The 57214-nt window shown below is 65.0% G+C and carries 51 protein-coding genes (1 of these 51 cut by a window edge); 19 read left to right on the forward strand and 32 right to left on the reverse strand.

Annotated features, from left to right (window positions below):
- Positions 1-713: 713 nt before the first annotated feature.
- The 6 genes from GRB80_RS07645 to GRB80_RS07670 all read right to left on the reverse strand — a co-directional run bounded on the left by GRB80_RS07645 (position 714) and on the right by GRB80_RS07670 (position 9123).
- Entirely contained in the window at positions 714-2195 is a 1482-nt protein-coding gene (locus GRB80_RS07645) for a bifunctional 2-methylcitrate dehydratase/aconitate hydratase (RefSeq protein WP_202597185.1), read from the reverse strand.
- 193 nt (positions 2196-2388) lie between these two features.
- On the reverse strand, positions 2389-3579 hold the full coding sequence (prpF, locus tag GRB80_RS07650) for a 2-methylaconitate cis-trans isomerase PrpF (protein WP_161423137.1): 1191 nt from the start codon (positions 3577-3579) through the stop codon (positions 2389-2391).
- Positions 3576-6200, reverse strand: coding sequence for a Fe/S-dependent 2-methylisocitrate dehydratase AcnD (acnD, locus tag GRB80_RS07655; RefSeq protein ID WP_161423138.1), 2625 nt, complete (start codon positions 6198-6200; stop codon positions 3576-3578). The genes prpF and acnD overlap by 4 nt, the downstream gene beginning before the upstream one ends.
- A 90-nt stretch (positions 6201-6290) precedes the next feature.
- Entirely contained in the window at positions 6291-7418 is a 1128-nt protein-coding gene (gene prpC, locus GRB80_RS07660) for a bifunctional 2-methylcitrate synthase/citrate synthase (RefSeq protein WP_161423139.1), read from the reverse strand.
- Between the two features lie 56 nt (positions 7419-7474).
- Positions 7475-8380 (reverse strand): methylisocitrate lyase, encoded by a 906-nt coding sequence (prpB, locus tag GRB80_RS07665; RefSeq protein WP_161423140.1) that lies wholly within the window; start codon positions 8378-8380, stop codon positions 7475-7477.
- Positions 8381-8412: 32 nt separating this feature from the next.
- Positions 8413-9123: a GntR family transcriptional regulator gene (locus GRB80_RS07670; protein WP_161423141.1), complete on the reverse strand. Its 711-nt coding sequence runs from the start codon at positions 9121-9123 to the stop codon at positions 8413-8415.
- Between the two features lie 226 nt (positions 9124-9349).
- Here GRB80_RS07670 and pabB point away from each other — a divergent pair, with 226 nt between their 5' ends.
- Complete coding sequence (pabB, locus tag GRB80_RS07675; protein WP_161423142.1) at positions 9350-10726, forward strand: aminodeoxychorismate synthase component I; 1377 nt, start codon at positions 9350-9352, stop codon at positions 10724-10726.
- A gap of 108 nt (positions 10727-10834) precedes the next feature.
- Positions 10835-11455: a phosphoadenosine phosphosulfate reductase domain-containing protein gene (locus GRB80_RS07680; protein ID WP_161423143.1), complete on the forward strand. Its 621-nt coding sequence runs from the start codon at positions 10835-10837 to the stop codon at positions 11453-11455.
- 55 nt (positions 11456-11510) lie between these two features.
- On the opposite strand, the gene cysB is transcribed toward GRB80_RS07680, so the two are convergent.
- Positions 11511-12482 carry an HTH-type transcriptional regulator CysB gene (gene cysB, locus GRB80_RS07685; RefSeq protein WP_132043158.1) on the reverse strand — a complete coding sequence of 324 codons (972 nt, stop codon included), beginning with the start codon at positions 12480-12482 and terminating at the stop codon, positions 11511-11513.
- A 240-nt stretch (positions 12483-12722) separates the two neighbouring features.
- Between cysB and trxA the strand changes: the two genes are divergently transcribed.
- Positions 12723-13046: a thioredoxin gene (gene trxA / locus GRB80_RS07690; protein WP_132043160.1), complete on the forward strand. Its 324-nt coding sequence runs from the start codon at positions 12723-12725 to the stop codon at positions 13044-13046.
- Positions 13047-13109: 63 nt separating this feature from the next.
- Here the strand turns inward: trxA and GRB80_RS07695 are convergent, their stop codons facing one another.
- Both GRB80_RS07695 and serS read right to left on the reverse strand, forming a co-directional pair.
- Positions 13110-14204, reverse strand: a complete 1095-nt coding sequence (locus tag GRB80_RS07695; protein WP_161423144.1) for an AI-2E family transporter — start codon at positions 14202-14204, stop codon at positions 13110-13112.
- 143 nt (positions 14205-14347) lie between these two features.
- Positions 14348-15625: a serine--tRNA ligase gene (serS, locus tag GRB80_RS07700; protein WP_161423145.1), complete on the reverse strand. Its 1278-nt coding sequence runs from the start codon at positions 15623-15625 to the stop codon at positions 14348-14350.
- A 179-nt stretch (positions 15626-15804) separates the two neighbouring features.
- On the opposite strand from serS, the gene GRB80_RS07705 reads away from it, so the two are divergent.
- The 3 genes from GRB80_RS07705 to GRB80_RS07715 all read left to right on the forward strand — a co-directional run bounded on the left by GRB80_RS07705 (position 15805) and on the right by GRB80_RS07715 (position 23226).
- Complete coding sequence (locus GRB80_RS07705) at positions 15805-19095, forward strand: FAD-binding and (Fe-S)-binding domain-containing protein (RefSeq protein ID WP_161423146.1); 3291 nt, start codon at positions 15805-15807, stop codon at positions 19093-19095.
- Between the two features lie 40 nt (positions 19096-19135).
- Positions 19136-20935, forward strand: coding sequence for a cation:proton antiporter (locus GRB80_RS07710; protein WP_161423147.1), 1800 nt, complete (start codon positions 19136-19138; stop codon positions 20933-20935).
- Between the two features lie 215 nt (positions 20936-21150).
- Entirely contained in the window at positions 21151-23226 is a 2076-nt protein-coding gene (locus tag GRB80_RS07715) for a TonB-dependent receptor family protein (RefSeq protein WP_237561939.1), read from the forward strand.
- A gap of 173 nt (positions 23227-23399) precedes the next feature.
- On the opposite strand, the gene trpC is transcribed toward GRB80_RS07715, so the two are convergent.
- The 5 genes from trpC to GRB80_RS07740 form a co-directional block, all read right to left on the reverse strand.
- The gene (gene trpC / locus GRB80_RS07720) at positions 23400-24209 is read right to left on the reverse strand and encodes an indole-3-glycerol phosphate synthase TrpC (RefSeq protein WP_161423148.1); all 810 of its coding nucleotides are present in this window, start codon (positions 24207-24209) and stop codon (positions 23400-23402) included.
- A 25-nt stretch (positions 24210-24234) separates the two neighbouring features.
- Complete coding sequence (gene trpD, locus GRB80_RS07725) at positions 24235-25254, reverse strand: anthranilate phosphoribosyltransferase (RefSeq protein WP_161424269.1); 1020 nt, start codon at positions 25252-25254, stop codon at positions 24235-24237.
- Between the two features lie 16 nt (positions 25255-25270).
- Positions 25271-25879, reverse strand: a complete 609-nt coding sequence (locus tag GRB80_RS07730) for an anthranilate synthase component II (protein ID WP_161423149.1) — start codon at positions 25877-25879, stop codon at positions 25271-25273.
- A gap of 19 nt (positions 25880-25898) precedes the next feature.
- Entirely contained in the window at positions 25899-27395 is a 1497-nt protein-coding gene (gene trpE, locus GRB80_RS07735; protein WP_161424270.1) for an anthranilate synthase component I, read from the reverse strand.
- Positions 27396-27649: 254 nt separating this feature from the next.
- Complete coding sequence (locus tag GRB80_RS07740; protein ID WP_161423150.1) at positions 27650-28348, reverse strand: phosphoglycolate phosphatase; 699 nt, start codon at positions 28346-28348, stop codon at positions 27650-27652.
- Between the two features lie 104 nt (positions 28349-28452).
- Here GRB80_RS07740 and GRB80_RS07745 point away from each other — a divergent pair, with 104 nt between their 5' ends.
- A complete protein-coding gene (locus tag GRB80_RS07745) occupies positions 28453-29751 on the forward strand; it encodes an NAD(P)/FAD-dependent oxidoreductase (RefSeq protein ID WP_161423151.1) in 1299 nt (432 codons plus the stop codon).
- Here GRB80_RS07745 and GRB80_RS07750 read toward each other — a convergent pair.
- The 10 genes from GRB80_RS07750 to GRB80_RS07795 all read right to left on the reverse strand — a co-directional run bounded on the left by GRB80_RS07750 (position 29743) and on the right by GRB80_RS07795 (position 36981).
- Positions 29743-30078: a GIY-YIG nuclease family protein gene (locus tag GRB80_RS07750; protein ID WP_374708643.1), complete on the reverse strand. Its 336-nt coding sequence runs from the start codon at positions 30076-30078 to the stop codon at positions 29743-29745. The two genes, GRB80_RS07745 and GRB80_RS07750, sit on opposite strands and share 9 nt — an antisense overlap.
- 1 nt (position 30079) lies before the next feature.
- The gene (rpe, locus tag GRB80_RS07755) at positions 30080-30781 is read right to left on the reverse strand and encodes a ribulose-phosphate 3-epimerase (RefSeq protein ID WP_161423152.1); all 702 of its coding nucleotides are present in this window, start codon (positions 30779-30781) and stop codon (positions 30080-30082) included.
- Positions 30782-31014: 233 nt separating this feature from the next.
- The gene (locus tag GRB80_RS07760; RefSeq protein ID WP_132043182.1) at positions 31015-31611 is read right to left on the reverse strand and encodes a HupE/UreJ family protein; all 597 of its coding nucleotides are present in this window, start codon (positions 31609-31611) and stop codon (positions 31015-31017) included.
- Between the two features lie 65 nt (positions 31612-31676).
- A complete protein-coding gene (ureG, locus tag GRB80_RS07765; protein ID WP_132043184.1) occupies positions 31677-32312 on the reverse strand; it encodes an urease accessory protein UreG in 636 nt (211 codons plus the stop codon).
- A gap of 147 nt (positions 32313-32459) precedes the next feature.
- Positions 32460-33179: an urease accessory protein UreF gene (locus GRB80_RS07770; protein WP_132043186.1), complete on the reverse strand. Its 720-nt coding sequence runs from the start codon at positions 33177-33179 to the stop codon at positions 32460-32462.
- A complete protein-coding gene (ureE, locus tag GRB80_RS07775) occupies positions 33169-33642 on the reverse strand; it encodes an urease accessory protein UreE (protein ID WP_161423153.1) in 474 nt (157 codons plus the stop codon). Before ureE ends, GRB80_RS07770 begins: the two co-directional genes overlap by 11 nt.
- Before the next feature lie 44 nt (positions 33643-33686).
- Positions 33687-35390, reverse strand: coding sequence for an urease subunit alpha (gene ureC, locus GRB80_RS07780; protein WP_161423154.1), 1704 nt, complete (start codon positions 35388-35390; stop codon positions 33687-33689).
- Entirely contained in the window at positions 35387-35737 is a 351-nt protein-coding gene (locus GRB80_RS07785; protein WP_161423155.1) for an urease subunit beta, read from the reverse strand. The genes ureC and GRB80_RS07785 overlap by 4 nt, the downstream gene beginning before the upstream one ends.
- Positions 35738-35748: 11 nt before the next feature.
- Positions 35749-36051 (reverse strand): urease subunit gamma, encoded by a 303-nt coding sequence (gene ureA, locus GRB80_RS07790; RefSeq protein WP_161423156.1) that lies wholly within the window; start codon positions 36049-36051, stop codon positions 35749-35751.
- 48 nt (positions 36052-36099) lie between these two features.
- Positions 36100-36981: an urease accessory protein UreD gene (locus GRB80_RS07795; protein WP_161423157.1), complete on the reverse strand. Its 882-nt coding sequence runs from the start codon at positions 36979-36981 to the stop codon at positions 36100-36102.
- A 1159-nt stretch (positions 36982-38140) separates the two neighbouring features.
- Between GRB80_RS07795 and cysP the strand changes: the two genes are divergently transcribed.
- The 6 genes from cysP to msrQ all read left to right on the forward strand — a co-directional run bounded on the left by cysP (position 38141) and on the right by msrQ (position 43850).
- Positions 38141-39151, forward strand: a complete 1011-nt coding sequence (gene cysP, locus GRB80_RS07800; protein WP_161423158.1) for a thiosulfate ABC transporter substrate-binding protein CysP — start codon at positions 38141-38143, stop codon at positions 39149-39151.
- Positions 39152-39168: 17 nt separating this feature from the next.
- Positions 39169-40020 (forward strand): sulfate ABC transporter permease subunit CysT, encoded by an 852-nt coding sequence (cysT, locus tag GRB80_RS07805; RefSeq protein ID WP_161423159.1) that lies wholly within the window; start codon positions 39169-39171, stop codon positions 40018-40020.
- Positions 40020-40847, forward strand: a complete 828-nt coding sequence (gene cysW, locus GRB80_RS07810; protein ID WP_161423160.1) for a sulfate ABC transporter permease subunit CysW — start codon at positions 40020-40022, stop codon at positions 40845-40847. Before cysT ends, cysW begins: the two co-directional genes overlap by 1 nt.
- A complete protein-coding gene (locus GRB80_RS07815) occupies positions 40844-41977 on the forward strand; it encodes a sulfate/molybdate ABC transporter ATP-binding protein (protein ID WP_161423161.1) in 1134 nt (377 codons plus the stop codon). The genes cysW and GRB80_RS07815 overlap by 4 nt, the downstream gene beginning before the upstream one ends.
- 212 nt (positions 41978-42189) lie before the next feature.
- Positions 42190-43206, forward strand: a complete 1017-nt coding sequence (gene msrP, locus GRB80_RS07820) for a protein-methionine-sulfoxide reductase catalytic subunit MsrP (RefSeq protein ID WP_161423162.1) — start codon at positions 42190-42192, stop codon at positions 43204-43206.
- A gap of 20 nt (positions 43207-43226) precedes the next feature.
- Positions 43227-43850: a protein-methionine-sulfoxide reductase heme-binding subunit MsrQ gene (gene msrQ, locus GRB80_RS07825; protein WP_161424271.1), complete on the forward strand. Its 624-nt coding sequence runs from the start codon at positions 43227-43229 to the stop codon at positions 43848-43850.
- Between the two features lie 152 nt (positions 43851-44002).
- Here msrQ and GRB80_RS07830 read toward each other — a convergent pair whose 3' ends face one another.
- Entirely contained in the window at positions 44003-44431 is a 429-nt protein-coding gene (locus GRB80_RS07830; RefSeq protein ID WP_161423163.1) for a GNAT family N-acetyltransferase, read from the reverse strand.
- A 115-nt stretch (positions 44432-44546) separates the two neighbouring features.
- Between GRB80_RS07830 and GRB80_RS07835 the strand changes: the two genes are divergently transcribed.
- Positions 44547-45137: a YajG family lipoprotein gene (locus tag GRB80_RS07835; RefSeq protein ID WP_161423164.1), complete on the forward strand. Its 591-nt coding sequence runs from the start codon at positions 44547-44549 to the stop codon at positions 45135-45137.
- A 4-nt stretch (positions 45138-45141) separates the two neighbouring features.
- Here the strand turns inward: GRB80_RS07835 and GRB80_RS07840 are convergent, their stop codons facing one another.
- Both GRB80_RS07840 and GRB80_RS07845 read right to left on the reverse strand, forming a co-directional pair.
- Positions 45142-45783 (reverse strand): class I SAM-dependent methyltransferase, encoded by a 642-nt coding sequence (locus GRB80_RS07840; RefSeq protein WP_161423165.1) that lies wholly within the window; start codon positions 45781-45783, stop codon positions 45142-45144.
- A 6-nt stretch (positions 45784-45789) separates the two neighbouring features.
- Complete coding sequence (locus tag GRB80_RS07845) at positions 45790-46428, reverse strand: TIGR04211 family SH3 domain-containing protein (protein ID WP_161423166.1); 639 nt, start codon at positions 46426-46428, stop codon at positions 45790-45792.
- Positions 46429-46973: 545 nt separating this feature from the next.
- On the opposite strand from GRB80_RS07845, the gene miaB reads away from it, so the two are divergent.
- From miaB to lnt, 5 genes are all read left to right on the forward strand, one after another.
- Positions 46974-48317 carry a tRNA (N6-isopentenyl adenosine(37)-C2)-methylthiotransferase MiaB gene (gene miaB / locus GRB80_RS07850; RefSeq protein WP_161423167.1) on the forward strand — a complete coding sequence of 448 codons (1344 nt, stop codon included), beginning with the start codon at positions 46974-46976 and terminating at the stop codon, positions 48315-48317.
- Positions 48318-48409: 92 nt separating this feature from the next.
- Positions 48410-49495 carry a PhoH family protein gene (locus tag GRB80_RS07855; protein WP_132043220.1) on the forward strand — a complete coding sequence of 362 codons (1086 nt, stop codon included), beginning with the start codon at positions 48410-48412 and terminating at the stop codon, positions 49493-49495.
- Positions 49492-49980: an rRNA maturation RNase YbeY gene (gene ybeY / locus GRB80_RS07860; RefSeq protein WP_161423168.1), complete on the forward strand. Its 489-nt coding sequence runs from the start codon at positions 49492-49494 to the stop codon at positions 49978-49980. The genes GRB80_RS07855 and ybeY overlap by 4 nt, the downstream gene beginning before the upstream one ends.
- Positions 49977-50858: an HlyC/CorC family transporter gene (locus GRB80_RS07865; protein ID WP_132043223.1), complete on the forward strand. Its 882-nt coding sequence runs from the start codon at positions 49977-49979 to the stop codon at positions 50856-50858. The genes ybeY and GRB80_RS07865 overlap by 4 nt, the downstream gene beginning before the upstream one ends.
- Before the next feature lie 23 nt (positions 50859-50881).
- Positions 50882-52351, forward strand: coding sequence for an apolipoprotein N-acyltransferase (gene lnt / locus GRB80_RS07870; protein WP_161423169.1), 1470 nt, complete (start codon positions 50882-50884; stop codon positions 52349-52351).
- 215 nt (positions 52352-52566) lie between these two features.
- Here lnt and phaC read toward each other — a convergent pair whose 3' ends face one another.
- From phaC to prmB, 5 genes are all read right to left on the reverse strand, one after another.
- On the reverse strand, positions 52567-54405 hold the full coding sequence (phaC, locus tag GRB80_RS07875) for a class I poly(R)-hydroxyalkanoic acid synthase (RefSeq protein ID WP_161423170.1): 1839 nt from the start codon (positions 54403-54405) through the stop codon (positions 52567-52569).
- Positions 54406-54547: 142 nt separating this feature from the next.
- Positions 54548-54976 carry a phasin family protein gene (locus GRB80_RS07880; RefSeq protein WP_161423171.1) on the reverse strand — a complete coding sequence of 143 codons (429 nt, stop codon included), beginning with the start codon at positions 54974-54976 and terminating at the stop codon, positions 54548-54550.
- Positions 54977-55191: 215 nt separating this feature from the next.
- Positions 55192-55677, reverse strand: coding sequence for a hypothetical protein (locus GRB80_RS07885; RefSeq protein ID WP_161423172.1), 486 nt, complete (start codon positions 55675-55677; stop codon positions 55192-55194).
- An 84-nt stretch (positions 55678-55761) separates the two neighbouring features.
- Complete coding sequence (gene aroC, locus GRB80_RS07890) at positions 55762-56847, reverse strand: chorismate synthase (RefSeq protein ID WP_132043233.1); 1086 nt, start codon at positions 56845-56847, stop codon at positions 55762-55764.
- A gap of 32 nt (positions 56848-56879) precedes the next feature.
- On the reverse strand, positions 56880-57214 hold the 3' end of the coding sequence (gene prmB / locus GRB80_RS07895) for a 50S ribosomal protein L3 N(5)-glutamine methyltransferase (RefSeq protein ID WP_161423173.1). The gene runs 619 nt beyond the window's last position; the window shows 335 of its 954 coding nt (coding positions 620-954); its start codon lies off the right edge, out of view — the gene reads right to left on this strand; the stop codon is at positions 56880-56882.

The following is a 57214-nucleotide window of genomic DNA, read 5'->3' on the forward strand; positions in this document are numbered from 1 at the left end:
TTGGCTCAAGGTTCAAACGTCTCAAATAGATCTTGCGATCTATGACGAGTCGCTTGCCTTGATGGTTCTGTGACATGGTCACCGAGCCATCGACAAGCGCCCACATGAATTACCTGATCGATTGTTAAAGAGCGGCTCACGTCTCGTTGAGAGCGGAGCGTCTCGCTTGCTGTCGCGCCGCCGCTTTCGTTAACTACCGAAGAAGCGGCGATCTCGCCAGCGCCCTGCGAGGAAGGCGTATTCTACGTGAGCGGCTGTCGTTGTCAACCCAGCGAAGCATTCCGAAGAACCTTGCGAGTGACCGACACCTTTCGATTCCACCCTATGAAGGGATCGCCTCGAGAGGATCGCCGCGGAGGCCTTGAGGCCGCCGTCACGAGTGGCGCACATTCTAGCGAATCTGCCGCGACTGTCAACCGGTGATTTTCGAACTCTTCCGAAAAAAAACCATTGCAGAACAGTCACTTCTACCACATTCACCGCCGGTAACGTTTGCCCGTTGCCGGCAGCGGATGCGTACTTTACGGCTTTCCCGGCGGGTCCGCAAGGTCTTTCGGTAAAAAATTCGAGTTCATCAAAATTCGACGTAGATACGCCACAACATGCACTTCGACACTACTTCGTCACTCCTCTGCGTTGCCAGAGGGGCGGGGCCATACCAGAGGGGCGGGGCCATGCCTGGCACTTCGAGCCCATGGCCCCTCCCCCCACCGTCAGATCACCAGGAGATCCATGAAGCGGTGAACCGGTGTCGCCTCCAGGCCCTGCTGGTCCTGACAGAGCGTGACTATCCTCTCGCTGCGTGCCCGCGGGAAGCGCGTCTCGAGATTGCGCCGGAACTTCTCTTCCAGCACCGGAATTCCCTCCTTGCGACGCCGGCGATGGCCGATGGGATACTCCACCGCGACCTGCTCGGTAGAGGTGCCGTCGGTAAAGAAGACCTGAATGGCATTGGCGATGGAGCGCTTTTCGGGGTCCAGATAGTCACGGGTATAACGGGGCTCTTCCACGACCTCCATCTTGCCACGCAGCGTGTCGATCTCGGGATGCGCAACATGAAAGTCATCCTCGTAGTGCTCCGCGTTCAGCTCTCCAAGCATCAGGGGCACGGCCACCATGTACTGCAGACAGTGGTCTCGATCTGCCGGGTTGGCCAAGTCGCCCTCCTTGGAGATGATGCGAATCGCCGACTCGTGAGTGGTGATCACGATTCGCTCGATCTCGTCGAGCCGCCCCTTGACCAGGGGGTGCAGGGTCACCGCCGCCTCGCAGGCGGTCTGGGCATGGAACTCGGCCGGGAAGGAGAGCTTGAAGAGGATATTCTCCATCACGTAGCTGCCGAACTCGCGCTGAAAGCGGAAACGCCGCTCCTCATCGGGCTTGGTGGCCAGATCACGATTGGTATGACTGAATAGCACATCATAGAACCCCCACTGGGAGGCGGTGAGTGCCCCGGGGACGCCCATCTCGCCCCGAAGGGCGATATCCGCCAGGCGTACCGCCCGGGAAGTGGCATCCCCCGCCGCCCAGCTCTTGCGTGAACCGGCGTTGGGAGCGTGTCTGTAGGTACGCAGGCTCTGGCCATCCACCCAGGCATGGGAGAGCGCCGCGAGCATCTGCTCACGGTCGGCCCCGAGCAGCCGGGCCGCTACCGCTGTGGAGGCTACCTTGACCAGCACCACATGATCGAGCCCCACCCGGTTGAAGGAGTTCTCCAGCGCCAGCACGCCCTGAATCTCGTGAGCCATGATCATCGCTTCGAGAACGTCTCGCATCACCAGCGGCGCCTCGCCCTGGGCCACGCGTTTCTGGGACAGGTGGTCGGCCACGGCAAGGATGGCACCCAGGTTGTCGGAAGGGTGGCCCCACTCTGCCGCCAGCCAGGTGTCGTTGTAATCGAGCCAGCGCACGATCGCCCCGATGTCCCAGGCCGCCTTGACGGGATCGAGCCGGAAGGAAGTGCCCGGCACTCTGGCCCCGTGAGGCACCACGGTTCCTTCCACCAGGGGCCCGAGATGCTTGGTACACTCGGGAAAGCGCAGCGCCAGCAATCCGCAGCCCAGGGTGTCCATCAGGCAGAGCCTGGCCGTATCCCAGGCTTCGTCGCTTGCGATGCGATAGTTCAGAACATAGTCGGCGATCTTCTGCAGCTCGGCGTCATAGTCAGGCCGCACATTGGCTTCCACGGTACTCATGATCATCTCCTGCCGTCGCTTGAACCCCTACCCTACCATGACCATAGAAAACGCCCCGGATCCTGTCTTGAACTGGGATCCGGGGCGTTGGGTGCTGCCTCCTCGTGAAGTGCCGCCCCATCGGCCATCGCTGCCCTATCGACTATGTCAGACGATGGCCTGGCGACGGGATGGCACCTCGATCAAGGCTATACTAGAAGCTGTCACCGGGCACGCGCACCCACCCCTCCATCAGCACCCGGGCGCTGCGGCTCATCACCGCCTCGTCGATGACCCAGCGACCCTCCACCAGGCTCGCCTCGGCCCCCACCCGCAGAGTGCCCGAGGGGTGCCCGAAGGTGACAGCGCGGCGCTTGCCGCCGCCTGCGGCCAGATTGACCAGGGTGCCCTCGATGGCGGCGGCCGAGGCGATCGCCACCGCCGCGGTTCCCATCATGGCGTGATGCAGCTTGCCCATGGAGAGGGCACGCACCACCAGGTCGATCTCGCCGGCCTCGACCCGCTTGCCGCTGGAGGCGACGTAGTCGCTCGGCGGCGCCACGAAGGCCACCTTGGGGGTGTGCTGACGGGACGCCGCCTCGCCGACGTCGCTGATCAGCCCCATCTTCACCGCCCCATGAGCGCGAATGGTTTCGAACATTGCCAGCGCATCGGCATCGCCGTTGATCGCCTCCTGGAGCTCGGTACCGGTGTAGCCGAGCTCGGCGGCATTGACGAAGATGGTCGGAATACCGGCGTTGATCAGCGTTGCCTTGAGCGTACCCCCCTTTACCACGTCGGGCGGCACCTCGAGGTCATCGACCAGGTTACCGGTGGGGAAGATGGCTCCCTCGCCGTCGGCCGGGTCCTTGAAGGCCACCGGAACCTCGGCGGCCGGAAAGGTCACGCCATCCAGCTCGAAGTCACCGGACTCCTGAACCTGGCCATCGCGGATCGGCACCCGAGAGACGATCGTCTTGCCGATATTGGCCTGCCAGATGCGCACCTCGACCTCGCCGTTTTCCGGGATGCGCGCCGGGTCCACCAGGCCATTGCCGATCGCGAAGGGCCCCACCGCCGCGGAGAGATTGCCGCAGTTACCGCTCCAGTCGACGAAGGCCTTGTCGATGGAGACCTGGCCGAACAGGTAGTCAACGTCGTGGCCGGGGCGCTCGCTGCGACTCACGATCACCGTCTTGCTGGTGCTGGAGGTGGCGCCCCCCATGCCATCGATCTGCTTCTGGTAGGGGTCCGGGCTGCCGATCACCCTCATCAACAGGCGATCGCGCGCTTCACCCGCCACCTGCGCGACCTCCGGCAGATCACACAGCCTGAAGAAGACCCCCTTGCTGGTGCCGCCACGCATATAGGTGGCGGGGATCCTGATCTGGGGTAACTGACTCATGCGCTCGCCACCTCCTCACTCCCTACACCCTCCAGGAAGTCCTTGGCGAAGCGCTGCAGCACGCCCCCGGCGGAGTAGACGGTGACCTCTTCCGCGGTATCCAGACGGCAGATCACCGGGACCCGGTCGACCTCGCCGGTCTTGCGATGGATCACCAGCTCGAGGGTCGCCCCCGGTTCCGCCTTGCCTTCCACATCATAGGTCTCGGTGCCATCCAGCTGCAGAGTATGCCGGGTGGTCCCCTCCTGGAACTGCAGCGGCATCACGCCCATGCCGATCAGGTTGGTGCGGTGGATGCGCTCGAAGCCCTCGGCGGCAATCGCTTCGACCCCGGCCAGGGCCACGCCTTTGGCCGCCCAGTCACGCGAGGAGCCCTGGCCATAGTCGGCACCGGCGATGATGATCAGCGGCTGCTTGCGATTCATGTAGGTCTCGATGGCCTCCCACATGCGCATCACTTCACCTTCCGGCTCGACCCGCGCCAGCGAGCCCTGCACCACCTCGCCGCTCTCGTCCCGCACCATTTCGTTGAACAGCTTGGGATTGGCCAGGGTGGCCCGCTGGGCCGTGAGGTGGTCGCCACGATGGGTCGCGTAGGAGTTGAAGTCCTCCTCGGGCAGGCCCATCTTGTGCAGATACTCCCCGGCGGCGCTATCCATCATGATGGCATTGGACGGCGACAGATGGTCGGTCGTGATGTTGTCCGGCAGGATCGCCAGCGGCCGCATGCCCTTGAGCTCACGCTCCGCCGCCATGGTGCCTTCCCAGTAAGGGGGGCGACGAATATAGGTGCTCTGCGGACGCCAGTCGTAAAGCGGGCTCTCGGCCTTCTCGGCGGCGTCCAGGTCGAACATCGGGATATAGACCTGCTTGAACTGCTCCGGCTTGACGTGCTCGGCGACAATGGCATCGATCTCCTCGTCGGAGGGCCACAGGTCCTTGAGCGTCACCGGGTTGCCGTCCGCGTCGGTACCAAGCACATCCTTCTCGATATCGAAGCGCACGGTACCGGCGATGGCGTAGGCAACCACCAGCGGCGGCGAGGCCAGGAAGGCCTGCTTGGCGTAGGGGTGAATGCGGCCATCGAAGTTGCGGTTACCGGAGAGCACCGCGGTGGAGTAGAGATCGCGATCGATGATCTCCTGCTGGATCTCGGGATCCAGGGCGCCGGACATGCCGTTACAGGTGGTGCAGGCGTAGGCAACGATGCCGAAACCGAGCTTCTCCAGCTCCGGAAGCAGACCGGCCTCCTCCAGATAGAGGCGCGCCACCTTCGATCCCGGGGCAAATGAGGACTTCACCCAGGGCTTGCGAATCAGGCCGAGCTCATTGGCCTTCTTGGCCAGCAGCCCCGCGGCGACCACGTTGCGTGGGTTGGAGGTGTTGGTACAGCTGGTGATGGCGGCGATGATCACCGCACCATCCGGCAGCTTGCCCTCTCTCTCCTCCGCCTGGGCCTTGTCGTAGTCGACCGCAATGCCACGTTTCTCCAGATCGCTGGTGGCCAGGCGACGATGCGGATTGGAGGGACCCGCCAGGTTGCGCTCGACGGTGGAGAGATCGAAGGTCAGCACGCGCTCGTACTTGGCACTCTCCAGGCTGTCGGCCCACAGGCCAACCTGCTTGGCATAGGTCTCGACCAGCGCGACCTGCTCCGGCTCGCGGCCGGTGATGGTCAAGTAGTCGAGCGTCTGCTCATCGATATAGAACATCCCCGCGGAGGCGCCATACTCCGGCGTCATGTTGGAGATGGTGGCACGGTCGCCGATGGTCAGACTCCTGGCCCCTTCGCCGAAGAACTCCAGGTAGGCCCCCACCACCCGCTCCTTGCGCAGGAACTCGGTGATCGCCAGCACGATATCGGTGGCGGTGATCCCCGGCTGTCGCTTGCCGGTCAGCTCCACACCGACGATATCGGGCAGACGCATCATGGAGGGGCGCCCGAGCATCACGGTCTCGGCCTCGAGCCCGCCGACCCCGATGGCGATGACCCCCAGACAGTCGATATGCGGCGTGTGGCTATCGGTGCCCACACAGGTGTCGGGGAAGGCAACGCCATCCCGCGACTGCACCACCGGCGACATCTTCTCCAGATTGATCTGGTGCATGATGCCGTTGCCGGCGGGAATCACGTCGACGTTCTCGAAGGCGGTCTTGGTCCACTCGATAAAGTGGAAGCGGTCCTCGTTGCGACGATCCTCGATGGCGCGGTTCTTGTCGAAGGCATCCGCCTCGAAACCGGCGTGCTCGACGGCCAGGGAGTGGTCGACGATCAGCTGGGTGGGCACCACCGGGTTGACCTTGGAGGGATCGCCTCCCTGCTCCGCGATCGCATCCCTCAGGCCGGCCAGATCGACGAGGGCCGTCTGGCCGAGGATGTCGTGACACACCACACGCGCTGGGTACCAGGGAAAGTCCAGGTCACGGCGACGCTCGATCAGCTGCTTCAGGGCGTCGGTCAACAGCGCCGGCTCGCAGCGGCGCACCAGCTGCTCGGCCAGCACCCGTGAAGTGTAAGGAAGGGTCTCATAGGCACCGGGTTGAATCTCCTCGACGGCAGCACGCACATCGAAGTAGTCCAGCTCGGTACCGGGGAGCGGTTTACGATAATCAGTATTCATGGCTTCGAGATCTCTTGCAGACAGCTGGCCGCGAGGCGGGAGAAGGCGACAGGACGGCTCGAGGAGCCGCCCTGCAATGCCCCTGGTCGATCAGTCACGCTGCTCGATGGGCACCCACTCGCTGTGTTCCGGGCCCACATAGTCGGCGCTGGGACGAATGATGCGGTTGTTGGCACGCTGCTCGAAGACATGCGCGGCCCAGCCGGTCACCCGCGACATCACGAAGATCGGGGTAAATAGCTTGGTGGGGATATCCATGAAGTGATAGGCGCTGGCATGGAAGAAGTCGGCGTTGCAGAACAGCTTCTTCTCGCGCCACATTACCGCCTCGACACGCTCGGAGACCGGGTAGAGCACGTTGTCACCGACGTCCTCGGAGAGCTTCTTCGACCACTCCTTGATGATGGCATTGCGCGGATCGGACTCGCGATAGATCGCGTGACCGAAGCCCATGATCTTGTCCTTGCGCTCAAGCATGCCGAGGATTTCGCGCTCGGCCTCATCCGGCGACTGCCAGTTCTCGATCATCGCCATGGCGGCCTCGTTGGCACCGCCATGCAGCGGACCCCGCAGGGAGCCAATGGCACCGGTCACGCAGGAGTGCATGTCGGAGAGCGTGGAGGCGCAGACGCGAGCGGTAAAGGTCGAGGCATTGAACTCGTGCTCGGCATAGAGAATCAGCGAAACGTTCATGACCCGGGCATGCAGCTCGGAGGCCGGCTCGCCCCGCAGCATATGCAGGAAGTGTCCGCCGATGGAGGCATCATCGGTCTCGGTCTCGATGCGCACCCCGTCGTGGCTGAAGCGGTACCAGTAGCAGATGATCGAGGGCAGGACGGCGAGCAGACGGTCGGCGACATCCTGCTGCTCGTCAAAGCTCTGCTCGGTCTCGAGGTTGCCCAACATGGAAGCGCCGGTGCGCATCACGTCCATGGGGTGGGCATCCCTGGGGATCTGCTCGAGCACGCTCTTGAGTTCGGCAGGCAGGCCACGAAGCCCCTTGAGCTTGGTGATATAGGCGTCGAGCTCGGCCTGGTTGGGCAGCTTGCCCTTGAGCAGCAGGTAGGCCACCTCCTCGAACTTCGCCTTCTCGGCCAGCTCCTTGACGTCGTAGCCACGGTAGGTCAAGCCGGAGCCGGTCTTGCCCACGGTGCACAGGGCGGTGGTGCCGGCACTCTGGCCGCGCAGGCCTGCGCCGCTGACGGGTTTATCAGCCATGTTATCTCTCCTCTTGATGGTGTATCCGTGGTGCTGTTTCCAGTGCGGCACGCGCCTCAGGCGTCGCTGCCCTTCTCTTCAAGCTGACTCTCCGCGAACAGGGCATCGAGCTTCCGCTCGAAGCTGTGGTAGTTGAGGAAGTCGTAGAGCTCATCGCGGGTCTGCATCATGTCGACCACATCACGCTGATGGCCATTGTCATGGATGCTCTGATAGACCTTGAGCGCCGCCGCGTTCATGGCACGGAAGGCGGACAGCGGATAGAGCACCATGCGGCAGCCCACCTCGGCGAGCTCCTGCTGGGAGAACAGCGGCGTGGCACCGAACTCGGTGATATTGGCCAGAATCGGCGCATCGACGCGCTCACAGAAGGCCTTGTAGTCGTCGAGGGTGTGAACCGCCTCGGCGAAGATGGCATCGGCACCCGCCTCGATGCACGCCTGGGCGCGCTCGATGGCGGCATCCAGCCCATCCTTCTGGAAGGCATCGGTACGCGCAATCAGATAGAAATCCGGTTCGATACGCGCGTCGGCGGCGGCCTTGACGCGGTCCACCATCTCCTGCTGGGAGACGATCGCCTTGTTGGGGCGGTGACCGCAGCGCTTCTGGGCCACCTGATCCTCCAGATGGACCGCCGCCACGCCGGCGCGCTGCATCTCCTTGACGGTGCGCGCGATATTGAAGGCGCCGCCCCAGCCGGTATCGATGTCCACCAGCAGCGGCAGGTCGGTGGCACCACAGATGCGGTGAGCATCCTCAACCACGTCGTTCATGGTCGTCATGCCCAGGTCCGGCAGGCCGAAGGAGGCATTGGCCACGCCGCCGCCGGAAAGATAGATGGCCTGATGGCCTACACGCTCGGCCATCATGGCCGTGTAGGCATTGATGGTACCGACGATGGGGAGAGGGCTGTTGGCCTCGAGAGCGGCACGAAAGCGAGCGCCGGGAGTCTGCTGGGTCATGGTGGTTCTCCTGGTGATATCGGGAAGGTGGGTCAGCCAATGGCATCTTCCGAGTCCTTCAGGGACGCGGCGTAGCGATCGACGACATTGGCCCGGGAAGCACTGACGTGACGGCGCATCAGTAGCTCGGCAAGCTCGGCGTCACCGGCCTCGATGGCATCGACGATGCGGTGATGCTCGACGAAGGCACGCTGGGGGCGCGTACCACTGGCGCTGAACTGGGTGCGATAGAGCCGCACCAGGTAGTAGAGGTCATCGCAGAGCATGGTCACCAGCATGCGATTGTGGCTGCCCTGGACAATGCGATAGTGGAAGTCCAGGTCGCCCTCACGCTGGAAGTAGGCCTCGCCCTTCTTGAGGTCGGCCTGGCGTTCATGCAGCGCCAGCACCTCACGCAGGCCGGCAATTTCCTCGGCGGTCATGTGCTCCGCCGCCAGGCGGGCGGCCATGCTCTCGAGGGCCTCGCGGACATCGAACAGTTCAAGCAGCTCCTGTATGGAGAGCTTCACCACCCGGGCGCCAACATGGGGGACGCGCTCGATCAGCCGGTGGGCTTCCAGCCGGCGCATCGCCTCGCGCAGCGGCCCGCGAGAGATGCCATAGGTCCTGGACAGCCCCGGCTCGGTAATCTTGCTGCCCGGCACCAGCTCGCCACGCACGATGGCGTCCTGCAGCTGCTGGAAGACCCGTTCGGCGAGAGTGCGAACTTCGGGGCTAGGTGATTCGGCTTCGACTGGCTTCATGATGATTGTCGACAATTCTTGAGTGAAGAAAGAGTAGCCATTGCCGGACTTCGGGTCAACACGGCGTCATGGGCGAGTGATACGTCTTTGGTTGTAGACATTTTCCCCTTCTCGCTTCGAGATGTCGACAATGTTGTCGGCCACATAGAGACCAATGGTGCATATCGACGAGGACAACGACGTTTTCGACGCCTAGAATGGGCTCCCCGATTGCATAGGCCCTGCGATGACCGCCCAGCTCCAGATCACGCCTCACCCCTACCGGCCCACCCCGCTATCCGCCTTCGCCCGCCTGCGCCGAAGGCCGGGGGCCGTGCTGCTGGACAGTGGCCGACCCGAGGCCCCGGGCGGCCGCTACGACATTCTGTCGAGCGACCCGCTGGCGGTGCTGACGGTGGATGAGTCAGGCCAGGTGGAGGGCGTGCCAGAGCTTCGGGACCTGGCTCCCTTTGACGCCCAGCAGGCCCTGCTCGAGGGCCTGAACGAGAGCATGACGGTACCGGAGAGCGAGCTGCCCTTCCTGGGTGGGCTGATCGGCTACTGGAGCTACGACCTCGGCTACCATCTGGAGCGAGTGGGGAAGCGTGCCCGCCGTGTCGTGACGCTGCCTGACAGCCGGGTCGGCCTCTACGACTGGGCATTGATCCAGGATCATGAGCGCAGAGAGGCCTGGCTGGTGGCCACCCCGGAGCGTCGCCAGCAGGCACTCGAGTGGCTGAACGCCGCCCCCGCACCGGAGGCCCCCTTTCAGCTGACGGCCTCCTTTGCTGCCGAGCTCGACCGCGACGCCTATCTGGCACGCTTCGACGCCGTGCAGCACTATATTCGTGCCGGCGACTGCTATCAGGTCAACCTGGCTCAACGCTTCAGCGCTCCCTACCGGGGCGAGCTGTGGAGCGCCTACCGGCGCCTGCGCAAGGCGACACCGACGCCCTTCGCCGGCTTCATGGCCTGGCCCTCCGCCAATGGTGAGCAGGCGATACTCTCGCTCTCCCCGGAGCGCTTCCTTGAGTGCCGCAACGACCATGTGGAGACCCGCCCGATCAAGGGAACACGCCCACGCGGCGACACCCCGACAAGCGACGCCCGCCTGGCCGCCGAGCTTAAGCAAAGCCGCAAGGATCGCGCCGAAAATGTGATGATCGTCGATCTGCTGCGCAACGACCTGGGCCGCCGCTGCCGCCCCGGTACGGTGCGGGTACCTCAGCTCTGTGGCCTGGAGAGCTACGTCAATGTTCACCATCTGGTCAGCGTGGTCACCGGCACGCTTGCCGACGGATGCACGCCGCTGGACCTGCTAGCCGCCGCCTTCCCCGGCGGCTCCATCACCGGCGCCCCCAAGGTGCGTGCCATGCAGATCATCGACGAGCTCGAACCCAGCCGGCGCAGCGTCTACTGCGGCAGCCTCGGCTACGTGGATACTCGGGGGCGGATGGACACCTCCATCGCCATTCGCACCGCCGTGGCGGACGGCGACCGCGTGCACCTCTGGGGCGGTGGGGGCCTGGTGGCCGACTCGGAGGGTGAAGCCGAATATCAGGAGACCTGGGACAAGATCCATCACCTGATGGCGGCGCTCGCTACAGAAGGCAACAAAGAATAATAAAACAAACTCTTATTCTTAAATGATAATAACAACGCAAGAAATCGGTATTGGGCGAACGCCTTGCGGTTCGGCTAGGGTGGTCGACATACGTATCAGGAGCCCCCCATGATCGAGACCCTCGACATCATCAACCGCGACCTCGGCCAGGACCCGGAAGCGCTTATCCGCTGGGCCCTCGACCAGGGCAGCCAGCCGATCTGCACCACCAACTTCCGTCCCTTCGAGGCGGTGATCCTGCATATGGTGGCCAGTCAGCGACCCGACATCCCGGTGGTCTGGATGGACCATGGCTACAATACCGAGGCCACCTACCGCTTCGCCGACGCCTTGGTTCGCCGCCTCGACCTAAACCTGATCAGCTTTCTGCCAATCCGCACCCGCGCTCACCGCGAAGCGCTGGAGGGTCCCTTCCCCGGCATCGATGATCCGCGTCATGAAGTCTTTACCCAGGAGGTGAAGATCGAGCCCTTCGAGCGTGCCCTCGCGCAGATGGCACCGGACGTCTGGTTCACCGCCCTACGTGCCGAGGACACTCCGCAACGTTCCCGCATGGCTCCGGCCAGCCGCAACGCCGATGGCCTGCTGAAGGTAGCGCCCTTGCTGCACTGGACGGCGAAGGAGCTCCACGCCTACCTCCAGCGTCACGACCTGCCCAACGAGTTCGACTATTTCGACCCCACCAAGGTTGAGGCCAAGCGCGAGTGCGGGCTACACCTGCAGCACTGAGTCCGCCGAATGCACGATGGTCGCCTTCGCCGATACATCGAGCTCCCGCAGGCGCCTAGCGCAGCGGTAGTTCGATACCCTCGAAGAGACCGCGCTCATGACGCGGCCCGGCGGCCAGGGCGGCATCCACGGTATCGCGATCCAGGTGAGGCGCGAAACCCTGCAGGAAGTCATACATGTAGCCGCGCATAAAGGTACCGCGGCGAATGCCGATCTTGGTGGTGGAGCTCGCGAACAGGTGGCTGGCGTCCAGCGCCACCAGGTCGGTATCCTGCTCGGGATCCACTGCCATGCCGGCAACGATCCCTACCCCCATCCCCAACCGGACATAGGTCTTGATCACGTCGGCATCGGCGGCGGTCAACACCACATTGGGAGTAAGCCCCTGTTCGCGGAAGGCGTCATCGAGCTGGGAGCGGCCGGTAAAGCCAAACACGTAGGTGACCAGCGGATGGCGTGCGATGGCCTCCAGGGTCAGCTCCTTCTCCTCCGCCAGCGGATGGCCCTGGGGCACCAGGATGCAGCGGTTCCAGCGATAACAGGGGAGCAGTACCAGATCGTTGAACAGCCCCAGGGATTCGGTGGCGATGGCGAAGTCGGCCTGACCATCGCTGACCATCTGGGCGATCTGCTTGGGCGTACCCTGCTGCATATGCAGGGCCACGTCGGGGTACTGGCGGGTAAACTCCCGGATCACCGGCGGCAAGGCATAGCGCGCCTGGGTATGGGTGGTGGCCACCGACAGGCTGCCGCGGCGCTCGTCGCTGAACTCCTGGGCCACCTCCTTGATGTTCTCGGTAAGGCGCAACACCTCACCGGCAAGCTCCACGATGGCCTGGCCGGCAGGAGTCACTCGCGTCAGATGCTTGCCGCTGCGAGCAAAGATCTCGACCCCCAGCTCGTCCTCGAGCAGACGGACCTGCTTGGAGATGCCAGGCTGCGAGGTAAACAGACTCTGAGCGGTGGCGGAGACATTGAGATTATGACGGGTCACTTCCCAGATATAGCGCAACTGTTGCAGCTTCATGACGACTCTCCCGTACCGCCCCATCCGCTGGAGGCGTCAAGGTATCAAAAAGGAATATAAAAAGAGATGTTAATTCATATCTAGCATATAATGCCAGACTTCGCACTAGTCGCCGATGCGCATTCTCGATTTGCCAGCACTCCAGTCGACCGCTAACATCGTCCGACCGGCTGGGTGACCCACACATGTCACCTGCCACCCCTGTCCGCTCGATGCAGCGCAACGAAACTGGAGAACCCCATGGCCAATAACGTCGATGTCACCAACGCCAACTTCGAGCAGGAAGTCCTCAAGGCCGAGACCCCGGTGCTGCTCAAGTTCTGGGCACCCTGGTGCGGTCCCTGCAAGGTGATGGCCCCGGTAGTCGACGAGGTCGCCGAGGAGCGCAGCGGCAACCTCAAGGTCGTCAGCATCAATGTCGACGACGCCCCCGAAATCGCCGCCGAGCAGGGCGTGCGCGGCGTTCCCACCGTGATGCTGTTCAAGTCCGGCACCAAGATCGCCTCGCTGGTTGGTGCGCAGTCCAAGTCCCAGCTCAGCCAGTTCATCGAACAGAACGCCTGAGCAGCAGCGTCCCGCCCGATACATCGCCCCGGCCCTGGCCGGGGCGATGTCGTTTTCGCCCTATCACTCCTCGTTACGCCTGGCTGGCGGGCGCTCTGCCCTGGCCCGAGACGCCTCCTTTCCTGGTCCCAGGAGAAGAGCAATCCATCGCGTCTCGGGGTGGCTGGCCAAGGCAATCTTCAGGGTCATGGTCAGCATCACCGACAACAGCATGCCCGCCGTTCCGAAGATCCACCCCCACACCACCAGTGACAGGAAGGCGATAAAGGTCGAGAGGCCCAGTGCCTGTCCCATTAGCCGCGGCTCGACGATATTGCCGAGCAGGAAATTGATGCCGAGATAGGCCGCGGCAAGCAGCAACGCATCGAACAGGCCCCCATCGGGAGAGACCAGCAACAGCAGCACCGGTGGCAGCGCCGCAATGGCCGAGCCGATATTGGGAATGTAGTTGAGCCCGAAGGCCAGCACCGCCCACAGCAGCGGAAAGTCCACCCCCACCAGCAGACAGGCGATCCAGACCAGCACCCCGGTTACCAGGCTGACCACCGTCTTCACCGCCAGGTACCGCTTGAGCCTCAGGCTGAACTCGTTGAAACGCTCAAGGCTCGCCGCGGGATTCTCCAGAGCCTGGGAGACCTTGTCGCGAAAACTGAGCGTTTCGAAGAGCAGAAACACCGCCAGCAGCCCCACGATCACACTCTGCATCAGCAGGTTGCCCACCTCGCCGATCAGCGACGGGATCCACCCCCCAAGCTGCTCGGCATCCAGCAACTCCGCCAGGCGGTTGGTGTCGATGGCCAGCCCCAGTCGCGACAGGCCATCCAGCAGTCTCAGATAGTAGTCGTAGAGCTTCTGTTCGATGTCCGGCAGGGTGTCGACGAAGGTGCCGAAGCTGTTGACCAGCAGTCCTCCCAGTAGCAAGAACACGACACCGATCACCACCAGGGTCAGCCACACCGACAGGCGCAACCCCAGGCCGTGGCGATTGAGCCATAAGACCGGTGCCGTGCAGATCACCGCGATAAAGGCCGCCAGCAGCATGGGCACCAGCAGACTGGCCCCGGCCCGCATCCCGGCCACAATGACCACCAGTGCCGCCAGGGCCAGCACCAGGTTCAGCGGTATGATGCCCGACGTATCGTCGTTAGCGTCTCGCATCCTTATCTCCCAAGCCATTGATGGTTTCCATCATGCCCCCTGGGCAATGCTTCAACAATCGACAACACCCCTGACCCACACCTCAACAAAACGGCGAACCCCCGCAGGCGGCGGGGGTTCGGGAGGTGCTGGTGCCGAGCATCTTAGCGATTGATGCTCTCCTGGCCGCCCATGTAGGGTCGCAGCACCTCGGGCACGGTCACCGAACCGTCGGCCTGCTGGTAGTTCTCCAGCACTGCCACCAGGCAGCGGCCCACCGCCAGACCGGAGCCGTTGAGGGTATGCAGCAGCTGCGGTTTCTTCTGCTCGGGGTGACGGAAGCGCGCCTGCATGCGTCGTGCCTGGAAGTCCTCGCAGTTGGAGACCGAGGAGATCTCCCGGTAGGTCTCCTGGCTGGGAATCCACACCTCAAGGTCATAGGTCTTGGCGGCGCCAAAGCCCATGTCGCCGGTGCACAGCGTCACCACTCGGTAGGGCAGCTCGAGGGCCTGCAGGATCGCCTCGGCATGGCCCCGCATCTCCTCCAGCACCGCATAGCTCTGCTCGGGCATCACCAGCTGCACCATCTCCACCTTGTCGAACTGGTGCTGGCGAATCATCCCGCGCGTATCGCGCCCGTGAGAGCCCGCCTCGCTGCGAAAGCAGGGCGAGTGGGCGGCCAGTTTCAGCGGTAGCCTCTTGGCATCCAGGATCTCGTCCCGGGCGAAGTTGGTCAGCGGCACCTCGGCGGTGGGGATCAGGTGGTAGCCGCGCTCGTCGTCCAGCCGGAACAGATCCTCGCCGAACTTGGGCAGCTGACCGGTCCCCCGCAACGAGGCCTCGTTGACCATATAGGGTACATAGCACTCCTCGTAACCATGCTCCTGGGTCTGCTTGTCGAGCATGAACTGCGTCAGCGCTCGGTGCAGCCGAGCGATAGGCCCACGCATCACCGCAAACCGCGCCCCGGTGAGCTTGGCCGCCAGGTCAAAGTCGAGATCCCCCTTCAGCTCGCCCAGGTCGACATGGTCGCGTACCTCGAAATCGAACTCCCGAGGCTGGCCCCAACGATGCAGCTCGACATTGTCGCTCTCGTCGCCGCCTTCCGGGACGCTCTCATGGGGCAGGTTGGGAATGCCGCTCACCGCATCATCCCACTCGGCCTGGACCTCTGCCAGGCGAACCTTGGCGCCATCCAGGCGCTCGCCCAGGTCACTGACCTCGTCGAGCAGCGGCTGAATATCCTCCCCCGATGCCTTGGCCTTGCCGATGGCCTTGGAGCGAGTGTTGCGCTCGTTCTGCAGCGACTCGGTCTCGGCCTGCAGCTCCCGGCGACGGGACTCCAGCGCCCCAAGGCGGTCGATATCCAGGGCAAAGCCCCGCTTGGCGAGTCGTTGGGCGACCGTCTCGAGGTCGCTGCGCAGCAGTTTGGGATCGAGCATGGCATCCGGTCCGTAGCAGTCGGTGATTGGGGTGTCGGCCGCAGGAAGCGGCGGCAGTAGCAGGCCGCCCATTGTAGGCAAAAGGCGGTAGGGGCGCCACGCGAACCGGGCAGCCGGGGTGCGCCTCGGAGCCCCGCGCGGTAGAGTAGAGACACCCTCGCCTGCCCTTGAAGATACCCATGATCGCACGACTGGATACCACCAACGCCGCCACCGCCCCTGGAGTCGCCACGCCCTATCTCCGTTTCCTCGAGGCCCTGAAGGTGGCCGGTTTCGAGGGCGAGGTCGCCCCCGACTATGCCGATCGCACGGTGCTCGCCACCGATAACTCCATCTACCAGCGCCTGCCCCAGGCGGTGCTTTATCCCCGCCACGGCGAGGACCTGCAGCGCATCGCCCACCTGGCGGGTCAGGTGGAGCATCGGCAGGTGGTCCTCACCCCGCGCGGCGGCGGCACCGGCACCAACGGTCAGTCGTTGACCGACGGCCTGGTGGTGGATGTCTCTCGGCACATGAACCGAATCCTCGATATCGACGTCGAGAACCGTCGGGTGCGGGTCCAGGCCGGGGTGGTCAAGGACCAGCTCAATGCGGCACTCAAGCCTTACGGGCTCTTCTTCGCCCCGGAGCTCTCCACCTCCAACCGCGCCACCATCGGCGGCATGATCGCCACCGACGCCAGCGGCCAGGGCAGCTGCGAGTACGGCAAGACCCGCGACCACGTGCTCGAGCTCGAGGTGCTGCTGCTGGGGGGCGAGCGGCTGGTGAGCCACCCGGTCGAGGAGCACGACCTCGAGGTGCTATGTGGCGGCGATACCGTCAGCGCCCGCGCCTACCGCACCGCCCGTGAGATCATCGACACCCAGGGCGAGCTGATCGCCGAGAAGTTTCCGCCTCTCAACCGCTGCCTGACCGGTTATGACCTGGCACACCTGAGAGACGCCCGGGGGCGCCTCGACATGAACAGCCTGCTCTGCGGCTCCGAGGGCTCGCTGGGCCTCCTCGACGAGGCGGTGCTCAATGTGCTGCCGATTCCCGGACACTCGACCCTGGTCAATGTGCGCTACGCCACCTTCATGGACGCCCTGCGCGATGCTCAGACCCTCAAGAGCAGCGGAGGCGCTTCACAACCCCAGCCGCAGGCGCGTCCCACCTCCATCGAAACGGTGGATGACCGCGTCTTGATGCTGGCCATGGAGGATTTCGTCTGGGATAGCGTCGCGGAGTTCTTTCCGGCCGGCGCTCCGGCGGCCGGCGACCCGGGAGCGGGAGACACCCCGGTGCGCGGCATCAACCTGGTGGAGTTCAACGACGATGACCCCGAACGCCTGAGCCAGCGCGTCGACGCCTTCTGCCGCCACCTGGAGGCGGACGGGGGCGTCGAGCGCCTGGGCTTCACCCTCGCCCGGGGGCGAGCAGAGATTCAGAAGGTCTACGCCATGCGCAAGCGGGCCGTGGGCCTGCTGGGCAATGCCAGGATCGATGCCAAGGGCGAGAAGCGCCCCATCCCCTTCGTCGAGGACACCGCGGTGCCGCCGGAGCACCTCGCCGACTTTATCGCCGAATTCCGTGCCGCTCTGGATGCCCGGGGCCTCGAGTACGGCATGTTCGGCCATGTGGATGCCGGTGTGCTCCATGTGCGCCCCGCCATCGACATGAAGGACCCCGAGCAAGAGAAGATGATCCGCGTGGTCTCCGATGAGGTGGCAGAGCTGACGAAGAAGTACGGCGGCCTGCTTTGGGGCGAGCACGGCAAGGGCGTTCGCTCGGAGTATGCGCCGACCTTCTTCGGCGAGCTCTATCCCAGCCTGCAGCGGATCAAGGCCGCCTTCGACCCTCATAATCAGCTGAACCCCGGCAAGATCGCCACTCCGGTTTCTATTCCGCCCGAAAACGCGGATAGAGCTCCCCTGGCCGAAAATGACGCCCAGGCCAATCAGTCCAGCCCGGAAGGGGGCGAAGACGAGCAGATCGTCAAGTGGGTCGACCCTGGCCTGCTGACCATCGACGGTGTCACCACCCGCGGTCAGCTCGACCGCACCATCGACGAGCAGGCATGGCAGGCCCATGCCGCCACCGTCTACTGCAATGGCAATGGCGCCTGCTACAACTACGACCCCGACGACGCCATGTGCCCGTCGTGGAAGGCCACTCGCGACCGCATCCACTCCCCCAAGGGGCGTGCCAGCCTGATCCGCGAGTGGCTTCGCCTGCAGGGCGAGGCCGGCGTCGATCTCGTCGAGGAGACGCGTCGAAGGAGGGCCGAGGGCACCTGGGGCTTTATCAAGGGCTTCCCCCGGCGGCTCAGAAACACCCTGGCCAGGCGGCGCGGCGAGGCGGACTTCTCCCACGAGGTGTATGACGCCATGGCGGGCTGCCTGGCCTGCAAGTCCTGCGCCGGCCAGTGTCCAATCAAGGTCAATGTGCCCGACTCCCGCGCCCAGTTCCTGGAGGCCTATCACGGTCGCTACCTGCGTCCGCCGCGTGACTATCTGATCGGCGGCCTGGAGTTCATGGTTCCGACCCTGGCCCGCCTCGCCCCGCTTTACAATGCCGCCCTGGGCAATCGCCTGGTTGACCGCCTGCTGGCCGGCCCCATCGGCATGGTGGACAGCCCCCGGCTCTCCCGCGCCAGCCTTGCCAGGCAGCTGACGGCCTGGGGCGTCGTCGAGGCGACCCCCACCTCGCTCGGCCTGCTGACCGAGGCCCAGAAGGCAAGCAGCGTGGTGATCGTTCAGGACGCCTTCACCAGCTATTTCGAGGCCAGGCTGGTCATGGATATCGTCGAGCTGCTGAGCCGGCTGGAGTTCCGTGTCTTCGTGGCCCCCTTCTCCCCCAATGGCAAGCCGCTCAATGTACAGGGCTTTCTGGGCGCCTTCGAGCGCACCGCCGCCAGGCAGGCCGAACGGCTCAGGATGCTGGCCGAGGTCGGGGTAGCCCTGGTGGGCATCGACCCGGCCATGACCCTCACCTATCGCCAGGAGTACGTGAAGGCCCTGGGTCCGAAGGCGGTACCCGAGGTGCTGATGCTCCAGGAGTGGCTGGTGACCCAGACCACCACTCTGGCCCGACGACTCGATCGTCCCGAGAGCGAATCGGATGCCCCCGGATACCGACTTCTTAGCCACTGCACCGAGAAGACCAACGCCCCGGGAAGCCCGAAAGCCTGGCAGCAGGTCTTTGCCGCCTTCGGCCTGGAGCTGGAGCTTCTCGCCAGCGGCTGCTGCGGCATGTCCGGCACCTATGGCCACGAGGCTCGCAACCTGGAGACCTCCAGAGCCATCTACGCCCAGTCATGGCAGCCGGTGGTGGAGGATGACGCCAATACCGGGCGACTGCTGGCCACCGGCTACTCCTGCCGCAGCCAGGTAAGGCGGTTCTCCGAGACCGCCCTGCCCCACCCGCTACAGGCACTGCTGGCCGAGCTCAAGCGCCAGGGCTGCCACGCAGATAGCGCTAGCCATCGTTAGTCACTAATCTGCAGAGTGGAACCCAGCCAGGAGCCTCGCCATGGAAAGCCCCGCGGTATTGATCACGGGCATCGGCCTGCTGTCGCTGACCTGCCAGTGGCTGGCGTGGCGCATCCGGGTCCCCGCCATCCTGCCGCTGCTGGTCACCGGCATCCTGATCGGACCGATAAGCGGTCTGCTCGACCCCGATGCCCTGCTGGGCGATCTGCTCTTCCCGCTGGTCTCGTTGGCCGTGGCGGTGATCCTCTTCGAGGGCAGCCTGACTCTCAATCTGGGGGAGCTTCGCGGTCATGGCCATACGGTGCGGCGCCTTGTCACCTGGGGAGCGCTGATCACCGCCCTGGTCAGTGCCCTGGCCGCTCACTGGCTGCTGGGGCTGCCCTGGGGGATGGCCAGCGTGCTCGGCGCCCTGCTGGTGGTAACCGGACCCACCGTTGTCCTGCCCCTCCTCAAGACGCTACGCGCCAGGGAGTCGCTGAGCCAGATCCTGCGCTGGGAGGGCATACTGATCGACCCGGTCGGCGCCATTGGTGCCGTGCTGGTTTATGAGTACGTGGCAATCGGCTCCGCGGGCGACCCCTTTACCCATACCCTGGCGCTGTTCGGGATGACGCTCGCGATCGGCTTCGGCCTGGGCAGTGCAGGCGGCTACCTGTGGGGCCGGGTGCTGCGGCATCACTGGCTGCCACGCCAGCTGCACAGCTTCGGCACCCTGATGGTCATGCTGACGCTGTTCACCCTCTCCGACCAGCTGTTCCATGAGTCGGGGCTGCTTACCGTGACCGTGATGGGCGCCTGGCTGGCCAATATGAAGCGAGTTCCTACCGAGCCGATCATCGAGTTCAAGGAGACGCTCACCGTCCTGCTGATCTCGGGGCTCTTTATCCTGTTGGCCGCCCGCCTGCGCCTGGATCAGCTCGCCCTGCTCGGCTGGCCCGCCTGGGGGTATCTCGCCATCCTTATACTGGTAGCCCGCCCTCTGGCGGTGTGGTTCTGCACCCTGGGCAGCAATCTCGAGCTCAAGGAGAAGGCACTCCTGGCCTGGATCTCCCCCCGCGGCATCGTCGCCGCGGCCGTCGCCTCGCTGTTCGCCCTGAAGCTGGAGGAGCAGGGCGTGGAGGGTGCCGAGATGCTGGTGCCGGTCACCTTCCTGGTGATTATCACGACCGTGGTGATCCAGAGCCTGCTCTCACGCCCTATCGCCAGGGCCCTGGGGGTGATGACGCCACCGCCCAGCGGTTTTTTGATCCTGGGAGCCAACCCGGTGGCCCGCGCCATCGGCGCCGCTCTCATGCGTGCCGGTCTGCCGGTACGCCTGGCCGATACCGACTGGGAGGCGCTGGAGGCGGCGCGCATGGCGGGGTTGCCGGTCTACTACGGCAAGCCTCACTCCAAGCATGCCGAGACCCACCTGGAGCTGACCGGCCTGGGCCACTTCCTGCCGCTCTCTCCCTACCGCGAGGCGAATGATCTGGCGGCGTTGCACTACGCCGAGCGGTTTGTCCCGGGCAGGGTGTTCCGCCTGGAGACACGTCGCGAAGGCCAGGCGGAGCGCCAGCTCCCTCAGGACCTGGACACCCTGCCGCGACTGTTTGGGGAGAGGGTCAGCTGGGCCGAGCTGGCGAGCCGTGTCGCCCGCGGCGCCGTGGTACGCGTGGCCCATCTGCATGAAGAGCACGACTTCGCCGCCTACCGTAGCGACCATGACGGCCATCTGCAGGCGCTGTTCTGCATCGATGCCAGGGGGCATGTCCGCGTGGCCAGCGACCACGCCGACCTCGCCCCAGAGGCCGGCGAGACGGTCATCTGTCTGATCGATCCGGAGTCGCCGGCCTTCTGAACTGAAGTTGTCAGGCTTCGCCGGAACAGCTTCATTACCACACCGCGATACCCCCAGGACGCGAGTCGCCTTCCGGAAGCAGCGTGTAAAACCAGATACTCTTTCTCTCAGGCGAGAATAGCCGGAATCACTACACTGTGACTGTGCTCAGGCATCCCGTCTGCGCAAGTGGTGCGCCAAAACCAAGGCAATCCGCAAGAGAGAGGTAAGGCGCCTTGAAAAAGGAGATTCCACTGCTGATGTTGCTTGGAGGGGTCGCTGCCGTTTCGGCCTCTGCTCAAGAGAACAGCGAACGGGACAATAATGATCAGGCGAATCGGCAGCTCCCCACCATCACCATTCACGCACCACGACTGACACGTAGCCTCTATGACACCCCCTCTGCCGTCTCGATCCTGACCCATGAGGAGATCCAGCTGGGACAGCAAGGGGTGCGACTGGACGAGGCCCTGGACAGGGTGCCCGGGGTCTTCTTGCAGAACCGCGATAACTTCGCGCAGGGGCAACGTATTTCCAGCCGCGGTTTCGGCGCACGCGGGACCTTCGGCATCCGCGGCCTGCACATCCGCGTCGATGGCATTCCCTACACCCTGCCCGATGGCCAGGCTCAGATCGATGCGGTGGACCTCGACAGCGCAGAGCGCATCGAGGTGATCCGAGGCCCCTCCTCGGTGCTCTATGGCAACGCCGCCGGTGGGGTGATCGACATCACCACCGGTGACGGTAGCGAGCTGCGCCGCTCGCCGGTGTTGCGCCTCCAGGGCGGCAGCGATGACTTCCGCAAGCTTTCGCTGCGCAACGGCGGCGAATCCGGAAATTGGGTCCATAGCGTCAGCGTCTCGGCGTTGGATTTCGATGGCTACCGGGAACAAAGCCAGGTGGAGAAACGAGTGCTCAATGCCAGGGTAGGCTACCACCTGGATGCCGACCGAAGCCTATCGGCGCTGGTCAATCTCCTCGACATGCCCACCGCCGAGGACCCCAGTGCCCTGACGCTGGAGGAGGTCACCGAGGATCCACGCCAGGCACGTGACATTGCCATCGAACTCGATTCGAGACAGAGCGTGGAACAGCAGCTGATCGGGCTGCACTACGAGGACCGCGACGCCATGGGGGGAGAAATCAATGTTCGCGGCTTCATCAGCAGGCGGGACTTCGAGCAGCAACTTCCCTTCCCTGGCAGCAGCCTGATCGGCTATCAACGGCACTACTATGGCGGCGGCGCCGGTTACACCGGAGCGGCCACCCTGGGTGACATGTCGCTGCGCCATGTCACCGGGATCGATCTGGCCCGTCAGAAGGACGACCGTGGGCGCCGCTCGGTGGATGCGCTGGGCGATGTCACCGGTATCACCGCCGATGAGCAGCAGAACGCCACCTCCGCGGGTGTCTTCCTGCAGACGGAGCTGGGGGTGACCGAAACACTCGACCTGAGTGCCGGCGTCCGCCACGACCAGATCCGCATGACGATCGACGATCGTTTTGTCGATGACGGTCGCGACGACAGTGGCGAGCGCACCTTCCGCGAGTGGACCGGCAGCCTGGGACTGAGCTATCGCTACCACCCCGATCATCAGGTCTATGCCACGGTCGGCAACGCCTTCGAGACGCCGACCTTCACGGAGTTCGCGCGTGACGATGGGCGCGGTGGCTTCAACCCTGAGATCCAGCCTCAGAAGGCGCTGAACCGTGAGGTTGGCCTGCGAGGCATCTTCGGCAACGGACTGCGCTACGAGATGGTCGCCTTCTCGGTCGACGTCGACGACGAGTTGATCGGTTACGAGGCCACCGATGGCAGGACCTACTACGAGAATGCCGGCAAGACCTCCCGCGACGGCATCGAGCTGGGCGTGGACTGGAGCTTCTCACTGGCCTGGCGACTTGCCAGCGCTCTGACCCTGGCCGACTACCGCTTCGACAGGTTCGACGACGGCAGCAACGACTTCAACGACAACCGCCTCCCGGGGCAGCCGAGGCAGGTGTGGCAAAACGCCCTGACCTGGTACGGCAACGGGGACCGTTTCGCCAGCCTCGAGGCCCAGTACACCGGCGACTACTACGCCGACAACGCCAACGAGGTAACGATCGACGACCATTGGCTGTTCAATCTCAAGGCCGGCGACGGCTGGCGACTCGGCGATGGAGCTACCTACCTGAGCGCCAACCTGGGCATCCGCAACCTGCTCGACGAGGCGTACTACGAGAATGTGCGCATCAATGCCTTCGGGGGGCGCTACTATGAACCCGCCGCGGGGCGCACCATCTCCGCCGGCCTGGAGCTGTCCTTCTAGGCGAGCTTTTCACCACCCGATGCACCAGCCCCTGTCCTCAGGGCGATAACGCACCGCTGAGAGCCCAGCCGGGTCCCCAGCGAGGGGGTCCCCCGGTGGAGCCGGCCTCCTGTTGTAGGAGCCGGTCCACTACTCTTGAGCAGCCTCGTCCCGCAGAGAGTTGCGAGTCACGTTCAGAAGAACAGTCCGCGCAGGGCCTCACCCGGGTCGGGCTGGCGCATGAAGGCCTCGCCGACGAGGAAGGCATTGACATCATGCTCGCGCATGCGCAGCACGTCGCCGGGAGTGTGAATGCCGGACTCGGTGACCACGGTGACGCCTTCGGGGATGCGCGGCAGCAGCTCGAGGGTGGTATCGAGTGTGGTATCGAAGGTGTGCAGGTCGCGGTTATTGATCCCCACCAGGCTGAGATCCAGCCTGAGGGCTCGCTCCAGCTCCAGGGCGTCGTGGACCTCCACCAGCACATCCATGCCAAGCTCCACCGCCTGCCGGTGAAGGTCGGCCATCTGCCTGTCCTCCAGGGCGGCAACGATCAGCAGAATGCAGTCGGCCCCGATGGCACGCGCCTCGCTCACCTGATAGCCGTGGGTGATGAAGTCCTTGCGAATCACCGGCAGCGAGCAGGCGTCGCGAGCCGCGATCAGGCAGTCCTCATGGCCCTGGAAGAAGTCGGCGTCGGTGAGCACCGAGAGGCAGGCGGCACCGCCCGCGGAGTAGCTGGCGGCAATCGCGCCGGGATGGAAGTCCTCTCGGATCACCCCCTTGGAGGGCGAGGCCTTCTTGATCTCGGCGATGATCGCCGGGTCACCCTCGGCGATACGCCGCTCCAGCGCCGCCACGAAGCCCCGCGGAGACCCCTGCTCGGCGGCCAGGCGCAGCAGCTCCGCCTCCGACACGGCGCGGGCACGCTCACGGACCTCTTCGTCCTTGCGCTGGAGAATTCGGGTCAGGATGGTAGGGGTCGCCCCCGGGGATACACTCATGTTTTGACTCCTGGTGGGGGTACGCTTACTGCAGGAAGACGCGGGTGAAGTTGGCCAGCTCCTTGAGCTTCTCGAGGGGCAGCTTCGAGGCCTGGGCATCCTGGGCCAGGGCCACCCCCTCCTTCAGGCTGTCGGCGACATCGGCGGCATAGAGGGCCGCACCGGCATTCAGCGACACGATATCGGCCGCCGACCCCTCGCCTCTCAGGGCCTGCTCCACCAGGCGCAGGCTGTCCTCGGCGGTCGCGACCCGCAGCGAATCGAGGGACTGCCGCTGGATCCCGAGCTCTTCGGGGGTGATCACGTATTCGTGAATCTCACCCTCCCTGAGTTCCGCCACCCGGGTCGGTTGGGCCAGGGAGATCTCGTCCAGGCCATCCTCGGCATGCACCACCAGCACATGGCGGCTCCCCAGGCGGCGCAGCACCTCGGCCATCAGCGGCACCAGCTCCGGAGCATAGACCCCCAGCACCTGATTGGGGGCTCCGGCGGGGTTGGTCAGCGGCCCCAGGATATTGAACAGGGTGCGCACCCCCATCTCACGGCGCGGCACCACCGCATGGCGCATCGCCGGGTGGTGGTTGGGAGCGAACATGAAGCCCACGCCCACCTGCTCGATGCAGCGTGCCACCTGCTCAGCATCGAGGTCCAGATGGATCCCCGCCACGGCGAACAAGTCGGCGCTGCCCGAGGAGGAGGAGACCCCGCGGTTCCCGTGCTTGGCCACGTGGCCACCGGCGGCGGCCACCACGAAACTGGAGGCGGTGGAGACGTTGAACAGGTTGGCGCCGTCGCCACCGGTGCCGACGATATCGACCACGTGGTCCGCCTTGAGGTGGACCGGGCGCATCAGCTCGCGCATCACCTGGGCGGCGGCACTGATCTCCTCGGCGGTCTCGCCCTTCATGGCCATGCCCATCAAAAAGGCGGCGATCTGGGGGTCACTGACCTCACCGGTCATGATCTGGCGCATGACCTGGTGGGTCTGGTCGAAGTTGAGGTTCTCGCGGCGCATCAGGGCACCGAGGGCATCTCGCATCTGCATCATGGATCTCCTCGAATCAGGCACGGCCCAGCGGCACCTGGGGGTGGCGCTTGAGAAAGTTGGCCAGCAGCTCATGGCCCTGGCGGGTCAGGATCGACTCGGGATGGAACTGCACGCCTTCCACATCCAACGCACGGTGGCGCAGGCCCATGATCAACCCGGGAGTGATATCGTCGTCGGCGGTCCAGGCGGTGATCTCCAGGCAGTCAGGCAGTCCCTCACGTTCCACGATCAGCGAGTGGTAGCGGGTGACGTCCAGCGGGTCGTCGAGGCCGGCGAACACGCCCTGCCCGGTATGGCGGATGGCCGAGGTCTTGCCGTGCATCACCTCCGGAGCACGCACCACCCGGCCACCATAGACCTGACCGATGGCCTGATGCCCCAGGCAGACGCCGAGTATCGGCAGCCTGCCGGCGAAGTGGCGAATGGCCTCCATGGAGATGCCCGCCTGATCGGGCGTGCAGGGCCCCGGGGAGATCACCAGGTGGGTCGGGGCCAAGGCCTCGATCTCGGCCAGGGTGATCGCATCGTTGCGGTGAGTCTCGACCTCGGCGCCCAGCTCGGCGAGATACTGCACCACGTTGAAGGTGAAACTGTCGTAATTGTCGATCATGCAGACTTTCATGGGTCTCTCCGCCACCGGGCTATTCGAGGTTGTCCAGGCCGCGCTCGGCCATGGCCACGGCGCGAAACAGGGCGCGCCCCTTGTTGAGGGTCTCCTGCCACTCCATCTCGGGCACCGAGTCGGCGACGATGCCGGCCCCCGCCTGGACATGCAGCTGGCCATCCTTGATCACCGCGGTGCGGATGGCGATGGCGGTGTCCAGATTGCCGTGCCAGGAGAGATAGCCGACCGCCCCCGAGTAGATGCCGCGCTTGACCGGCTCCAGCTCGTCGATGATCTCCAGGGCGCGGATCTTGGGGGCACCGGAGACGGTGCCCGCCGGAAAGGTGGCGCGCAGGGCATCCATGGCGGTCAGCCCCGGCTTGAGCCGCCCGGTGACGTTGGAGACGATATGCATCACGTGGGAGTAGCGCTCCACCACCATCTCCTCGGTGACCTTGACCGAACCGGTCTCGCTGATGCGGCCGACATCGTTGCGCCCCAGATCGATCAGCATCAGGTGCTCGGCGCGCTCCTTGGGGTCGGCCAGCAGCTCCTCCTCCAGGGCGCGATCCTCCTCTTCGGTGCGCCCACGCTTGCGGGTGCCGGCAATGGGTCGCACCGTCACCTCGCCCTCCTCCAGGCGGGTCAGAATCTCCGGCGAGGAGCCGGCTACTTGATGGTCACCCAGGTCGAGGAAGAACATGTAGGGCGAGGGGTTGAGACTGCGCAGTGCCCGATAGAGATCCAGCGGCGCGGCCCGGTAGGGGATCGACATCCGCTGGGAGGGGACGCACTGCATGACGTCACCGGCCAGCACATACTCCTTGATGGTCTCCACCGCCGCCTTGAAGCCCGCCTCGGTAAAGCCGGAGCTGAAATCGCCCTCCTCCACCGCCGCACTACCGGTACCGGGGCTGACGGTATTGAGGGTGGCGCTGCGCAGGCGAATCTCCAGCGCCTCGAGGCGCTCGACCGCGCTGGCATACGCGTCGGGCTGCGCCGGGTCGGCATGGGTCCAGAGGGCCAGGCGACCGGAGAGATTGTCGAACACCACCAGCTCATCGCACACCATCAGCAGGATATCCGGCACCCCCAGCGGGTCAGGCTTGGCGGCGGCGGCCTCGCTGCGCAGGCGCGGCTCGATATAACGGATGGTGTCGTAGCCGAAGTACCCCACCAGGCCACCATCGAAGCGGGGCTGATCGTCCAGCCGCGGCACCTTGAAGCGCGCCTGGAACTGCTCGATCCACTCGAGGGGATCCTCTACCTCGGCGGCACCATGCAGCTCTCCGTCGACGATATGGCTGATGCTGTGGCCTCGCACCTCGATGCGCTCGCGGCAGGGCAGCCCGATGATCGAGTAGCGTCCCCACTTCTCGCCGCCCTGCACGGACTCCAGCAGGAAGGTCCAGGGCGCATTGGCGAGTTTCATGTAGGTAGAGAGCGGTGTGTCGAGGTCGGCCAGCACCTCGCGGGTGACCGGAATACGGTTGTAGCCGGCATCGGCCAGCTGCTGAAAGCGTTCGGGGGACATCATGCCCGGACTCCTAGGTAAACGGTTGACGGTGGTAAACGCAGGGCGCCGGGGCGAGTCAGTGGCCGCGGCTCAGAACGATATGAGCGTCACCATCGCCAGCGACAGGGAGCAGGCAGGCGGGCAGCGGCGCGGGCAGCGCTGATGTGAAGGAGTGTATCCGGCAACGTGCGGGTGGTCATCGGGTGGTGTCCGCGTCTTATAGTAATAACATATTGAAAAGGCTATTTCTTATAGCAATAGCCGAATTCACGTTAAACGAGTTCCGCCAGCGATTCAACCACGCCGTCCGGGTCGCTGTCGCGAACCGGCTCACCGTGGTTGTAGCCATAGGGGACCGCCAGGGTGCGAAAGCCCGCCGCCTTGCCGGCGGCGATATCGTGACGTGAGTCTCCCACCATCAGGCAGGACGACGGAGACACCGCGAAATGGGCCGCAACATGCAGCAGCGGTGCCGGGTGGGGCTTCTTTTCGGCCAGGCTGTCGCCTCCCAGGCACAGCGAGAAATAGTCGGCCAGGCCCAGGTCATCCAGCAGGGGCGCAATAAAGGCCTCGGGCTTGTTGGTTACCAGCGCCAGGGGCAGATCGCGGTCGCGCAGCCCGCCCAGGCACTCTCGCACCCCCGGGTAGAGACGGGTGTGGGCACCGGGAGCGCGGGCATAGTGCGCGAGGAAGGCGACGTGGGCGCGCTCCAGCAGACTATCTGACAAAGGGCCAGCCGGCCGGGCTCCGGAGACACCCTCGTTCACTTGAGCAGTAAATCGCAACGCCCGCTCCATCAATACCAGCGAGCCATTGCCTACCCAGTCACGCACCCGCGCCTTGCCGACGGCGGGCAGGCCCAGCTCGGTCAGGGCGGCGTCCACGGCGATGGCCATGTCGGGCACCGAGTCGATCAAGGTGCCGTCCAGGTCGAAGGCCACCAGTTCGATGCCTTCCAGAATGGGGTGCATGCGCTGACTCCAGGAGAGTGAAAGCCATATTGTGCCCCACGGGTCATGGGCAGGGAATGCCAACCGACCTATGCTGGTGTTTTCACGTGCCAGGGAGTGTCCGTATGAGCATACAGAGAATCGTGGTAGTGGGTGGCGGCGCCGGCGGGCTGGAGCTGGTAACTCGCCTGGGCCGACGGCTGGGACGGCGCGGTCGGGCCGAGATCGTGCTGGTCGACCGCAGCCCGACACACATCTGGAAGCCGCTGCTGCACGAGGTCGCTACCGGTGCCCTCGACTCGGGCCTCGACGAGATCGCCTACCCCAGCCATGCCCGCGCCAATAGCTATCGATTTCAGCGGGGCACCCTGTGCGGTCTCGACCGACAGCGGCAGCGGCTGCAGCTGGCCGCCGTGCTTGACGATGACGGCCAGGAGATTCTGCCGGCTCGCGAGCTGGCCTACGACCGACTGATACTGGCGCTGGGCAGCGTCAGCAATGACTTCGGCACGGCGGGAGTGGCCGAACACTGCCACTTTATCGACTGCCCCGAGCAGGCCGAGGCCTTCCGGCGCGATATGCTCGATACCTTTCTGCGCTTCAGCGCCAGCACGCAGGACCCATCTCCGCGACTGAAGGTAGGCATCGTGGGGGGTGGCGCCACCGGAGTGGAGCTCGCCGCCCAGCTCTACGATGCCCTGCTGATGCTGCACAGCTACGGGGTCACCGAGCTGGAGCGCCATCAGCTCGAGATATCGCTTATCGAGGCCGCCGATGACGTGCTGCCGGCCCTCCCCGCACGCGTCCGTCAGGCGGTGCGTGATGAACTCCAGGGCCTCGGCGTCAAGGTGCACACCGAAACGCGGGTGACGCAGATCGATGCCGACGCCATCCATACCGCCGACGGCCAGTGTATCGCCACCGATCTCGCTGTCTGGGCGGCGGGCATCAAGGCGCCCGACATCCTCGCCGAGCTGGACCTGACCCTGGCCAAGGGTCAATGTCTCGTCGTTCACGACACCCTGCAGAACGTCGACGATCCCAATATCTTCGCCCTCGGCGACTGCGCCAGCTGCCCCCAGGAGGACGGCGGCACGGTGCCGCCACGCGCTCAGGCCGCTCACCAGCAGGCCCTGCACCTCTACCGCAACCTGCACGCCCAGCTCGACGGCAAGCCACTCAAGCCATTCGTCTATCGCGACCGCGGCTCGCTGATCTCGTTGGCCCACTTCGAGGCGATCGGCACGCTGATGCGCGGTACCTCGGCCCGCCGCCTGTTCGTCGAGGGCCACCTGGCCAAGTTCTTCTATGTCTCGCTCTACCGTCTGCACCAGCGAGCCGTTCACGGCAATCTGAAGACAGGGATCATCATGCTGGTAGATGGACTGAACCGATTCATACGCCCGCGCCTGAAGCTACACTGAGGCCCCTTCGGTCCGCTGACGCAGCCAGGCCCGCTTGCGGGCGGCCGTTAGGCGCTTGATCTCGGCCTCACGGCGCAGCGCCGTGCCATGGTCACCGACTGGCTCGTGATGGCGCAGCGTCAGGGGCCCCTTGCCGCGCAGCGCCTTGGCCCCCCGCCCCGCCCGATGCTCGGCCAGGCGCCGGTCGACATCGGTGGTAATGCCGGTGTATAGGGCCCCCGCGGCCGTCTCGATCACGTAGAGATACCAGCGGGGCGCCTTGGCTTGGGGTGTCTCGGCCTTGGGTATCTCGGCGTGGCGAGCCTCGGTGCCGGGCTCGGTGCTCACCTCAGCGCACGCTGGCCAGCTGTTCGCGGAAGTCGCGAATCACACCGTCGTAGCGATGCGGATCGGCCTCGTTGCGAGCCTTGAACACCGCCGAACCGGCCACGAAGGTGTCGGCTCCGGCACGCGCGATCTCGGCGATATTGTCCACCTTGACCCCGCCATCCACCTCGAGGCGAATGTCCCGGCCGGAGGCATCGATGCGCTGGCGTGCCTCGCGCAACTTGTCGAGGGTGGCGGGAATGAACGACTGCCCCCCGAAGCCCGGGTTGACGCTCATCAGCAGCACCATATCGATCTTGTCCATCACATAGTCGAGATAGGAGAGCGGAGTGGCCGGGTTGAAGACCAGGCCGGCCCGGCAGCCGCCGTCACGGATCAGCTGCAGGGAGCGGTCGATATGGTCGGAGGCCTCGGGGTGGAAGGTGATGATGCTGGCCCCGGCGTCAATGAAGTCGCCGATCAGCTGGTCCACCGGACGCACCATCAGGTGAACATCGATGGGAGCGGTTACGCCGTGCCTTCTGAGGGCCTCACAGACCATGGGCCCGATGGTCAGGTTGGGCACATAATGATTGTCCATCACATCGAAATGGACGATATCGGCACCGGAGGCCAGCACGTTGTCCACCTCCTCGCCGAGGCGGGCGAAGTCGGCGGAGAGGATCGAGGGCGCAATCTGGAAGTCGCGGGGGGCAGCGGTCATGATGGCACGGTTCCTGTAGGTCCTGTAGGTGTAACGCAAGGCTAGCGAAGACGCTATTTTAGCAGCTCATCGCGCCGCGCTCGCCCCCGTTGCGAACGAGAGCGACGAGAACGACGAGAGCGACGAGGCGGCGCCTCGGCAATCGGCCTGCGCGCGGACATACGACAACGCCTCGCGCGCTCCCGGGAGCGCGCGAGGCGTTGGATGGATCAGGCAGCGTGCGCCCGGCCGCGTCAGCTCAGCGCCAGTGCACCGCCCAGTGCGGCCACCGCACCACCCAGCAGGCGCAGCCAGCGGCTATCGGCGCGCTGCATCCAGGCACCCAGGCCGCGGCCCGCCACGGTGATCGCCAGGGTCGCCAGCAGGAAGCCGACCATATAGCTGACCAGCGCCGCGCCGTGCGGCATCTCGGTGCCATGGGCGTGGCCATGGAACAGCATGAACAGCGCCACCAGCGCCGCGCCGGCGGCACCGGGCAACCTCGTCAGGGTGGCAATCAGGATGCCCGCCAGCAGTACCGAGGCGATGATCCCCGCCTCCACGCCGGGCAGCGCCACGCCGCCCAGCGCCAACATCGCTCCCAACAGCATACCGCCAATCATGAACAGCGGCGCGCCACGTCGCATTAGCGGCCCCTGGCGTACACTCCAGACGCCAATGGCGGCCATGGCCAGCAGGTGGTCGAGGCCCATCAGCGGGTGCAGCAGACCGCTGAGAAAGCCGCCGTGAGTATGCTCACCGTGGCCGGGGTGGGCCAGAGCCAGCGTGGCGGTCAGCAGCAGGCCCACGGCCAGCAGTGCCTGAAGGGCGCGTTGCGGTGCAGTCTTCATAGGAACTCCCTGTGCAAGGATTGGGTGGCAGATTGGGGTGACGCTCGGCCGGTTCGTGGCCGCGCTCAGGCGGTCTCGGCGCCTGCCGAACGCCGATCGGGCAGCATGCCCTGCCGAAGAATGAAGCGAATGATCTCTTCCAGACCGACTCCGTCGTGCAGGTTGGTGAACACGAAGGGACGCTCGCCGCGCATCTTCCGCGCGTCGCGCTCCATCACCTCAAGGGAGGCGTGCACGTACTCGGCGATATCGATCTTGTTGATGATCAGCAGATCCGACTTGGTGATGCCTGGACCGCCCTTGCGCGGAATCTTGTCGCCGGCGCCGACGTCGATCACGTACAACGTCAGGTCCGAGAGTTCCGGGCTGAAGGTGGCCGCCAGGTTGTCGCCGCCGGACTCCACGAACACCAGCTCCAGGCCGGGGTGACGGGCCTGCAAGTCATCGATCGCCGCCAGGTTCATGGAGGCGTCTTCGCGGATCGCGGTATGTGGACAGCCGCCGGTCTCCACGCCGAGGATGCGGTCGGCGTCCAGCGCCTGATGGCGCAGCAGGAAGTCGGCGTCCTCGCGAGTGAAGATATCGTTGGTCACCACGCCGATGTCGTAGTGGTCGCGCAGGGCGCGGCACAGCTGGCGCAGCAGCGCGGTCTTGCCGGAGCCCACGGGGCCACCGACCCCGACACGTAGACAGTGAGTCATGGCACTCTTCCTCTGGGTCACACGCTTGGATGTGACAGGTTCAGTCGTTGCGCGCGCGATTGCGGCACGCGCGATGGTTTCCCGACCAGGGTATGGCGGCAGGAGTCGGCGCCTCACCGGACGGGCTCGATCGGGCGGCGGTCGCCCTCAACTGCGGAACATCCGCGAATACTGGGTCTCGTGCTGAGCGCTGACCAGGGCCAGCCCCGGCAACAGCGCCCCCAGCTCGGCGGTGGCGCGCCCCTCGGCGGCGTCCACCGCCGCCACCAGACGCGGACGCAGCACTTCATACAGGCGCTGGGCGGCCACATGACCAAGCGGCATCACCTTGCAGGCCACCGCCAGCTGGTTTTCCAGCCAGGCCCAGGCGAAGCCCAGCTGGGCCTGACGTGGCGCCAAACGACGCCGGTGGGCAACCCAGGCGAACACCGTCAGGTAGCCGGGTTCCGGTGGCAGCGCGGCATCACCCCGCGCCGGGCAGGGCAGCAGATCCAGCCCGCGCAGCAGCCGCAACAGCGCCTCGCCCAGCCGCCGCTCCTCCTCGTAGAGCTCGGCGGTTTCGCGCTGGGCCAGTAACCAGTCGTTCCAGTCGCACAGTGCCGCGCTGTCCGCCGCGGCCCAGGCCGCCTGCAGGTGACCCAGTACCGGCAGCTCGCAGCGGCTCAAGCCGTCATCCAGCACCCCGCTCAACCAGTCTGCCAGTGCCGCTTCGTCACTCACCCAGCCCCGCTCGATGGCCCCCTCCAGCCCCTGGGACCAGGCAAAGGCACCGATGGGCAGCGCCGGGCTGACCAGCTGCAGCAGCCCCAGCAGCGCCAGATCCGAAGTGCCCCCCGCAGCGGGCCGCTGCACGACATCAGTGGGCATGGTGGTGACCATGCGCATGCCCCGCCGAATAGGCACCCGGCTCCGGGTCGAAGGGCGCCTGATGGCGGCTCAGCCGTGCGCCCAGGCGCTCGGCCAAGTCCTCCAGCACATGGTCAGGAGGAAAGCGCACCCAATGGCCACCGTCATCGTCCGTGCCGATGGCCAGCGAGACATGGCGGTTGCCCAGGTGGTAGCAAAGCCGACCCAGCGCCAGCCCCCCATCGATATGCGCGGTGACCACCGGTTCGGCGGCGGCCCGTACGCGTACCAGCTCCCCGTTGCGGGCGCGCAGCCGGTCGCCCTCGCGCAGCACCGAGCCGCGCTCCAGAAACAGCCCGACCTCGCGGCCACCGTCGGTAAGTGCCCGCAGACGCCCCCGGGTGCGCCGGTCATAAGGCAGGGTCAGGGTATCCAGCTCCGCGCCGTCGGCCTCGCCGGCGACGCGTTCGATCAATTCCAGCATCGTGGTCTCTCCTGCTGTTTTCAGAACCGTGTTTAGAGCCGTGTTCAGAAAAGGTGATAGCGCTGGGCCAGGGGCACCTCGGCCAGGGGTTCACAGGTCAGCAGCTCGCCGTCGGCATGGACCTCGTAGGTCTGAGGGTCCACCGTCAGCGTCGGGCAGGCATCGTTGAGCTTCATGTCGGTCTTGCGCACCTGGCGCACGTCGCGACAGGCCACCAGCCGGCTGTTCAGTCCCAGGCGCTCCGCCAGGTTGTGCTCCAGCGCCGCCTGGCTGACAAAACTTATGCGGGTGGCGCTGGCCGCCTTGCCAAGGGCACCGAACATGCGCCGGTAGTGCACCGGTTGCGGCGTCGAGATCGAGCCGTTGGGATCACCCATGGCCGCCCCCGCCACCATGCCTCCCTTGAGCACCAGCTCCGGCTTGACGCCGAAGAAGGCCGGCCGCCACAGCACCAGGTCGGCCAGCTTGCCGACCTCCACCGAGCCGATCTCGTGGGCCACGCCGTGGGTGATGGCCGGGTTGATCGTGTACTTGGCGACATAGCGTCGGGCCCGCACGTTGTCGGTGCCCCGTGCCCGATCCTCGGGCAGCAGGCCACGCTGAACACGCATCTTGTGGGCGGTCTGCCAGGTGCGGCAGACCACTTCACCGATCCGCCCCATGGCCTGGGAGTCGGAGGAGATCATCGAGATCACGCCCAGGTCATGAAGAATATCCTCGGCGGCGATGGTCTCTCGGCGAATGCGCGAGTCGGCGAAGGCCACATCCTCGGGAATGTTGGGGTCGAGGTTGTGACACACCATCAACATGTCGAGGTGCTCGTCCACGGTGTTGACCGTGTAGGGCCGTGTTGGATTGGTCGACGACGGCAACACGTAAGGCAGCGCGCAGGCGGTGATGATGTCCGGCGCGTGACCACCGCCGGCACCCTCGGTGTGGTAGGTGTGAATGCAGCGCCCCTTGAATGCCGCCAGGGTATCCTCGACGAACCCCGACTCGTTGAGGCTGTCGGCGTGAATGGCGATCTGCACGTCGTAGCGCTCGGCAACGTCCAGGCAGGTGTCGATGGAGGCCGGCGCCGCGCCCCAGTCCTCGTGGATCTTCAGCCCCATGGCCCCCGCCTCGAGCTGATGCTCCAACGCCCGGGGGCTGCTCGAGCTGCCCTTGCCGAGCAGGCCGATGTTGATCGGCAGCTCGTCCACCGCCTGCAGCATCTTGCCCAGATGCCAGGCTCCCGAGGTGCAGGTAGTGGCATTGGAGGCGGTGGTGGGGCCGGTGCCGCCGCCGATCATGGTCGTCAGGCCGCTCATCAGCGCCTCGTCGACCTGCTGGGGGCAGATGTAGTGGACATGCGTATCCACGCCACCCGCGGTGAGGATCCGTCCCTCGCCGGCGATGATATCGGTGCCGGCACCGATCACCACGCTCACCCCCTCCTGGGTGTCCGGGTTGCCCGCCTTCCCGATGGCGGCGATGCGGCCCGCCTTCAGCCCCACGTCGGCCTTGACGATACCCCACCAGTCGAGGATCACCACATTGGTGATCACGGTATCCATGACCGTATCATCGTGGCACTGGCTCTGGCCCATGCCATCGCGAATCACCTTGCCACCGCCGAAGATGACCTCGTCGCCGTAGTGGGTCGCGTCGCGCTCGATCTCGATCCACAGCTCGGTGTCACCCAGCCGGATCCGGTCACCGGTGGTCGGCCCGTACATGTCGGCATACGCCTGGCGGGAAATTTTCATGCGGCATCCCCTCTATCTGGCTGGCCAGCATCGGCGTCGTTATCCAGCCCTCCCATCACCTCGCCGCGAAAGCCGTGGATCTGTCGCCGGCCGGCAAACGGCACCAGCGTCACCTCACGGGTCTGGCCCGGCTCGAAACGGATCGCCGTGCCCGCGGCAATGTCCAGACGCCAGCCAAGGACCGCGGCGCGATCGAAGCGCAGTGCCGGGTTGGTCTCGGCGAAGTGGTAGTGGGACCCCACCTGAATCGGCCGGTCACCGGTATTGGCCACGCTCAGGCTGATGCGCTCACGCCCCGCGCACAGCGCGATGCCGCCGTCGCGCAGCTGATATTCACCGGGAATCATCGCAACTCTCCTTACACGATCGGGTTATGGACAGTGACCAGCTTGGTGCCATCGGGGAAGGTGGCTTCCACCTGAACGTCCTGAATCATCTCGGCGACACCCTCCATGACCTCGTCACGGCTCAGCAGATGGCGGCTGGAGCCCATCAGCTCGGCCACACTGCGCCCATCACGCGCGCCCTCCATGATCGCGCAGCTGATCAGCGCCACCGCCTCGGGGTAGTTCAACTTCAGCCCTCGGGCCTTGCGTCGCTCGGCGAGCAGGCCGGCGGTGAACAGCAACAGCTTGTCTTTGTCTCTTGGGGTCAGTTCCATCAGTCAGCTCCAGTTATCCAATGGCGGCGTCCGTTCGCCGGTCGCCACTCAGGTCAGCCAGATGCGTGGTACCGTCGCCGCCTGGCCGGTCAGCCGAGGGCGCAGCAGCTCCCTGGCGTGCTGAAACAGCGCCCAGGCCTGGTTACGCTCCTGGCCCAGGTAGCGCAGCAGCAGCACGCCGCGGCGGACGGTGACCGCCCAATATTCGGCGGCAGACAGGGCATCTCGCAGCGCCACCGTGGCCTCCGCCGGGTCGGGCAGACCCACGACCCACAGGGTGCCCTGTACGGAGGCGCCGCCCTGCCCCCAAGCACCACGGAAACGGGGGTGTTCCGGCTCAAGCAGCTGACGCTCCAGCCACAGCGGTCGGCCGTTATGCAGCAGCCGAAACCGCTGCTCCAGGCGGCCACTGGCGAAGGGCAGCTCACTGGCGGGGCGTCCCAGCCCCAACAGCTCCCAGCCCAGGCAGCGCGCGCCACTCGCCAGCTCGAGGGTCAGACTCTGTACCCCTCGCGAGCCATCGAAGGCCAGGGTTTCCTGGGGCACCCACTCCAGGATCGCGTCATCGGCCACCGCCAGCCGGGTGTGCTGAGTCCAGGCCACCGCGTGGCTGTCGGCCCGGTAGAGCTTGCTCGCCGCCGGCGTGGTCACCAGCGCCTGGGCACCCGTCTCCACATTCACGTCGATCTGCAGCGCATCGCCGCTGACCAACCCACCTGGGGGATGCAGCAGATAGACATGGCAACAGCCACTGCGCCCTTCCGGGTAGAACGGCCGCTGCACCCGCAGCGGGCCGTGGTGATGCGCCCGACTCATCCGGGTCACCCCCGAGGCGCCCGTGTCATCCATGCTGAAGCCCAGCGACAGCGCCGCATCCCAGCGGCGCGCCGCGTCGAAGCGGTGCCCGGAACTCACTGCGTTCTGTGTCATCACGCGTCACTCCCTCTCATGGCCGCTCTCGCCATCCGCCCTGGCCGGCTGGCTAGTTCCCAGCAGCCAGCCGCCGAGCGACTCGCTTTTCAATACGCCTTGTACCGGCACCTCGCTTGGTACTCTTCTCGACATAAAAAACCCATGGGAATACCTCAGCCATATCCGGCCGAAATATCATCGTGATTACGCAAATTTTCTACAAACCAACCCACAACACACTTAAAAAAAAGGTGCAGAAAAAAATGACAATTATCACCAAGCTTGGCTACGGTACTTTACGAAAAACTGGCTAATACCCTTCGCCGATAATGCTTCGAACAAGTGCGAAATAACTCTCGAAAATTCGCCGAAAGCACGATCAACTCGACAGAATCCATCGCGCCGCAAAAACCACCTCGTCGTATCTCGGTAACACGCAAGATGACGCAGCGACATCCGGTATCACCTGACACCTGATGGTCAGCAGTGATTCATCATCATGTTGCCGAACAAGTGCCGACACGACGTAGCCTGGACCCGGCCCTTCTCGCGCCGGAGCCCGTCGGGATGGCAGTTCACTTCGACAATAAGGCGGTCTGTGGGCAGCACAGCGACTCCAGTCGCTACGGCGAGCTCGATGAACTCCAGGGCCAGCGGCCCGATTGTATTGAACACCACATAACGCAACACTCTCGCTAGTCTTGCATCACTCCTGGTCCGGACAAGATGGGGAACCTTGTCGTGCCAAGCGTTACACCCAAGGGGCTGGGCTGAGTCGAGGCGCTACTGATTAGCACCCTCGGCTGGATAATGAATCACCGAGATGTTCGATAACCACGGCGATCTATCTTGAGGCGAAAATAGCCCTAGCCACATAGACTGTCAAGATTTTTTTGAAAAAAATTTACTCTTATATTTCACCACCCTATCTTGCGGTTATTACTGATTATTTTTTGTACCAACTCCGCAATGGCGATGGACTATTTCCTGCACCAACAGGATGAAAATCGCCCGCATGATTACCACGGCGTCGGCCCCTTGGGCCAAGACTCCACTCCGGGGTGGACTCGGTTCGACTTCATATATTCAAAAAAAGAATAACAAACATTATTGTAATTACCTTTCATGGGTCATAACCTGCTTCCACTGCGATACATCTATTACCCGGAGTCTCGTCATGACCCTCGATCTGCGTTTTTCGCGCTCACTGCTCGCTATTGCCCTGGGTGCCGGCCTGGCCGCGCCGGCGGCGGCCGCCGACCGGGAGCTGCTCAACTCCTCCTACGATATTGCCAGAGAGCTCTTCGCGGCGATCAACCCCGAGTTCATCGCCCACTGGCAGGAGAACGAGGGCGAGGAGGTTTCCATCCAGCAGTCCCATGGCGGCTCCTCCGCTCAGGCTCGCGCCATCCTTCAGGGGTTGCGCGCCGACGTGGTGACCTACAACCAGGTCACCGATGTCCAGGTACTGGCCGACGACGGCCTGGTGGCCGAGGACTGGCAGCAGCAGCTGCCCAACAACGCCTCGCCCTACTACTCCACCACCGCTTTCCTGGTGCGCAAGGGCAACCCCAAGGGCATCGAGAGCTGGGACGACCTGGACGATGAGGGGGTGGAGATCGTCTTTCCCAACCCCAAGACCTCGGGTAATGGCCGCTATACCTACCTGGCCGCCTGGGGCTTCGCGGATCACCAGTTCAATGGAGACGAGGCCAGGATCCAGGACTTCATGGGTGACTTCCTGGGCAACGTGGTGGTGTTCGACACCGGCGGTCGCGGCGCCACCACCAGCTTTATCGAGCGCGGTATCGGCGATGTGCTGATCAGCTTCGAGTCCGAGGTCAACAACATTCGTGGCGAATACGGCAGCGATGACTACGAGGTGATCGTGCCGCCGGTCAGCATTCTGGCGGAGTTCCCGGTCGCGGTGGTCGAGCCCAACACCGTGCGCAATGGCACCGAAGAGCTGGCCCGTGCCTATGTGGAGTACCTCTACAGCGAGGAGGCACAGCGCCAGCTGGCCGGCTTCAACTACCGTGTGCATGACGAGTCGGTGGCCGAGGAATTTGCCGACCAGTTCCCGGAAACCGAGCTGCTGCGTGTCGAAGAGGTCTTCGGCGGCTGGGATGAGGCCATGGAGGCCCACTTCAGCAGCGGCGGTCAGCTCGACCAGCTACAGCGCCGCTGAGCCTGGAGGAACGATCGATGAGCTCCCTGGCCCTCCGCCTGTCACGTCGCCGCGTGCTGCCTGGTTTCGGTCTATCGCTGGGCATCAGCCTGACCTTCGTGTCGCTGGTGCTGCTGCTGCCGATGACCGGCCTGGTGGGCCAGCTCAAGGGACTCAGCCTCGCCGAATACTGGGCGATCATCAGCGATGCCCGGGTGGTGGCCAGCTACACGGTCACCATCGGCGCCGCCGCGGTGGCGGCACTGGCCAATGCCGTGTTCGGACTGCTGCTGGCCTGGGTGCTGGTACGCTACGACTTTCCGGGCAAGCGTCTGCTCGATGCCCTGATGGACCTGCCCTTCGCGCTGCCCACGGCGGTGGCGGGCATCACCCTGGCCACCCTCTACGCCGGCAACGGCTGGGTCGGCGGCCTGATCGAGCCACTCGGCCTCAAGGTAGCCTACACCTGGGTCGGGATCGCCCTGGCCATGGCCTTTACCAGCATCCCCTTCGTGGTGCGCACGGTACAGCCGGTGCTGGAGGACCTGCCCCACGAGGTGGATGAAGCCGCCATGACCCTGGGCGCCTCGGACGCCACCGGCTTTCGCCGCGTGATCCTGCCCTACTTGTGGCCGGCACTGGTCACCGGCACCGGGCTCGCCTTCGTCCGCTCGCTGGGCGAATTCGGCGCGATCATCTTTATTGCGGGCAATGCCCCGTTCGAGACCGAGATCACCGCGCTGATGATCTTCGTCAAGCTTCAGGAGTACGACTATGCCGGCGCCTCGGCGATCGCCTCGGTGGTACTGGCCGTCTCCCTCGCCCTGCTGCTGGTGATCAATATCTGGCAGGGGCACTTCATCAAGCGGCTCCATGGAGGACGTGGCTGATGCAACGTATCGGTGATGCCCCCGCGGTGCGCCGCGCCCTGATCACCGCCGCCGTGTTGCTGGCGGCGCTGTTCCTGCTGCTGCCGCTGGCGGCCATCTTCGCCCAGGCCTTCTCCCAGGGTGTCGGGGTGTTCTGGCACAATATCAGCGACCGCTACACCCTGGCGGCGATCGGCCTGACCCTGTTTATCGCCGTCCTGACCATCCCCATCTGCCTGGTGTTCGGGGTGGCCCTGGCCTGGCTGGTGACCCGCTTCGACTTCCCCGGGCGGCGCCTGCTGCAGACGCTGATAGACATTCCCTTTGCGGTATCGCCGGTGGTGGCCGGGCTCATCTACCTGCTGCTCTATGGCCGCAACGGCTGGATCGGTGGCTGGCTCGACGCCCACGATATCCAGCTGATGTTCGCCTGGCCGGGCATTCTGATGGTGACGGTGTTCGTCACCAGTCCCTTCGTGGCCCGGGAGCTGATCCCGCTGATGCAGGCCCAGGGCTCCCGCGAGGAGGAGGCCGCCGTGACCCTGGGGGCACCGGGCTGGACCATCTTTCGCCTTGTCACCCTGCCCAATATCCGCTGGGCACTGCTCTACGGCGTGGTGCTGACCAACGCCCGGGCAGTGGGTGAGTTCGGTGCCGTCTCGGTCGTTTCCGGGGCCATCCGTGGCCAGACCATGACCCTACCCCTGCATCTGGAGCAGCTCTATCAGGACTACAACGCCGTGGGCGCCTTCGCCAGCGCCGCCCTGCTGGCGTTGATCGCCCTGTTCACCCTGGCCGCCAAGGCCGGCCTGGAATGGCGTACCGCGCGCCTGGAGGTTACCCCATGAGCATCCAATTAACCGATATCGCCAAGCACTTTGGTCATACAGGGAAGGGTCACAAAGGGAAGGGTAGCCCCGGCCAGGCCGGTGGGCGCGCCCTGGAACCGGTGAATCTGAAGATCGCCGACGGCGAGCTGGTCGGCCTGCTCGGCCCCTCGGGCTCGGGCAAGACCACCCTGCTGCGCATCATCGCCGGCCTCGAGTCGCCGGACCGCGACCCGGCCGGGCGCATCCTGTTCGGCGACCGCGACGTCACCGACGTGCATGTCCGCGACCGCCGCATCGGCTTCGTCTTCCAACACTACGCGCTGTTCCGCCATATGACGGTGTTCGATAATGTCGCCTTCGGCCTGACCGTGCTGCCACGGCGAGAGAGGCCCTCCAGTGGCGAAATTCGCGCCCGGGTCCATCGCCTGCTGGAGATGGTCCAGCTCGAACGCTTCGCCGGGCGTTATCCGGCCCAGCTCTCCGGCGGCCAACAGCAGCGGGTCTCCCTGGCCCGGGCCCTGGCCCTGCGCCCCGACGTGCTCCTGCTCGACGAACCCTTCGGTGCCCTGGATGCCAAGGTCCGCCAGGAGCTGCGCCGCTGGCTGCGCCAGCTTCACGACGAACTCGGCTTCACCAGTCTGTTCGTGACCCACGATCAGGAAGAAGCACTGGAGCTCTCCGACCGTGTGGCGGTGATGAGTCATGGCCGCATCGAACAGATCGATACCCCGGATGCGCTCTACCGCACACCGGCCAACCGCTTCGTGTTCGAGTTTCTGGGCGACGTCAATCATTTGGAGGGTGAGGTGCGTGGCGGCACCCTGACCTGCGGCGAGGCGACGCTGGCGGTGGACCTTCCCGATGGCCATCAGGAACTGCTGCTGCGGCCTCATGAAGTGCGTCTGGCAGAGGCGCCCACGCCGGAGGCCCAGCTGCCCGTCACCGTCACCGCCATCTCCCCGGTGGGTGCCGAGGTGCGCATCGAGGTCGCCGCAGACTGGCTGGTCGAGCCCTGGCTGGCCACCATACGCCACGCCGACTACGAGCGCCTGGCTCTTACGCGTGGTCAGCGGTTGTATGCCATTCCACGCCACTGGCACCGTTTCAGTGCCGAAGACACCCCACAGCGTCAGGCCATCACGGCCTGATGACGCCCTCTGTCCGCCGAGCGCCCGCGGCGGACAGCCCCCTCCTCCCACGGGGCCGCCGACCGTTCCCGCATGAACTTTTCACGCTGTCATCTCTCTGATGTCAGGAGTCCGCGCGATACGGTGTACCGGACAGTCCCCGACGCCCAGCCCGACGCCCATTGATGCCACCGGCTCTCGCCCTCTCTCAGCCAGCCCAGCCGAGGCCCACGATGCTGATCAAGATCGCCAAACCGCATGATCTGCGCGACTCCGATGTGACACCGGAGTCCGTCTATCTCTCCCGTCGCCGTTTCATGGGGGGCATGGCGGGACTGGGGGCGGGGCTTGCCCTTGGCGGCCCGGCCCACGCCGGTGCCAATTATGCGGATGTACCCGAGGGTAACGGGCCGGCCTGGTTGAAGAAGAAGATCGACGATACTCACTGGAAAGCGGTTACCCCCGCCAACTCCGAGAAGGACACGCTGGCCCCCTTCGACGATGCCAGCGGTTACAACAACTTCTACGAGTTTGGCTCCGGCAAGGCCGACCCCGCGCGCCGGGCGGGCAGCCTGAAGACCCAGCCGTGGAGCGTGGTGATCGATGGCGAGGTCAACAACGGCGGCCGCTTCGCCCTGGAGGATCTTGCCAGCCCCTCACGCTTCGAGGAACGCATCTACCGCCTGCGCTGCGTCGAGGCCTGGTCGATGGTGATTCCCTGGTTGGGCATCCCCCTCGCCGAGGTGATCAGGCGCGCGGAACCCACCAGCAGGGCCAGATATGTGCGCTTCGAGACCCTGGTCGACCCCGAGCAGATGCCGGGGCAGCGCTCCGCGTTCTCGCTGATCGACTGGCCCTACGTGGAGGGGCTGCGCCTCGACGAGGCCATGCACCCGCTCACCCTGCTCGCCATGGGCATGTACGGCCGCGAGCTGCCCAACCAGAACGGCGCTCCCCTGCGCCTGGTGGTGCCCTGGAAGTACGGCTTCAAGAGCATCAAGTCGATCGTGCGCATCTCGCTGGTGGAGGAGCAGCCGCTCAACTCCTGGCAGCAGATCGCGCCGGAAGAGTATGGCTTCTACGCCAACGTCAACCCCCGGGTCGATCACCCCCGCTGGAGCCAGGCCACCGAGCGCCGGCTGCCCAACAGCCTGTTCAGCCCCAACACCATCGATACCCTGATGTTCAACGGCTATGCCGACGAGGTGGCCGAGCTATACGCGGGTATGGATCTGCGGACGCACTATTGATGGCCATCTCGAACCGCCTGATGGCCACTCCGAATCGCTGGCAGCTCTGGCGCCTGGGGGTATTTCTGGCGGCCCTGGCCCCACTGGTGAGCTGGGGCTGGCAGGTGGCCAGTAACGCCGCCGGCCCCGAGCCGGGTCGCTATCTATTGCTGAATCTCGGTCTCGGCGCGCTGTGGATGCTGCTGCTGACCCTGAGCCTGACGCCACTCACCAAGCTCACCCGCTGGAAGGGCTTCGCGCTGATCCGCCGTCAGTTGGGCCTCTGGACGCTGGCCTACGCCACCCTGCACCTGCTCAGCTACGCCCTGTTCATCCTGGGGCTCGACTGGGGCATGCTGGGCAGCGAAGTGGTCAAGCGCCCCTATATCATCGTCGGCATGCTGGCCCTGATCGGTCTCGTCGCGCTGGGCGTGACCTCGAACCGCTGGTCGATGCGTCGACTCGGCAAGCGCTGGAAGTCGCTGCACAAGCTCTCGTACTCCATCCTGGGTCTGGTCCTGCTGCACTTCTTCTGGGTGGTGCGCGCCGACCTCAGGGAGTGGGCGGCCTATGCCGTAGCAGCCGCGCTGGTCATGGCGACCCGTCTGCCGCCGGTCGCCCGAACACTGCCCAGACTTCGCTACCGCTTCAGCCGTGCGTCCTAGGCCGCCTTCTATTCCCCTCCTTCTACTCCTCCCTTCTATTAGCTCTTCTTCTATTGCCCTCCCCCGATGCTTCCGGATAGGCCGCGCCGAACGGGTACCGGCCATGCCGAACGATCAGTGGTCCCGCCCGGCAGGTCGCAGATACCCAGGGCCTATCGATCCCAGACCATCAGGGTCTCGTTCTCCCCGGTCAGTGGCTCGAGGCGCTCCTCCACCGCATGAAACCCCAGACGGTGGTAGAAGGAGACGGCACGCACATTCCGCGAATAGACACTCAGGGTGAGGCGCTGATGACCGGCCATGGCATGGGCCATCAGCCGTGAGCCATGGCCATAGCGCTGCACCCTGGGATCGATGAACAGCGCCTGCAGATGGTCGCCATCGAGGGCGGTGAAGCCGATTACCCTGCCCTCCACCTCGAGCACCGTGACCTCCTCGGCCTGAGGCAGCCGCTCCTGCACCATCAGCTCGGCGCGAGATACCCAGAAGGTCTCAGGGATAAAGTCGTGGGCGCGCATCGAGGCACGCAGCCAGATATCGGCAAGCAGAGGGATATCCTCGGCGGTGGCGGGGCGAATCATCACACGGCTCCTGCTGGGCGTACCAACAGTGTAATCGAGGAGGCAAGGACGTACCCTGAGTGATCTCGAGGGCGCTATACTGCGCTTCGACATTCATCCTGGACGGGAGCTCCCCATGCTGCGTCGACGCTTTCTTCGCCTCTCCCTGGCCCTGGTCGCCGCCGGTTGGCTGGCCGGCTGCACCAGCCCCCAGACCCTGCAGCTCGACCCCAAGCACAGCGCCGCGGTACCGGTCGCCGGCAATGGCCAGGCCGTCTCGGTGATCGCCGCGGATGGACGTGACGGCGAGGTGATCGGCACCCGTACCGGCAGCGCCATGTCCACGGCCACGATCACCGTCCATGCTCACGAGCTGATGCCGAAACTGCAGCGCGAGGCCGAGCGAGCCGTGCAGGAAATGGGCTTTACCCCTACCACCCAGCGTGCCGAAGGCCGCCCCCACCTGACCTTGACACTCGATCATCTGGGCTACGAGCGCGGCAAGAGCCGGCCCGTGATCGGCGAGTCACGCCTGGAGGCCGTGTTGGTGGCCGAGGCGACCAATGGCGGTACCACCTACACCGGCACCTACACCTCACGACGCACCCAGAGCTACGCCGTACGGCCGGACCAGGAGAGCAATACCCGCATGGTCAACGACCTGCTCGTCGACGGCCTGAACCGGGCCTTCCGTGACCCGGAGCTGGGCCGCGTGCTGGCCCGCTGAGGGGTCACTCGACGGGACCTCGGCGCACCATGGCCCAGACATGCTCCCGGAAGCCGCTGCCCGGCTCCGGGGTGCCTCTCTCCAGTAACGTGATCCGGAAGTTGGGCTCGAACAGCTCCCGCACCTCCTCTTCCGGCACATGAAATGGCGGCCCGTACCGCTCCTCTCCGGCCGCACGCTCAAGGCCGATAAGCAGCCCGCTGGCCCCCGGGGGTATCAGCTGCGCCAGATGGAAGGCGTAGCGCTGGCGGGTGGCGGGTGGCAGGGCGATCAACGCGGCACGGTCATAGAAGGCACCGACCTCGGCCGCCTGCTCGATATGGAAGTGAAAGAAGTCCCCGCACCAGAGCTCGACATTGGCCTGGCGACTTATCTCGAACCCCACCTGGTGGTAGCGGGAAACGGGCTCGCTCCCCTCGGCGAGAAACTGCTCGACCGCCTGGGGCGCCAGCTCGATACCCAGCACCGGATGATCGCGATGGCCCAGCCAGCGCATGTCGTGGCTCTTGCCGCATAGCGGCACCAGCACCTTGACCCCGGGGCTCACCCCCAGCAGCGGCCAGTGGTGGCACAGGACAGGGTGCGGCGCGGCGCGATGGAAACCGATACGCCCTTCGCGCCAGCGGGTCAGCCATTCATTCACCATGACGGCTTAGAACCAGCGATCGCGCTTGCGACGGCGGCGCGGCAGATGAGGAACGATCAGGCCAACCAGCAGGCCGGCACCGGCCACGCCGCCGCCATACATGAAGTAGCGCATCAGCAGGTCCTCCTCCTGGGTATTGAGGCGAGCCTCCAGTTCACGCGCCGTCTGGCGGGAGTGCTCGGCTTCGCTATCCAGCTGATGGTTACGTGACTCCAGCTCGGCAACCCGCGCCTCGCGAACCTCGAGGGTCTCTCGCAACGCAGCCGTGCGCTGCTCCCACGCCTCATCGATGCCGTCGAGTTCGGCCTCGAGCTCGGCCACCCGCTGCTCAAGCTCGGGCAGGCGAACCTGAGCACTGGGCACCTCCTGGATCTCGCGGCTAAGCACCCAGACGACATCACCGCCGGGACCTCGAACACGGGTATAGTCGCCGCTGGTCTCCAGTCGCTCGACAGGCTCGCCGGCGGCAAGGGTGCCGACGATGCGGTAGCCGTCGGTGGGACCGCTGCGTACATAGGTGGTCAGCGAGTCGGAGACCCAGACGGTGTCGCTCTGCTCCTGAGCCGCCAGCGGCAGCGCCAGCAGGCCTAGCAGGGTGCCCAGACATACGCCCAGACCGGTTCGTGTGCTGTGGTGTTTCGTCATGCCATGATCCTGACTGTAGAGTCCTTGCCTGAAGCGTCCTGACTGAAAGGTGTTTCCTGGAAACATCCTGAAGGTGGTGCCCTGGCGGGGAAGCGCTGCGATGCCCAAGGCCCTGGAGGCGATAACTGACGCCACCTCCACACACAGGTGACAGCCCACCAGCTGTCCGCAAGGGTTATGCACAGCTTCTGTGGACAACCCCCGGGACAACCGTGGGAAAGTCGTCCGCTGCCCCCGCCACACCTTGGCTCGACGGCTGCTGGTCAGTGCATGACCAGTGTCATCCGACTCATCGAACGCTCTTCAGGTCCCAGGCCCCGGTGCTATCCAGCCGGGGGTCGCTAGGTTAGCACACTCGTGCCGCCCGGCACCGGGCTGGCTCCCTGCGGTCACGGCACGTATAATATAGGGCTGTTTTCAACGATGGCCCAGGCGGCCACCGCCATCCATTGCCGTGCCTCCGGCGAACTTGAGCCAGAGCGCCGCGCACCCCAGAACCCACCGGTGACAGACGTCGGGCGCCTGGCGCCACGACCCCTACTTTTATGGCGAAGAAACTCTTCATCAAGACACACGGCTGCCAGATGAACGAGTACGATTCCGCCCGCATGGCGGATCTGCTCGGCGAATCTCACCGTCTCGAACTCACCGACGACGAGCAGGAGGCGGATGTCATCCTGCTCAATACCTGCTCGATCCGCGAAAAGGCCCAGGAGAAGGTGTTCCATCAGCTGGGACGCTGGAAGAAGCTCAAGGAGAACAACCCCGATCTGGTGATCGGTGTGGGCGGCTGCGTGGCGAGTCAGGAAGGCGAGGCGCTGCGCAAGCGCGCGCCCCATGTCGATATGGTGTTCGGGCCCCAGACCCTGCACCGGGTCCCCTCCATGCTCGACTCGCGCCAGCAGGACCAGATCTCGGTCGTCGACGTGACCTTCCCGGAGATCGAGAAGTTCGATCACCTTCCCAAGCCCAGCTCCGACGGCGCCAGCGCCTTCGTCTCGGTCATGGAGGGCTGCTCCAAGTATTGCACCTTCTGCGTGGTGCCCTACACCCGGGGCGAGGAGGTCTCGCGGCCTTTCGAGGCGGTAATGGACGAGGTCATTCACCTGGCCGACCAGGGCGTGCGCGAGATCAACCTGCTGGGACAGAACGTCAACGCCTACCGGGGCCTGAACCAGCTGGGTGATGAGATCGACCTGGCCGAGCTGATCGGTTGCGTGGCGGCCGTTGAAGGCATCGACCGCATTCGCTTCACCACCTCTCACCCGGTGGAGTTCTCCGACAGCCTGATCGAGGCCTATGGCGAGATTCCAGAGCTGGTCAGCCATCTGCACCTGCCGGTACAGGCCGGCTCCGACCGCGTGCTCGCCGCCATGAAGCGCGGCCATGGCGTCGAGGAGTATGTCGAGAAACTGGAGCGCATTCGCGCGCTACGCCCCGACATCAGCTTCTCCTCGGACTTCATCATCGGCTTCCCGGGCGAGACGGAGGCGGACTTCGAGGCCACCATGAACCTGATTCATCGCATCGGCTTCGACCACTCCTTCAGTTTCGTCTACTCGGCACGCCCCGGCACACCGGCGGCCAGCCTCGAGGATGACACCCCCGAGAGCGTCAAGAAGCAGCGCCTGGCGATCCTTCAGGAACGCATCAACCAACAGGCCATGCAGATCAGCCGACGCATGGTGGGCACCACCCAGCGCATCCTGGTCACCGGCTTCGCGCCACGCGACCCGGGTCAGCTCTCCGGCCGTACCGAGAACAACCGGGTGGTCAACTTCCGTGCCCCCAACCCCACCGAGCTGATCGGCTATTTCGTCGACGTCGAAATCAGCGAGGCATTGCCGAATTCGCTGCGTGGCGAGCTGGTCTCCCCGGCGATCTACTGAGACCCGTCGTCTCTGCTCGACCAATGATTGCCGCGGCGGCCGCCGCGGCAGTATGCTGACTCCACACTCATCTTCCAGGGGATCCGCCCGCCTTGAGCCAGACAGCCTCCCAGGCCAACCGCATCATCACTCTGACCCTCGAACCCAACGACCCGCGCCGCCTGGCCAATCTCTGTGGCCAGCGCGACGAGAACCTCAAGCTGGTGGAGTCCCGTCTGGGCATCACCCTGCGCAACCGCGGCAACATCTTCCAGCTGGCCGGGCCCATCCATCGGGTCAAGGCCGCCGCCAACGTGCTCGAACACCTCTACCGCGAGACCGAGGCCAGTGACCTGGAGCCGGATACCGTGCACCTCTTCCTGCAGGAGTCCGGTCAGCAGGCGCTCGAGGAGGATGAGGGCGATGCCGATGGCGCCGAGGTGCTGATCCGCACCCCACGTACCCTGATCAAGCCACGCGGCCTCAATCAACAGGGCTATGTGCAGAGCATCCGCTCCCACGACATCAACTTCGGCATCGGCCCGGCGGGCACCGGCAAGACCTATCTGGCGGTCGCCGCGGCGGTGGAGGCCCTCAACCAACAGGAGGTTCGCCGCATCCTGCTGGTACGCCCGGCGGTGGAGGCCGGCGAGAAACTCGGCTTCCTGCCCGGAGACCTGGCCCAGAAGATCGACCCCTACCTGCGTCCGCTCTACGACGCCCTCTACGAGATGATCGGCTTCGAGCAGGTAGCCAAGCTGATCGAGCGCCAGGTAATCGAGATCGCCCCGCTGGCCTATATGCGCGGGCGCACCCTCAACAATGCCTTCATCATCCTCGACGAGAGCCAGAACACCACCCGCGAACAGATGAAGATGTTCCTGACTCGTATCGGCTTCGGCTCCACCGCGGTGATCACCGGCGATGTCACCCAGGTCGACCTGCCCCGTGGCCAGAGCTCGGGGCTGATTCAGGTCCTCGAGGTGCTCAAGGGGACACCCGGCATCGGCGTGACCCACTTCGCCGCCAAGGATGTGGTTCGCCACCCCCTGGTGCAGCGCATCATCGAGGCCTACGATAGCTTCGAGGCCGAGCAGGAGGCCGCCGAGCGCGCCCGCAAGGAGGCTCGGGAACAGGAGCGCGAGACCCTGCGTCAGGAGCGCCAGGAGCGTCTCGGTCGCGAGCGGGGCGAGTCATGACGTCTCCTCGGGTCGATCGCCAGGTCGCCCTCGAGGCCGAGGGCCTGCCGAGCCAGGCCGAGCTGGAGGCCTGGGTGGGCGCGGTACTGTCGCGCCATGTGGTGGAGGATGAGAGCGAGCTCAGCGTGCGCCTGGTGGACACGGCGGAGAGCCAGACGCTGAACCGCGACTATCGCGGTCGCGACAAGCCCACCAACATACTCTCCTTCCCCTTCGAGAACCCGCCCGGCGTTACCCTGCCGCTGCTCGGCGACCTGGTGGTCTGCCATCCCGTGGTGGTGGCCGAGGCCGCCGAGCAGGACAAGGCACTAGGCGACCACTACGCTCACATGGTGGTTCACGGTACGCTGCACCTGCTCGGCTACGATCATCTGGAGGATGACGAGGCCGAGGCCATGGAAGCCCTGGAGCGCGAGATCCTGGCCGAGCTTGGCATCACCGACCCTTATCGGATCGCACCCGAGGACGAGAGAGCCGATTCATGAGCGAAGATCGATCGAGTGGCCAGGGCAACCGTTCCTGGATCGAGAAACTGCTGGGGGCGCTCTCCAGCGACAGTGACGAGCCCAGCTCACGAGACGAGCTGCTGGAGTTCCTGCGCCAGGCGGCAGGCCGCCTGAAGCTCGAGCAGGATGCCATGATGATCATCGAGGGGGCGCTGAAGATCAGCGACCAGCAGGTTCGCGAGGTGCTTATTCCGCGCTCCCAGGTTACGGCCATCGCCATCGACCAGCCGCTGGATGAGTACCTGCCGGTGATCCTCGAGACCGGCCACTCCCGTTACCCGGTCATCGGCGAGAACCTCGATGAGGTCAAGGGGATCCTGCTGGCCAAGGACCTGCTGCCGCTGCTGCGCAACGGCCAGGAGAGCGGCAGGCCCTTCCGCCTCGAGGAGGTGGTGCGGCCGACGCTGTTCGTACCGGAATCCAAGCGTCTCAACAGCCTGCTCAAGGAGTTTCAGAGCACGCACAACCATATGGCGATCGTGGTCGATGAGTACGGCGGTACCGCCGGCATCGTGACCATCGAGGATATTCTCGAGGAGATCGTCGGCGAGATCGAGGACGAGCATGATGCCGACGACGAGGAGGATATTCGCGATCTGGGCGAGGGACGCTACGCCATCCGCGCCCTGACCCCCATCGAGGAGTTCAACGAGCGCTTCGAGACACACTTCTCCGACGAGGAGTTCGACACCCTCGGCGGCCTGGTGATGCAGCGCTTCGGCCACCTGCCGGCACGGGGTGAGCATACCATCATCGGTGGCTGGCGCTTCACGGTACTGAATGCCGACAATCGTCGCATCCGGCTACTGGAAGCCGAACCTTGCAACCCCGACGACGCTCTCGACGACAACGACTGACGCGCCTGCCACGGAGGGCCAAGATGCCAGCGTTTCGCCTCCCCACTCCCCTCGGCTGCCTGCTGGCAGCCGCGGCCGGTGTTCTTACCACCCTTACCGCTTCACCCTTCGAACTGTGGTGGCTGGGCCCGGTAGCCGCGGGACTCATCTATCTGGGTATCCACACCCTGACACCCGCCCAGGCCGCCCTGCGCGGCTGGTGCTATGGTCTCGGGCTGTTCGGCTCCGGCGCCTCCTGGGTCTATGTATCGATCCACGACTATGGCTATACCGGCATCCCGCTGGCGCTGTTCCTCACCACGCTGTTCGTCGCGGGGCTGGCTCTCTTCCCCGCCGTGACCCTGTGGCTCTATCGCCGCCTCACCGGCCCGCGTCTGGCCTGGCTCAGCTTTGCCGGCGCCTGGGTTCTGGGCGAGTGGCTGCGTACCTGGCTGTTCACCGGCTTTCCCTGGTTGCTGCTTGGGACCTCGCAGGTGGACTCGCCTCTCGCCCCCTGGGCCCCGGTGGGCGGGGTCTATCTGCTGTCACTGATCACCGTGCTGACCGGCACCCTGGGCGTCGAGCTGCTCCGTCGACACTGGTGGGCCGCGCTCCCTGTCGCCGTCCTGTGGCTTGCCCCCATGGCACTGCACGCCCAGTGGACGAGCCCCGCCGGTGAGCCGCTGCGCGTGGCGCTGCTGCAGGGCAACCTCGATCAGGCCATCAAGTGGACCCCAGCCGGCCAGCGCGAGGCCGCCAATCGCTACAGCGCGCTGACCCGAGCACACGGCGACGACGCCCCGGACCTGATCATCTGGCCCGAGGCAGCCCTGCCAATGTTCGAGCGCGAAGCGCGACCCATTCTCGAGCGGGTGCAGTCCAATCTTGCCCCCGGCACCGCCCTGCTCACCGGCATCCTGCAGCGTGACGACGCCGGACTCTACTACAACAGTGTGATCGGCCTGGGTGATGTCGAGGGGGAGTACCGCAAGACGCGTCTGGTGCCCTTCGGCGAATACCTGCCCCTGGAGAGCCTGCTTGCCGATACCATCGCCTTCTTCAATCTGCCGATGCCGGCCATGACCCCCGGGCCGGAAGGCCAGGCGCCGCTCAGAGCCGCCGGCACCACCATTGGCAACGCCATTTGCTACGAGATCATCTACCCGGATCGCGTCGCCGCCCAGGCGCGCCAGGCGGCGCTGCTGCTGACGGTGTCCAACGACACCTGGTTCGGCCGCTCCATCGGCCCCCTGCAGCATCTGCAGATGGCCCGGCTACGCGCCCTGGAGAACGGCCGCTACGTGATTCGTGCCACCAGCAATGGCGTCACCGCCATCATCGATGCCCACGGGCGTATCACCACGCGGGCTCCCCAGTTCGAGATGACCAGCCTTGGCGGCGAGGCGATCCCCATGCAGGGGCTCACCCCCTTCACCCGCACCGGCAGCTGGCCCACCTGGCTGCTCGCCGCCCTGATGGTGCTGCCCGGTCTGCGGCTGCGCCGCAAGCAGTAGGAGGGAGGCTCTGCCTCGCGAAGGAGGCCGAAGGCCTCCCGGCGAAAGCACACAGTGGACGAAGTCACCACCGGGCGCCTGACCCGATGGGGAGCACTCCTCCTGCAACGTGCCCTCCCAGGTCGGTCGGTGATGCGCCCAACGAATCGCCCCCGTAGCAAAAGCTACGGGGGCGAGACTCTTCCAGCTTATAGCTTAAAGTCCAAGTTACAGCTTCAGGCTTCCGACGAAGTCGGGATTTCGCCCAGCACCTCGGGGATGGTCATCCTGACATAGCGTCCCGGCGCCGGCTCGATGATGGAGAGCTCGCCATCACCGGGCTGGCGTGCCGCCACCATCTTCTTGGCATCGACATAGCCATTGTCGGTCACCCACGCCTGCCAGTGGGGCCACCAGGAGCCTTCGTGCTGCTCGGCGCCGGCCAGCCACTCCTCGTGGGTCTCGGGCAACGAATCGTTGGTCCAGTAGCCGTACTTGTTCTTGTGCGGCGGGTTGACCACCCCGGCGATATGCCCCGATCCACCCAGCACAAAGGTCACCGGCCCCTTGGGCAGCAGCGCCCCGTAGTAGGTACTGTTCCACTTGGCGATATGGTCCTCCCGAGTCGAGAGGAAGTAACTGGGCGTGGAGATCTTGCGCAGGTCGATCTTGACCCCGTCGAGTTCGATGCCACCGGGCTCGACCAGCCTGTTCTCCATATACATATGGCGCAGGTACCAGCCATGGGTTGCCGCCGGCAGGTTGGTGCCGTCGGTGTTCCAGTAGAGCAGGTCGAAGGGAGCCGGCACATCGCCCTTCAGGTAGTTGCTGATGTAGAAGGACCAGAACAGGTCGTTTTCGCGCAGCAGGTTGAAGCTGAAGGCCATCACGCGACCATCCAGATAGCCGTCACGCTCCATCTTCGCCTCGATGCCCTCAAGCACCGGCTCGCTGAGGAAGGTGCCGATCTCGCCCGGGTCACGGAAATCCTGCAGCGTCGTCATGTAGGTAGCCGACTTGATCCGGCGTCCACGGCGAGTGCTGGTGAGATAGGCCACGGTGGAGGCTGCCAGGGTGCCGCCAACACAGTAGCTGAGCAGGTTGACCGACTTCTCGCCGGTGGCCTGTTCGATCGCCTCGATGGCGGCGATGGGGCCCAGCTGCATGTAGTCGGCCCAGGTCAGGTCGCGCTGGGCCGGTCCCGGGTTGCGCCAGGAGATGAGGAAGACACTGTGCCCCTGACCGACCAGCCACTTGACGAAAGAGTTGTCCTCGCGCAGATCGAGGATGTAGTACTTGTTGATCCAGGGCGGAACGACCAGCAGGGGCGTCTTGTAGACCTGCTCGGTGGTGGGGGCGTACTGGACCAGTTGGATCAGCTCGTTCTCATAAACCACCGAACCAGGCGTCACGGCGATGTTCTTGCCCACCTCGAAGGCGCTGCGATCGGTCATGGAGACATTGAGCCCCTCGGCGGAGTTGCTCAGGTCCTGGCGCAGGCGAGCCAGGCCATCGACCAGGTTCTGGCCCCGGGTCTCCAATGTCTTGCGCATCACCTCGGGATTGGTGGCAACGAAGTTGGTGGGCGACATGGCATTGACCATCTGGCGGGCATAGAACCCCAGCCGGCTCTTCTGCTCGGTGGGCAGGTCCAGGCCATCGATCAGCTCCTCGACCAGGCGCGAGAAGAGCAGATACTGCTGCATGATCGCCAGATAGTAGGGGTCGCTGGTCCAGGCCTCATCCTTGAAGCGGCGATCGCCCTTGTTCGGCGTTACCAGCGGCTCGACCTGCTCGCCCGCCATGGCCCGCAGCCCGTTCTGCCATAACTGGACCTGATCCTGCATCAGCCGCGCCTGGGTCTGCCAGAGCTGTGGCGGATTGCTCATCAGCGACTCGGCCGCCGCCTGGAAGCTCTCCCGCATGTCCCCATAGACCGAATCGGCGGCATCGCTGGGCACCATGCGCTCCAGCAGGTCGCCCATCAAATGCCGATACTCCTCGCCGATCTGCTGAAGCTGGGCATTCCACGCCTCCAGCTCGGCCTGTGTCGGTGCTTGAACCCCTGGCTGCATTGAACCCTCCTGGTCCGTCGGCCATGTCATGCCGACATCAGATAACATGCACCGCCACCCTCACACAGAGAGGGCGGCGGATCGGACAGCGGCCCCGCGAGGAGCCGAATTGCGCCGGGTGACAGCGACTGAACAACTGTTCTCAGCTCTTGCTGGAGCCACCCCGTGAGGATTTCGACTTGGCCGGCTCACCGCTGTCCGCCGCAGACGCCTGCTTGGTAGCCTCGCCCATGGCCTTGGCCTTGGCCTGCTCGGTAAAGAGCTTCTCCATCTCGGCCTTGAACTCCAGGCTCATCTCGGAGAGCGCCTTGGCGTCCGCCATCATCTGCTGAGAGAGCTCGTTCATCATCTCGGCCTGGCGGGTGCCGAAATCACGCAGGCTGTCGGCATCCTGAACCTCGCTGGCATCCCGCATGCGCTCGGTGCCCATCTGACTGTAGCGCTTCAATGATTCCATCTGATACTGGGAGAGTTTCTCCATGTTGTTCAGCATCAGGGAGTTGAGCTTGCGCATCGGCTCGAAGAGCTGACGAGTCTGTTCGTTGAAATTCTCGATCATCTTGTCCTGCATGACACATCCTCCCGAAGGGTGGTGTTAGGCGAGTGGCTCACCCAGCCATGTTGCACTGCACAAAGACTAGTCTGGCTCCAGCAGTGTTGCAAGACCGTATTGCAAGACCGTATTGCAAGACCAAGTTGCAAGACCGTATTGCAAGACCATGCTGCATGGGCCATGACGTCGAGATGAGACAAGACCTGGGGCTTATAACAGCATGGCGGTTTGCATCAGCTGTCGCGCTTGGTCCGCGAACGGGCGCTCGCGGCCCCCTTGGCGGACTTGGCACGGCTTGAGGAGTTGCCGCTGCTGGTCTTGGCGGAAGCACTCCTGGAACCCGCATCGGCCTTTTCGCTGTCCCTACCGGTCTTGGTCGCACGACTGTCCGTCCCCTCCTCGGGCTCGGACTGAGCGGCGGGCTGACCGGCCTGCTTGAGCATGTCGAGCATCATCTGCTGATAGGTACCAAAGCTGGACAGCCCCTGGGAGAGCCCCTGAGACAAGCCCTGCGATAGTCCCTGGGTCATGCCCTGCCCCATGCCGGTCTGCTGCAGGAAGGGCTGCATCAGGCTCATCGGGTCATAGCCCTCTACCCCGGACTCCATCTGTTTCTGGATCCGATCCAGCAGATCCTTCTGGAAGGCCGCCACATCCGGCAGCCCCAATGCCTGGCGAAACTCATCGGGGGTAAGGTCAAACTCGACGTTGATCTTCATGGTGTCAGCCCTGTCCGTTGGTCTGCCTCGCAGTGTAGCAGCCTATCCTGGCCTGCCCTCAACGAGATGGTCGTCAACGCGTCTTCATCGCAGTGTCGGGGTCTCGACGCTGACATCGGCGTTCTGGCCACGCTGACGCAGCAGGTGATCCATCAGGGTAAGCGCCATCATCGCCTCGGCGATCGGCGTGGCCCGAATGCCCACACAGGGGTCATGGCGCCCCTTGGTAATCACCTCCACCGGATTGCCCTGTATATCGATGCTGCGCCCCGGGGTGGTAATGCTGGATGTCGGTTTGAGCGCCAGGTGCGCGATGATCGCCTGTCCACTTGAGATACCGCCCAACACACCGCCGGCATGGTTGGAGAGGAAGCCTTCGGGCGTCATCTCGTCGCGGTGCTCGCTGCCACGGCTGGCCACGGCGGCGAAGCCGTCACCGATCTCCACCCCCTTCACCGCATTGATGCTCATCAGACCATGCGCCAGCTCGGCGTCGAGCCGGTCGAACACCGGCTCGCCGAGCCCCGGCGGTACCCCTTCGGCCACTACCGTGATCTTCGCCCCTACCGAGTCCTGGTCGCGGCGCAGCTGATCCATGTAGGTCTCGAGCTCCTCGACACGACTGGCATCGGGACAGAAGAAGGGATTGGCCTCCACCGCCTCCCAACTCCTGAAGGCGATCTCAATGGGGCCAAGCTGGCTCATGTAGCCGCGAACGGTGATGCCCCGAGACGCGAGGTACTTCTTGGCGATGGCCCCGGCGGCCACACGCATCGCGGTCTCACGAGCGCTGGAGCGCCCCCCACCGCGGTAGTCACGGATACCGTACTTGTGATGATAGCTGTAGTCGGCATGGGCCGGGCGGAACTGGTCCTTGATCTTCGAATAGTCCTTGGAGCGCTGATCGGTATTCTCGATCAGCAGGCCAATGGCGGTACCGGTGGTCAGCCCCTCGAAGACCCCCGAGAGGATACGCACCCGATCGGGCTCGCGACGCTGGGTGGTATGACGCGAGGTGCCGGGGCGACGACGATCCAGGTCGCGCTGAAGGTCCTCCTCGCTGAGCGGCAGGCCAGGCGGGCAACCGTCGACGATGGCGCCCAGCGCCGGGCCATGGCTCTCGCCGAAGGTGGTGACGGTAAACAGCTTGCCGAAGGTATTGCCGGACATGGGCGTTCCTCGAGTGATCGAAAGTCGGTGAATCAGGCGAAGGACGCCGCATGGGCGTCGAGTTCATCGGCAGTCAGGGCAAACACCCCCTGGCCACCGCGCTCGAAGTCGAGCCACAGGAAGGGCACCTCGGGGAAGGCCGCCTCCAGATGGTGATCGGAATTGCCCACCTCGACGATCAGCACGCCGCGCTCGGTCAGGTGTTCACGAGCCTCGCTCAGGATACGCCTCGTGATATCCAGCCCGTCCGCGCCGGATCCCAGTGCCAGCGCAGGCTCGTGGCGGAACTCGGCGGGCATGATGGCCAGATCCCGGGCATCCACATAGGGTGGATTGGAGACGATCAGGTCATAGCGGCCGGGAAGCG

It is taken from the genome of Halomonas icarae (assembly GCF_009901955.1).
Lineage (GTDB): Bacteria > Pseudomonadota > Gammaproteobacteria > Pseudomonadales > Halomonadaceae > Halomonas > Halomonas icarae.

Bases quoted from the DNA above. Each gene is read 5' to 3' on its own strand.
- GRB80_RS07645 (WP_202597185.1), bottom strand. From the start codon at position 2,195: ATGAGTACCGTGGAAGCCAATGTGCGGCCTGACTATGACGCCGAGCTG.
- prpF (WP_161423137.1), bottom strand. From the start codon at position 3,579: ATGAGTCAGTTACCCCAGATCAGGATCCCCGCCACCTATATGCGTGGC.
- acnD (WP_161423138.1), bottom strand. From the start codon at position 6,200: ATGAATACTGATTATCGTAAACCGCTCCCCGGTACCGAGCTGGACTAC.
- prpC (WP_161423139.1), bottom strand. From the start codon at position 7,418: ATGGCTGATAAACCCGTCAGCGGCGCAGGCCTGCGCGGCCAGAGTGCC.
- prpB (WP_161423140.1), bottom strand. From the start codon at position 8,380: ATGACCCAGCAGACTCCCGGCGCTCGCTTTCGTGCCGCTCTCGAGGCC.
- GRB80_RS07670 (WP_161423141.1), bottom strand. From the start codon at position 9,123: ATGAAGCCAGTCGAAGCCGAATCACCTAGCCCCGAAGTTCGCACTCTC.
- pabB (WP_161423142.1), top strand. From the start codon at position 9,350: ATGACCGCCCAGCTCCAGATCACGCCTCACCCCTACCGGCCCACCCCG.
- GRB80_RS07680 (WP_161423143.1), top strand. From the start codon at position 10,835: ATGATCGAGACCCTCGACATCATCAACCGCGACCTCGGCCAGGACCCG.
- cysB (WP_132043158.1), bottom strand. From the start codon at position 12,482: ATGAAGCTGCAACAGTTGCGCTATATCTGGGAAGTGACCCGTCATAAT.
- trxA (WP_132043160.1), top strand. From the start codon at position 12,723: ATGGCCAATAACGTCGATGTCACCAACGCCAACTTCGAGCAGGAAGTC.
- GRB80_RS07695 (WP_161423144.1), bottom strand. From the start codon at position 14,204: ATGCGAGACGCTAACGACGATACGTCGGGCATCATACCGCTGAACCTG.
- serS (WP_161423145.1), bottom strand. From the start codon at position 15,625: ATGCTCGATCCCAAACTGCTGCGCAGCGACCTCGAGACGGTCGCCCAA.
- GRB80_RS07705 (WP_161423146.1), top strand. From the start codon at position 15,805: ATGATCGCACGACTGGATACCACCAACGCCGCCACCGCCCCTGGAGTC.
- GRB80_RS07710 (WP_161423147.1), top strand. From the start codon at position 19,136: ATGGAAAGCCCCGCGGTATTGATCACGGGCATCGGCCTGCTGTCGCTG.
- trpC (WP_161423148.1), bottom strand. From the start codon at position 24,209: ATGAGTGTATCCCCGGGGGCGACCCCTACCATCCTGACCCGAATTCTC.
- trpD (WP_161424269.1), bottom strand. From the start codon at position 25,254: ATGCAGATGCGAGATGCCCTCGGTGCCCTGATGCGCCGCGAGAACCTC.
- GRB80_RS07730 (WP_161423149.1), bottom strand. From the start codon at position 25,879: ATGAAAGTCTGCATGATCGACAATTACGACAGTTTCACCTTCAACGTG.
- trpE (WP_161424270.1), bottom strand. From the start codon at position 27,395: ATGTCCCCCGAACGCTTTCAGCAGCTGGCCGATGCCGGCTACAACCGT.
- GRB80_RS07740 (WP_161423150.1), bottom strand. From the start codon at position 28,348: ATGCACCCCATTCTGGAAGGCATCGAACTGGTGGCCTTCGACCTGGAC.
- GRB80_RS07745 (WP_161423151.1), top strand. From the start codon at position 28,453: ATGAGCATACAGAGAATCGTGGTAGTGGGTGGCGGCGCCGGCGGGCTG.
- rpe (WP_161423152.1), bottom strand. From the start codon at position 30,781: ATGACCGCTGCCCCCCGCGACTTCCAGATTGCGCCCTCGATCCTCTCC.
- GRB80_RS07760 (WP_132043182.1), bottom strand. From the start codon at position 31,611: ATGAAGACTGCACCGCAACGCGCCCTTCAGGCACTGCTGGCCGTGGGC.
- ureG (WP_132043184.1), bottom strand. From the start codon at position 32,312: ATGACTCACTGTCTACGTGTCGGGGTCGGTGGCCCCGTGGGCTCCGGC.
- GRB80_RS07770 (WP_132043186.1), bottom strand. From the start codon at position 33,179: ATGCCCACTGATGTCGTGCAGCGGCCCGCTGCGGGGGGCACTTCGGAT.
- ureE (WP_161423153.1), bottom strand. From the start codon at position 33,642: ATGCTGGAATTGATCGAACGCGTCGCCGGCGAGGCCGACGGCGCGGAG.
- ureC (WP_161423154.1), bottom strand. From the start codon at position 35,390: ATGAAAATTTCCCGCCAGGCGTATGCCGACATGTACGGGCCGACCACC.
- GRB80_RS07785 (WP_161423155.1), bottom strand. From the start codon at position 35,737: ATGATTCCCGGTGAATATCAGCTGCGCGACGGCGGCATCGCGCTGTGC.
- ureA (WP_161423156.1), bottom strand. From the start codon at position 36,051: ATGGAACTGACCCCAAGAGACAAAGACAAGCTGTTGCTGTTCACCGCC.
- GRB80_RS07795 (WP_161423157.1), bottom strand. From the start codon at position 36,981: ATGACACAGAACGCAGTGAGTTCCGGGCACCGCTTCGACGCGGCGCGC.
- cysP (WP_161423158.1), top strand. From the start codon at position 38,141: ATGACCCTCGATCTGCGTTTTTCGCGCTCACTGCTCGCTATTGCCCTG.
- cysT (WP_161423159.1), top strand. From the start codon at position 39,169: ATGAGCTCCCTGGCCCTCCGCCTGTCACGTCGCCGCGTGCTGCCTGGT.
- cysW (WP_161423160.1), top strand. From the start codon at position 40,020: ATGCAACGTATCGGTGATGCCCCCGCGGTGCGCCGCGCCCTGATCACC.
- GRB80_RS07815 (WP_161423161.1), top strand. From the start codon at position 40,844: ATGAGCATCCAATTAACCGATATCGCCAAGCACTTTGGTCATACAGGG.
- msrP (WP_161423162.1), top strand. From the start codon at position 42,190: ATGCTGATCAAGATCGCCAAACCGCATGATCTGCGCGACTCCGATGTG.
- msrQ (WP_161424271.1), top strand. From the start codon at position 43,227: ATGGCCACTCCGAATCGCTGGCAGCTCTGGCGCCTGGGGGTATTTCTG.
- GRB80_RS07830 (WP_161423163.1), bottom strand. From the start codon at position 44,431: ATGATTCGCCCCGCCACCGCCGAGGATATCCCTCTGCTTGCCGATATC.
- GRB80_RS07835 (WP_161423164.1), top strand. From the start codon at position 44,547: ATGCTGCGTCGACGCTTTCTTCGCCTCTCCCTGGCCCTGGTCGCCGCC.
- GRB80_RS07840 (WP_161423165.1), bottom strand. From the start codon at position 45,783: ATGGTGAATGAATGGCTGACCCGCTGGCGCGAAGGGCGTATCGGTTTC.
- GRB80_RS07845 (WP_161423166.1), bottom strand. From the start codon at position 46,428: ATGACGAAACACCACAGCACACGAACCGGTCTGGGCGTATGTCTGGGC.
- miaB (WP_161423167.1), top strand. From the start codon at position 46,974: ATGGCGAAGAAACTCTTCATCAAGACACACGGCTGCCAGATGAACGAG.
- ybeY (WP_161423168.1), top strand. From the start codon at position 49,492: ATGACGTCTCCTCGGGTCGATCGCCAGGTCGCCCTCGAGGCCGAGGGC.
- GRB80_RS07865 (WP_132043223.1), top strand. From the start codon at position 49,977: ATGAGCGAAGATCGATCGAGTGGCCAGGGCAACCGTTCCTGGATCGAG.
- lnt (WP_161423169.1), top strand. From the start codon at position 50,882: ATGCCAGCGTTTCGCCTCCCCACTCCCCTCGGCTGCCTGCTGGCAGCC.
- phaC (WP_161423170.1), bottom strand. From the start codon at position 54,405: ATGCAGCCAGGGGTTCAAGCACCGACACAGGCCGAGCTGGAGGCGTGG.
- GRB80_RS07880 (WP_161423171.1), bottom strand. From the start codon at position 54,976: ATGCAGGACAAGATGATCGAGAATTTCAACGAACAGACTCGTCAGCTC.
- GRB80_RS07885 (WP_161423172.1), bottom strand. From the start codon at position 55,677: ATGAAGATCAACGTCGAGTTTGACCTTACCCCCGATGAGTTTCGCCAG.
- aroC (WP_132043233.1), bottom strand. From the start codon at position 56,847: ATGTCCGGCAATACCTTCGGCAAGCTGTTTACCGTCACCACCTTCGGC.